Annotated in this window: 48 protein-coding genes, 7 pseudogenes and 1 riboswitch (1 of these 56 running past the window's edge); of the genes and pseudogenes, 34 read left to right on the plus strand and 21 right to left on the minus strand. The window is 60.0% G+C overall.

Annotated features, from left to right (window positions below):
• Window positions 1-126: 126 nt before the first annotated feature.
• Window positions 127-978: pseudogene (locus AC4FWB_RS29645) on the plus strand (IS256 family transposase); the annotation flags it as partial.
• A gap of 446 nt (window positions 979-1,424) precedes the next feature.
• Window positions 1,425-1,626: riboswitch (cobalamin riboswitch) on the plus strand.
• Between the two features lie 93 nt (window positions 1,627-1,719).
• Window positions 1,720-4,080: a 5-methyltetrahydropteroyltriglutamate--homocysteine S-methyltransferase gene (metE, locus tag AC4FWB_RS29650; protein ID WP_491029785.1), complete on the plus strand. Its 2,361-nt coding sequence runs from the start codon at window positions 1,720-1,722 to the stop codon at window positions 4,078-4,080.
• A 363-nt stretch (window positions 4,081-4,443) separates the two neighbouring features.
• On the opposite strand, the pseudogene AC4FWB_RS29655 reads toward metE, so the two are convergent.
• Window positions 4,444-5,376 (minus strand): annotated as a pseudogene (locus AC4FWB_RS29655) (cytochrome-c peroxidase); the annotation flags it as partial.
• A 63-nt stretch (window positions 5,377-5,439) separates the two neighbouring features.
• Window positions 5,440-5,694 (minus strand): hypothetical protein, encoded by a 255-nt coding sequence (locus tag AC4FWB_RS29660; RefSeq protein WP_491029786.1) that lies wholly within the window; start codon window positions 5,692-5,694, stop codon window positions 5,440-5,442.
• A 314-nt stretch (window positions 5,695-6,008) separates the two neighbouring features.
• Between AC4FWB_RS29660 and AC4FWB_RS29665 the strand changes: the two genes are divergently transcribed.
• A complete protein-coding gene (locus AC4FWB_RS29665) occupies window positions 6,009-6,473 on the plus strand; it encodes a Ros/MucR family transcriptional regulator (protein ID WP_491029787.1) in 465 nt (154 codons plus the stop codon).
• A gap of 200 nt (window positions 6,474-6,673) precedes the next feature.
• Here AC4FWB_RS29665 and AC4FWB_RS29670 read toward each other — a convergent pair whose 3' ends face one another.
• Complete coding sequence (locus tag AC4FWB_RS29670) at window positions 6,674-8,044, minus strand: IS1182 family transposase (protein WP_491029788.1); 1,371 nt, start codon at window positions 8,042-8,044, stop codon at window positions 6,674-6,676.
• A gap of 1,349 nt (window positions 8,045-9,393) precedes the next feature.
• Here AC4FWB_RS29670 and AC4FWB_RS29675 point away from each other — a divergent pair.
• On the plus strand, window positions 9,394-10,089 hold the full coding sequence (locus AC4FWB_RS29675; protein WP_491029789.1) for an OmpW/AlkL family protein: 696 nt from the start codon (window positions 9,394-9,396) through the stop codon (window positions 10,087-10,089).
• Between the two features lie 455 nt (window positions 10,090-10,544).
• Here AC4FWB_RS29675 and AC4FWB_RS29680 read toward each other — a convergent pair.
• Window positions 10,545-10,891: pseudogene (locus AC4FWB_RS29680) on the minus strand (transposase); the annotation flags it as partial.
• A 57-nt stretch (window positions 10,892-10,948) separates the two neighbouring features.
• Window positions 10,949-11,141 (minus strand): annotated as a pseudogene (locus tag AC4FWB_RS29685) (transposase); the annotation flags it as partial.
• A 265-nt stretch (window positions 11,142-11,406) separates the two neighbouring features.
• Here AC4FWB_RS29685 and istA point away from each other — a divergent pair.
• From istA to AC4FWB_RS29730, 9 genes and pseudogenes are all read left to right on the plus strand, one after another.
• Window positions 11,407-12,838, plus strand: a pseudogene (istA, locus tag AC4FWB_RS29690) (IS21 family transposase).
• Complete coding sequence (istB, locus tag AC4FWB_RS29695; RefSeq protein WP_491029790.1) at window positions 12,835-13,647, plus strand: IS21-like element helper ATPase IstB; 813 nt, start codon at window positions 12,835-12,837, stop codon at window positions 13,645-13,647. Before istA ends, istB begins: the two are co-directional and overlap by 4 nt.
• A gap of 123 nt (window positions 13,648-13,770) precedes the next feature.
• Window positions 13,771-13,940 (plus strand): annotated as a pseudogene (locus AC4FWB_RS29700) (MFS transporter); the annotation flags it as partial.
• 234 nt (window positions 13,941-14,174) lie between these two features.
• Window positions 14,175-14,939 carry an SDR family oxidoreductase gene (locus AC4FWB_RS29705; protein WP_491029791.1) on the plus strand — a complete coding sequence of 255 codons (765 nt, stop codon included), beginning with the start codon at window positions 14,175-14,177 and terminating at the stop codon, window positions 14,937-14,939.
• Between the two features lie 28 nt (window positions 14,940-14,967).
• Window positions 14,968-15,270 carry a hypothetical protein gene (locus AC4FWB_RS29710; RefSeq protein WP_491029792.1) on the plus strand — a complete coding sequence of 101 codons (303 nt, stop codon included), beginning with the start codon at window positions 14,968-14,970 and terminating at the stop codon, window positions 15,268-15,270.
• Between the two features lie 144 nt (window positions 15,271-15,414).
• Window positions 15,415-16,221 carry an SDR family NAD(P)-dependent oxidoreductase gene (locus AC4FWB_RS29715; RefSeq protein ID WP_491029793.1) on the plus strand — a complete coding sequence of 269 codons (807 nt, stop codon included), beginning with the start codon at window positions 15,415-15,417 and terminating at the stop codon, window positions 16,219-16,221.
• Window positions 16,222-16,264: 43 nt separating this feature from the next.
• Window positions 16,265-17,287, plus strand: a complete 1,023-nt coding sequence (locus tag AC4FWB_RS29720; protein ID WP_491029794.1) for a hydroxymethylglutaryl-CoA lyase-like TIM-barrel protein — start codon at window positions 16,265-16,267, stop codon at window positions 17,285-17,287.
• 227 nt (window positions 17,288-17,514) lie between these two features.
• Complete coding sequence (locus AC4FWB_RS29725; protein WP_491029795.1) at window positions 17,515-18,561, plus strand: PLP-dependent aminotransferase family protein; 1,047 nt, start codon at window positions 17,515-17,517, stop codon at window positions 18,559-18,561.
• Window positions 18,558-19,529, plus strand: coding sequence for an HAD-IIA family hydrolase (locus tag AC4FWB_RS29730; protein WP_491029796.1), 972 nt, complete (start codon window positions 18,558-18,560; stop codon window positions 19,527-19,529). The genes AC4FWB_RS29725 and AC4FWB_RS29730 overlap by 4 nt, the downstream gene beginning before the upstream one ends.
• Window positions 19,530-19,726: 197 nt before the next feature.
• On the opposite strand, the gene AC4FWB_RS29735 is transcribed toward AC4FWB_RS29730, so the two are convergent.
• A complete protein-coding gene (locus tag AC4FWB_RS29735) occupies window positions 19,727-20,149 on the minus strand; it encodes a hypothetical protein (protein ID WP_491029797.1) in 423 nt (140 codons plus the stop codon).
• A 233-nt stretch (window positions 20,150-20,382) separates the two neighbouring features.
• On the opposite strand from AC4FWB_RS29735, the gene queC reads away from it, so the two are divergent.
• The 5 genes and pseudogenes from queC (at window position 20,383) to AC4FWB_RS29760 (ending at window position 25,189) form a co-directional block, all read left to right on the plus strand.
• Window positions 20,383-21,081, plus strand: a complete 699-nt coding sequence (queC, locus tag AC4FWB_RS29740) for a 7-cyano-7-deazaguanine synthase QueC (RefSeq protein ID WP_491029798.1) — start codon at window positions 20,383-20,385, stop codon at window positions 21,079-21,081.
• Window positions 21,082-21,438: a 6-carboxytetrahydropterin synthase QueD gene (gene queD / locus AC4FWB_RS29745; protein WP_491029799.1), complete on the plus strand. Its 357-nt coding sequence runs from the start codon at window positions 21,082-21,084 to the stop codon at window positions 21,436-21,438. It begins immediately after the preceding gene.
• Window positions 21,435-22,169: a 7-carboxy-7-deazaguanine synthase QueE gene (gene queE, locus AC4FWB_RS29750; RefSeq protein ID WP_491029800.1), complete on the plus strand. Its 735-nt coding sequence runs from the start codon at window positions 21,435-21,437 to the stop codon at window positions 22,167-22,169. Before queD ends, queE begins: the two co-directional genes overlap by 4 nt.
• A 138-nt stretch (window positions 22,170-22,307) precedes the next feature.
• Window positions 22,308-23,642, plus strand: a complete 1,335-nt coding sequence (locus tag AC4FWB_RS29755; protein WP_491029801.1) for an ISNCY family transposase — start codon at window positions 22,308-22,310, stop codon at window positions 23,640-23,642.
• A gap of 558 nt (window positions 23,643-24,200) precedes the next feature.
• Window positions 24,201-25,189: pseudogene (locus AC4FWB_RS29760) on the plus strand (cation:dicarboxylate symporter family transporter).
• A 145-nt stretch (window positions 25,190-25,334) separates the two neighbouring features.
• Here AC4FWB_RS29760 and hemN read toward each other — a convergent pair.
• The gene (gene hemN, locus AC4FWB_RS29765) at window positions 25,335-26,684 is read right to left on the minus strand and encodes an oxygen-independent coproporphyrinogen III oxidase (RefSeq protein ID WP_491029835.1); all 1,350 of its coding nucleotides are present in this window, start codon (window positions 26,682-26,684) and stop codon (window positions 25,335-25,337) included.
• Between the two features lie 170 nt (window positions 26,685-26,854).
• On the opposite strand from hemN, the gene AC4FWB_RS29770 reads away from it, so the two are divergent.
• The 12 genes from AC4FWB_RS29770 (at window position 26,855) to AC4FWB_RS29825 (ending at window position 39,688) form a co-directional block, all read left to right on the plus strand.
• Window positions 26,855-27,619, plus strand: coding sequence for a Crp/Fnr family transcriptional regulator (locus AC4FWB_RS29770; RefSeq protein ID WP_491029836.1), 765 nt, complete (start codon window positions 26,855-26,857; stop codon window positions 27,617-27,619).
• A gap of 583 nt (window positions 27,620-28,202) precedes the next feature.
• Window positions 28,203-29,834: a cytochrome-c oxidase, cbb3-type subunit I gene (gene ccoN / locus AC4FWB_RS29775; RefSeq protein WP_491029802.1), complete on the plus strand. Its 1,632-nt coding sequence runs from the start codon at window positions 28,203-28,205 to the stop codon at window positions 29,832-29,834.
• A complete protein-coding gene (ccoO, locus tag AC4FWB_RS29780; protein ID WP_491029803.1) occupies window positions 29,825-30,556 on the plus strand; it encodes a cytochrome-c oxidase, cbb3-type subunit II in 732 nt (243 codons plus the stop codon). Before ccoN ends, ccoO begins: the two co-directional genes overlap by 10 nt.
• Window positions 30,557-30,567: 11 nt before the next feature.
• Entirely contained in the window at window positions 30,568-30,717 is a 150-nt protein-coding gene (locus AC4FWB_RS29785; protein WP_491029804.1) for a cbb3-type cytochrome c oxidase subunit 3, read from the plus strand.
• Between the two features lie 2 nt (window positions 30,718-30,719).
• Window positions 30,720-31,583, plus strand: a complete 864-nt coding sequence (ccoP, locus tag AC4FWB_RS29790) for a cytochrome-c oxidase, cbb3-type subunit III (RefSeq protein WP_491029805.1) — start codon at window positions 30,720-30,722, stop codon at window positions 31,581-31,583.
• Between the two features lie 204 nt (window positions 31,584-31,787).
• The gene (ccoG, locus tag AC4FWB_RS29795) at window positions 31,788-33,344 is read left to right on the plus strand and encodes a cytochrome c oxidase accessory protein CcoG (protein WP_491029806.1); all 1,557 of its coding nucleotides are present in this window, start codon (window positions 31,788-31,790) and stop codon (window positions 33,342-33,344) included.
• Window positions 33,345-33,385: 41 nt separating this feature from the next.
• The gene (locus tag AC4FWB_RS29800; RefSeq protein ID WP_491029837.1) at window positions 33,386-33,838 is read left to right on the plus strand and encodes a FixH family protein; all 453 of its coding nucleotides are present in this window, start codon (window positions 33,386-33,388) and stop codon (window positions 33,836-33,838) included.
• Entirely contained in the window at window positions 33,835-36,114 is a 2,280-nt protein-coding gene (locus AC4FWB_RS29805; RefSeq protein ID WP_491029807.1) for a cation-translocating P-type ATPase, read from the plus strand. Before AC4FWB_RS29800 ends, AC4FWB_RS29805 begins: the two co-directional genes overlap by 4 nt.
• Window positions 36,111-36,266: a cbb3-type cytochrome oxidase assembly protein CcoS gene (gene ccoS, locus AC4FWB_RS29810; RefSeq protein WP_491029808.1), complete on the plus strand. Its 156-nt coding sequence runs from the start codon at window positions 36,111-36,113 to the stop codon at window positions 36,264-36,266. Before AC4FWB_RS29805 ends, ccoS begins: the two co-directional genes overlap by 4 nt.
• Before the next feature lie 105 nt (window positions 36,267-36,371).
• Window positions 36,372-36,647 carry a hypothetical protein gene (locus tag AC4FWB_RS29815; protein WP_491029809.1) on the plus strand — a complete coding sequence of 92 codons (276 nt, stop codon included), beginning with the start codon at window positions 36,372-36,374 and terminating at the stop codon, window positions 36,645-36,647.
• The gene (ubiM, locus tag AC4FWB_RS29820; RefSeq protein WP_491029810.1) at window positions 36,647-37,828 is read left to right on the plus strand and encodes a 5-demethoxyubiquinol-8 5-hydroxylase UbiM; all 1,182 of its coding nucleotides are present in this window, start codon (window positions 36,647-36,649) and stop codon (window positions 37,826-37,828) included. The genes AC4FWB_RS29815 and ubiM overlap by 1 nt, the downstream gene beginning before the upstream one ends.
• A 744-nt stretch (window positions 37,829-38,572) precedes the next feature.
• On the plus strand, window positions 38,573-39,688 hold the full coding sequence (locus tag AC4FWB_RS29825; RefSeq protein WP_491029811.1) for an omptin family outer membrane protease: 1,116 nt from the start codon (window positions 38,573-38,575) through the stop codon (window positions 39,686-39,688).
• A gap of 566 nt (window positions 39,689-40,254) precedes the next feature.
• Here AC4FWB_RS29825 and AC4FWB_RS29830 read toward each other — a convergent pair.
• Both AC4FWB_RS29830 and AC4FWB_RS29835 read right to left on the minus strand, forming a co-directional pair.
• Window positions 40,255-40,545 (minus strand): hypothetical protein, encoded by a 291-nt coding sequence (locus tag AC4FWB_RS29830; RefSeq protein ID WP_491029812.1) that lies wholly within the window; start codon window positions 40,543-40,545, stop codon window positions 40,255-40,257.
• 1,036 nt (window positions 40,546-41,581) lie between these two features.
• Window positions 41,582-41,860 carry a DNA -binding domain-containing protein gene (locus AC4FWB_RS29835; RefSeq protein ID WP_491029813.1) on the minus strand — a complete coding sequence of 93 codons (279 nt, stop codon included), beginning with the start codon at window positions 41,858-41,860 and terminating at the stop codon, window positions 41,582-41,584.
• 113 nt (window positions 41,861-41,973) lie between these two features.
• Here AC4FWB_RS29835 and AC4FWB_RS29840 point away from each other — a divergent pair, with 113 nt between their 5' ends.
• The 3 genes from AC4FWB_RS29840 (at window position 41,974) to AC4FWB_RS29850 (ending at window position 43,488) form a co-directional block, all read left to right on the plus strand.
• Complete coding sequence (locus tag AC4FWB_RS29840; protein ID WP_491029814.1) at window positions 41,974-42,207, plus strand: helix-turn-helix domain-containing protein; 234 nt, start codon at window positions 41,974-41,976, stop codon at window positions 42,205-42,207.
• Window positions 42,208-42,521: 314 nt separating this feature from the next.
• Complete coding sequence (locus AC4FWB_RS29845; protein ID WP_491029815.1) at window positions 42,522-42,893, plus strand: hypothetical protein; 372 nt, start codon at window positions 42,522-42,524, stop codon at window positions 42,891-42,893.
• Between the two features lie 7 nt (window positions 42,894-42,900).
• Window positions 42,901-43,488, plus strand: a complete 588-nt coding sequence (locus AC4FWB_RS29850) for a type II toxin-antitoxin system VapC family toxin (RefSeq protein ID WP_491029816.1) — start codon at window positions 42,901-42,903, stop codon at window positions 43,486-43,488.
• Between the two features lie 629 nt (window positions 43,489-44,117).
• On the opposite strand, the gene AC4FWB_RS29855 is transcribed toward AC4FWB_RS29850, so the two are convergent.
• The 12 genes from AC4FWB_RS29855 to AC4FWB_RS29910 form a co-directional block, all read right to left on the minus strand.
• Window positions 44,118-45,164, minus strand: a complete 1,047-nt coding sequence (locus tag AC4FWB_RS29855; RefSeq protein ID WP_491029817.1) for a HoxN/HupN/NixA family nickel/cobalt transporter — start codon at window positions 45,162-45,164, stop codon at window positions 44,118-44,120.
• A 60-nt stretch (window positions 45,165-45,224) separates the two neighbouring features.
• A complete protein-coding gene (larB, locus tag AC4FWB_RS29860) occupies window positions 45,225-45,905 on the minus strand; it encodes a nickel pincer cofactor biosynthesis protein LarB (protein WP_491029818.1) in 681 nt (226 codons plus the stop codon).
• Window positions 45,902-46,708: an ATP-dependent sacrificial sulfur transferase LarE gene (gene larE / locus AC4FWB_RS29865; RefSeq protein ID WP_491029819.1), complete on the minus strand. Its 807-nt coding sequence runs from the start codon at window positions 46,706-46,708 to the stop codon at window positions 45,902-45,904. The genes larB and larE overlap by 4 nt, the downstream gene beginning before the upstream one ends.
• Window positions 46,705-48,006, minus strand: a complete 1,302-nt coding sequence (larC, locus tag AC4FWB_RS29870; RefSeq protein ID WP_491029820.1) for a nickel pincer cofactor biosynthesis protein LarC — start codon at window positions 48,004-48,006, stop codon at window positions 46,705-46,707. Before larC ends, larE begins: the two co-directional genes overlap by 4 nt.
• Window positions 48,006-48,551, minus strand: coding sequence for a nickel pincer cofactor biosynthesis protein LarC2 (gene larC2, locus AC4FWB_RS29875; protein ID WP_491029821.1), 546 nt, complete (start codon window positions 48,549-48,551; stop codon window positions 48,006-48,008). Before larC2 ends, larC begins: the two co-directional genes overlap by 1 nt.
• Window positions 48,551-50,335 carry a hypothetical protein gene (locus tag AC4FWB_RS29880; protein ID WP_491029822.1) on the minus strand — a complete coding sequence of 595 codons (1,785 nt, stop codon included), beginning with the start codon at window positions 50,333-50,335 and terminating at the stop codon, window positions 48,551-48,553. The genes larC2 and AC4FWB_RS29880 overlap by 1 nt, the downstream gene beginning before the upstream one ends.
• Window positions 50,336-50,532: 197 nt before the next feature.
• Window positions 50,533-51,324, minus strand: coding sequence for an amino acid ABC transporter ATP-binding protein (locus AC4FWB_RS29885; protein WP_491029823.1), 792 nt, complete (start codon window positions 51,322-51,324; stop codon window positions 50,533-50,535).
• Between the two features lie 11 nt (window positions 51,325-51,335).
• Window positions 51,336-52,625: an amino acid ABC transporter permease gene (locus tag AC4FWB_RS29890; protein ID WP_491029824.1), complete on the minus strand. Its 1,290-nt coding sequence runs from the start codon at window positions 52,623-52,625 to the stop codon at window positions 51,336-51,338.
• A gap of 1 nt (window position 52,626) precedes the next feature.
• Complete coding sequence (locus AC4FWB_RS29895; RefSeq protein WP_491029825.1) at window positions 52,627-53,880, minus strand: amino acid ABC transporter permease; 1,254 nt, start codon at window positions 53,878-53,880, stop codon at window positions 52,627-52,629.
• A 111-nt stretch (window positions 53,881-53,991) separates the two neighbouring features.
• Window positions 53,992-55,008 carry an amino acid ABC transporter substrate-binding protein gene (locus AC4FWB_RS29900; RefSeq protein ID WP_491029838.1) on the minus strand — a complete coding sequence of 339 codons (1,017 nt, stop codon included), beginning with the start codon at window positions 55,006-55,008 and terminating at the stop codon, window positions 53,992-53,994.
• 114 nt (window positions 55,009-55,122) lie between these two features.
• Entirely contained in the window at window positions 55,123-55,593 is a 471-nt protein-coding gene (locus AC4FWB_RS29905; RefSeq protein WP_491029826.1) for a RidA family protein, read from the minus strand.
• A gap of 10 nt (window positions 55,594-55,603) precedes the next feature.
• Complete coding sequence (locus AC4FWB_RS29910) at window positions 55,604-56,842, minus strand: MalY/PatB family protein (protein ID WP_491029827.1); 1,239 nt, start codon at window positions 56,840-56,842, stop codon at window positions 55,604-55,606.
• Between the two features lie 114 nt (window positions 56,843-56,956).
• On the opposite strand from AC4FWB_RS29910, the gene AC4FWB_RS29915 reads away from it, so the two are divergent.
• Window positions 56,957-57,671, plus strand: the 5' portion of a protein-coding gene (locus AC4FWB_RS29915; RefSeq protein ID WP_491029828.1) for a LysR substrate-binding domain-containing protein. The gene runs 185 nt beyond the window's last position; only the first 715 of its 900 coding nucleotides appear in the window; the start codon lies at window positions 56,957-56,959; its stop codon lies beyond the right edge, outside the window.

Here is a 57,671-nt window from a genome sequence, read left to right on the forward strand (position 1 = left end):
CCGAGAACCGACCGTCAAATCCGGCCCGGAAAGTGTCCGGGACTTAGCGGAATCGCTGTCCGGGATTTAGCGGAATTGCTGTCCGCGACTTACCGAAATCGGTGTCCGGGACTTACTGAAACACGCAATCTGGTCAAGGCGATGGGGATGAGCGGCATTTCCAAGAGCCAGGTCAGCCGACTGTGCGAGGAGATCGATGGCAAGGTGAAGGCCTTCCTCGAACGCCCGATCGAAGGCGACTGGCCATATTTGTGGATCGATGCGACTTATCTGAAGGTGCGCCGCGGCGGCCGCATCGTCTCGGTCGCCGTCATCATCGCGGTGGGCGTGAACAGCGACGGCCGGCGCGAGGTGCTGGGCATGGAGATCGGCACCTCGGAAGCCGAACCGATCTGGACAGAGTTCCTGCGCAAGTTGACCCGGCGCGGCCTCAGAGGTGTCAAGCTGGTTGTCTCCGATGCTCACGAAGGCATCAAGGCAGCAGTCTCCAAGGTGCTGTGCGCCACCTGGCAACGCTGCCGGGTTCATTTCGCCCGCAATGTTCTGGCCCATGCCGGCAAGAGCGGCCGCCGCGTCGTCTCGGCCTTCATCGCCACCGCCTTCGCCCAGGAGACGGCGGAAGCCGCCAGCCTGCAATGGCGCGCCGTCGCCGACCAGATCCGGCCGAAGGTGCCGAAACTCGCCGCCATCATGGATGAGGCCGAGCATGATGTGCTTGCCTACATGAGCTTCCCCAAGGAGCATCGTGTCAAGCTGCACAGCATAAACCCGATCGAGCGGCTCAACGGTGAGATCAAGCGGCGCACAGAGGTCTTCGGCATCTTTCCCAACGACGACGCCATTGTCCGCCTCGTCGGAGCATTGCTGCTGGAGCAGAATGATGAATGGGCCGTCCAGCGTGCCCGCTACATGTCTCTTGAGACCATCAGCCAGATGAGTGATGATCCGCTCGTCAGCCTGCCGGCAGTGGCACGCTGATCAATCCGGCCCATGCCGGAGAGCACGGCGACCAATGCCGTCACCTACACCACGTCAGTGGGCACGATCTTATCGAAACTCTGAAACTAATTGGCGCCACTTACCGGTGGCAGTTTCAGGCGATCTTGATATCATTCGACGTGCTACTGCAGCATGCGACTAGCCTCGCAATTCTGCTGGCGCCACCCTACCGTCACGCCCCAATCGATCCGACCAAAGGCCCCGGCTCGCAATCTTTGCGCAGCCGAGCCAGGCCGTCTGGCAGGCGCGCGCGCCACAGCTCTGCACAGCGCTCATTTGTTGATTTGGCCCGGTCACCTATTCCTGTAGGCGAGGCCCCTAGTCGCCTTCCACGCGATTTGGAGAACACGCCGACAGCGCAACGCGCATTCGCATAATGACATAAACATTTCTTTATACGGTATTGACAAAAGAGTGGACGGCTATGATTGTCTCCGTGTCGTGGTTCTCCGTGCGGCGCTGCCGCATCGGAGCTAAGAGGGAAGCCGGTGCGATGCCGGCGCTGCCCCCGCAACTGTTAGCGGCGAGCCGACCCCACTCATGTCACTGAGGCGAACAGCCTTGGGAAGACGGGCAGAGGCTATGATCCCCGCGAGCCAGGAGACCTGCCACGGCGAACTACGTCCACGGGCGGGGTGTCTTGGCGGGCGCGGCAGCCCGGCGTTCGTGCCGGACTATTAGCGCCTTCTTTGTCCCGCGCCCCAACCATCGGGGTATGGCATGACTGTCTCTCAGCAAATTCCTGTAGCAACGCTCGGCGTGCCGCGTATCGGTCGTCGGCGAGAACTGAAATTCGCGCTTGAAAGCTATTGGTCCGGAAAATCTTGTGCTGCCGACCTTCTCGCGACGGCGAAGGCGCTCCGTGCCGCCATTTGGGAGGAGCAGCGCGATCGCGGCGTGTCGAAAATCCCGTCGAATGACTTTTCGCTCTACGACCATGTACTCGACTCCGCAGCCATGGTCGGCGCCGTGCCGCCCCGCTACGCATGGAATGGCGGCGAGGTCCCACTCGACATCTATTTCGCCATGGCCCGCGGCAACCAAGGTCAGAGGGAGGATTGTAGGCAGGCAGGCCGCCAGCACGCGGCTCATGGATCTAGCCTGAACGCGATGGAAATGACCAAATGGTTCGACACCAACTATCACTACATCGTGCCGGAACTTGACGACGATCAGGCGTTCACGCTCTCGTCGACGAAACCGGTTGATTACTTCCTCGAGGCAAAGGCCCTGGGCATTCACACACGCCCGGTCATGCTGGGGCCGGTCACTTTTCTCAAGCTGGCGAAGTCACCTGCTGAAGGGTTCAGTCCCATCGCGCTACTTCCACGGCTTTTGCCCGTCTACGAGCAACTCCTGCGGAGGTTGAAACTCTCGGGAGCCGATTGGGTGCAGATCGACGAGCCAGCGCTTGTGCTCGATCTAAACCCGAACGAACGAGCTGCATTTGAATTTGCCTATGGGCAGCTGTCAAAGGCCGCGCCCGAGCTGAAGATCATGCTGGCTACCTATTTCGGGCCGCTGGGGGACAATCTCGAGATGACGATTTCTCTGCCGGTAGCCGGGCTGCATGTCGATCTCGTGCGCGCTCCGGAGCAGTTGGAAACGATTGGTCGGCTCGCGCCTAAGGATCTGGTGCTCTCGCTTGGCTTGATCAATGGCCGCAACGTCTGGCGTGCGAACCTCACTGCCATTCTCGACCGCATCAAGCCGATCGTCGCGGGCTGGCCCTTGGACCGAGTCGAGATCGCGCCTTCGTGCTCGATGCTGCATGTGCCGATCGACTTGCGTATGGAGACGGCACTGGATGCTAACATCAGGTCGTGGCTCGCCTTCGCGGCCCAGAAGACCGGCGAGCTGGTCATCCTGGCCCGGGCCTTGTCCCAAGGTAGGGATGCGGTGGCTGGCGAGTTGAAAGCTTCTGCCGAAGCTGCCGCGACTCGCGCAACATCCACGAAGGTCCACGACCCGCTCGTTGAAGGGCGGATCGCCGACATCAACGGCGCTATGAAGCAACGAAAGAGCGCATTTGCCGAGCGTTCCAGGGTCCAGGCCCGCACGCTCGGCCTGCCGCCGTTCCCGACGACGACGATTGGATCCTTCCCGCAGACGCCTCAGGTGCGCAAGGCGCGTTCCGCTCATGCGAAGGGCCAGCTCAGCTATGTCGATTACGAAACCTTTCTGAAGAAGGAGACCGAGGCTGCTATTCGCTGGCAGGAGGAGATCGGGCTGGACGTGCTGGTGCACGGTGAGTTCGAACGAAACGACATGGTACAGCATTTCGGCGAGCATCTGTCCGGCTTCGCCTTCACACAGCAGGCGTGGGTGCAAAGCTATGGCTCCCGCTACGTGCGTCCCCCTATCATCTTCGGCGACGTGTCGCGCCCGAATCCGATGACGATGCGCTGGTGGGAATTCGCTCAGTCGCTTACGGAAAAGCCGGTGAAGGGAATGCTGACAGGCCCAGTGACCATTCTCAACTGGTCTTTTGTTCGCGACGACCTATCCCGCGCCGAGGTCTGCCGCCAGATTGCGCTCGCCATTCGCGATGAAGTGACGGATCTCGAAAGATCTGGCGCAAGGATGATCCAGATTGACGAGGCGGCATTTCGCGAAGGCTTGCCGCTGCGCAAGTGTGATTGGACGGTCTATCTCGACTGGGCTGTCGAATGCTTCCGGATCGCTTCAACGGGTGTGAAGGACGCGACTCAGATCCATACTCACATGTGTTATTCCGAGTTCAACGAGATCATCGACGCGATCGCTGAAATGGATGCGGATGTAATTTCGATTGAGACGTCACGCTCGAAAATGGAACTGCTGGACGCCTTCACGAGCTCCAAATATCCGAATGAAATCGGTCCCGGAGTTTATGACATTCACTCACCACGTGTCCCGGAAGTCGGCGAGATTTCGGCCCTCCTCATGCTTGCCCGCGAGCGACTGTCCGACGGCCAATTGTGGGTAAACCCCGACTGTGGCCTCAAAACGCGCAAATGGGAGGAGGTCCGCCCTGCCCTCATGAATATGGTCGCTGCAGCGCGCTCGCTCCGGGAGAAAGTGCAGGCCGGAAGTCTTTGATCTCTCACCATGTGTGAATCATCAACCACCGCGTGAAGGCCGTGAATGTGTAAACCGCATCTTTGGAAATAAGTTACTCCAGCGAAAATCTGCGGTATCTGCGGATCTGCAGTTTTCCTTCGACACGTGATTTGGAAGGAATACCAACTGGGACAAAAACGCCTTATAGGATAAGCTGCCTACACATTTTTTTGACCAGTCTCACGCCAGCCTAGATGCCTAACGTTATCCCATCGTAACACATTTGGATCGGGCCAAGTATTTGCGTTCTCATTGAGGTCGTGATTGTCCAGTGAAAGTCGCAATCATTGTTCATTGCGACTTTCCGTAGCCAGTTGGCCGTTTATTTTCCTAAGATGCGCGATCTTCGTCTGCCAGTTTTTCGCCAAGCTGGGTGGTCCCCATGATGGCGACGGCCTGTTTCAGATCCCAGACCTTGCCCGAATGAAAGTATGGCGCGGTGAGTGCTACGTTGCGCAGCGGCGCACGCGGAAAACATATGAACCGTCGGCTGTATTGGTGACCGCAAATCGGCCCTTGTCATTTTCCGGCAGGACGTCGGGGCTGGGCTTTTCAACGAGGCCGAATGGGTAATAGCCGTCCCCACCAACATTGACCCCGTCATGGCAGGAAGAGCAGCCCTTGTCCATGAAAAGTGTCAGGCCCTGTTTCTGTTCGGAAGTCATGGCGGCATCATCACCTTTGAGGAAATTATCGAAGGGGGCCGGCGTGACCAGTGTCGCTTCGAAGGCTTCGATTGCCTTGGCGAAGTTTTCGAATGTTACGCGATCATCTTCACCCGGGAAAGCTGTATTGAACGACTCGACATATTGCGGCATCGACTTGAGGGTGGCGATGACTTGACCCGGTGTATTGGCCATTTCAACGCTGGCTTGGAACGGTCCCTTCGCCTGAGCCTTCGGGTCTTCGGCGCGACCGTCCCAAAACTGGGCGATGTTGAAGACAGCGTTCAGTACGGTCGGCGCGTTGCGCGGTCCCTTCTGCCAGCCATGGCCGATCCAGGTCTCACGATTGTCGTCGCCGCCGGTTGCCAAGTTGTGGCAGGAGTTGCACGAGAAGACGCCTGACACCCAGACGCGAGGATCAAAGAACATTGGCTTGCCGAGCGCGATCTTCTCCGGGGTGATAGGGTTGTTGGCTACTGCCGGCGTGGTGGATGGCAAAGCCTTGAAAGTGGCCAGAGCCGTTGCTCTGAGGTCTGAGGGGGATTGCTTGCGCAGCAAAAGCGGCCTCTGCTGGCAAGGCGACAGCCACCGCAGTGAATAGGATCTTCATAAATGATCTCGTTGCGTGGTGCACGCAACCACTTTACGATATGCGCTCCGTCAACGCCTTGCGCTAGATCAGCGGCGACACCTGTTTTTTCGCGGTAGAGGCGAAACGGCCGGGAAGTGAACGCTCTTCTCGTTTGGATTCTGAGCGACGGAAGGGCGTGCTGATCGTCAGGCCCCAAGCGCTGGTGCCGGAGCGCGTTTCGATTCTCTCTGCTCCTTCTACTATGAATGAAGAAACCGGGGTCGGCACCTCGTCAGATTTCAGTTCTGGCCGGTCTCCCAGCAGTTCGTATTCTGCCTCCCGGTGTGCCTTCGCCATAGCGCGCACAACATTTGCTTACGAGCTATGGGCTTGGATATTGAGCTCCAGCTTACGCGACTGCTCTCGATATCACTGGAAATTCGGTGCAAAGCTTACGGCCAGGACGCGCCTGAAATGCGCGAAGCACCTCGGTACGGTCGCCAACAACGGACGGATCAATGGTCATGAAGGCGAATATGGCGCTATAGACGTCGCTTCTGGACGAGCGTTGGCAATAATTGCTCTTCGAGACAGTTGTTGCTTTCAGCGACAACCGGTACTATGAAGCGACGCTTCGCCGACTGTATTTCACTCGCCGCCTGGAGCGTTTAATGACGGAAGAAGCCGAAAAGATCATCGACGCCCTCATCGAGCTCACCGCCGATGTCGTGTCTGCCTATGTCTCCAACAATCCGGTTCCGGTGGGAGATCTACCCGGTTTAATCGGTCAAGTGCATGCTGCGCTCAAAGGCGCGGCCGCAGGCCTTTCCGCGGAACAGCCAGAGGCTCTCAAGCCTGCGGTACCGATCAGGAAGTCGGTGACACCGGACTACATCATTTCCCTTGAGGACGGGAAGAAATTCAAATCGCTCAAGCGCCATCTGTCGACCCATTATGGGCTCACGCCGGATGAATATCGTGCCAGATGGGGCTTGCCTGCCGATTATCCTATGGTAGCGCCGAATTACGCCGCGGCGCGCTCGGCCCTGGCCAAGACAATGGGGCTCGGCCGCAAACCGAAAGAGCCGGAGATGCCCGAGCCTGCGAAGCGGACGCGCAAGAAGGTCGCAGCTTGATTTCGGCAATCGAGAGTCGTTCGGGAGCGGCGCAGCCTGGGCTTAACCCGCATGGAATATAAAAAAGGCGGGATCAAACCCGCCTCCAGACCGCTGACAAACCCGTCGATTTTCGGCGGGGTTTTGTTTTGTGGGTTGATTGCACTTGGCAAATTGATGTCGGGAGGCAATGTCAGGAGGCTGGCGACGCAGGTTGGGCCTCATGCGAGGCTCGGTTTAGGCTTTGGCCAGAGGCTGATTGCGATCTTTTTCATGTTCTGGGCGGCGGCTGCGATCAGGCACTGGCAGGCGACGCGTGTTCGCCCTCGGAAGTGGGCGTAGCGATGGCCGAAGAGCTGCTTGGCATCGGCGAAGGATCGCTCGACGGTCTCCTTGCGGCGGCGATAGATGGCCTTGCCCCATGCCGTGAGCCGGTTGGCGTCGACGCGCTCGCGGGCGTCCTGCCAGACATGACGTGTGATGGTGCGCTCGGCCTTGGCGTTTGATGTGCAGGAGGCCAGCAGCGGACAGTCGCGGCAGATGGCTGGGTCGCTCCTATATTGGCGGTAGCCGGCGCGATCGGTTGTGGCGTAAGTGAGCAACTGACCCTGCGGGCAACGATAGCCGTCCAGCTCCGCTTCATGGACGAAGTCGCTCTTCCGCATCTTGCCGGGCTTTGGCGGGCTCGGGTTGCGATAGCCGATGACGCCCCGGACGTTCCTGTCTTCCAGTCCCTTGGCGATGCCCGGCGTGGCATAGCCGGCATCCAGCCCCGCCGCCGCCACCGTGAAGCCGAAGCGCTCCACCTGGCGGTCGAGCCGGCCAAGATAGACGATCGAGTCGTGCACGTTGGCCGGCGTGGTGTATGTGTCGGTGATGATGCCGCAGCGCCCATCCACCGTGCGGTGATCGAGGTAGAAGAAGCCCTTCGGCTTGCCCTCGCGCACCATGTAGCCGGCCTCCGGATCGGCGCGCGAGACCTTGGTCTGCTTCTCAGGCGGCTTGCGCTGCTTGTCCTTCAGCGGCTTCTGGCCATGCAGCGCCCGCTCGGCCTCGATCGCGCGGTCGAGATCGGCCCAGTAGTCGGCACGCGACTTGGCGACCATGGCAAGGTCGTATTTGCCCTTGTTGGCGTTGGCCTTCAGATGCGTGCTGTCGGTATAGAGCACCGTGCCGTCGACCAGACCCACCCGGATCGCCTGCTCGACGATGCGGTCGAAGATCGCTTGCGCGATGCTCTCGTCCTGGTAGCGCCGCCGACGGTTCTGCGACAGTGTCGAGGCGTCGAACACCTTGTCCGTCAGCTTCAGCCGCAGGAACCAGCGATAGGCGACGTTGACCTCGATCTCGCGCACCAACTGACGTTCCGAGCGAACTCCGAACAGGTAGCCGATGAACAAGGCCTTGAACATCAAGGTCGGATCCAGCGGCGGCCGGCCGTTGTCCGCGCAATACAGCGGCGCCGTCAGATCGTGGATGAAGGAGAAGTCGATCGCTCGATCGATCTTGCGAAGCAGATGATCCGCCGGAACCAGTTGGTCCAACGTTACCATCTCAAGCGCGGTCTGTTCGGGGGCGGGTCGCTTCAACATGACCCAGTGAATCAAAAACCCCCGGCTAACGCCAGGGGTTTTGTCAGCAGTCTGAAGGCGGGGTCAAACCCGCCTTCCTTTTCGTAACAGCCTTCCTTCACAAGCAATTCGCGACGCCTTACAGCAACTGGTGCTCGACCTTACAGTTGAGCCAAGTTCTTTCTCGCTCTTATCGATCAGCCGTGGCTACCTCCGGGCGCACCGCGCCCACTCTTGCCAGGACGAAGGAAAAAAACTTCAGCCAGCTTTGCTGAGGCTGCCAGCGGAGGATTTGCTAGTTTAGCGGTCCTGTTCGATCTCGTAGCCGAGACTTCGGCGCGGCAAAAACGAAATTCCGGCACTGGAAATGATCAGGCAGTGGCAGCTGTGTCTTGTGCTGCCACTTCAGCATGGCCTCCAGAGTACCCAATCCTCCAATGTCGCGTTTATAGCTGCTCCTTGGAGGTCGGTCATGGAAGGTTTTAGCTGCCGAGGCTCGTAGGGCGTGCTGACGGCGATCCAGCACTGCATATCGCTCACTAGACGCCCTTCGTTGCGTGACGCATTACTCGTCGAGCTTCCATGTCAATGACGTGGTAGTACACGGTAAGCGGTAGAGCAACTCGCCAACGTCAGAACGCGTGGTGTCATAGACATGTCCGTGTTCACACCGAGATAGACACCTCCCGTCGTGTGAGCGCCGAGTTCAAATCGGTCTGACCAATTGCCTTTGATCGGTCTTAGGTTGATTACCGCCATTACGCCTCTCTCGCATGTGTTCTCTGTGAAGTGCGATTGAAGGTTGTGATCATTCGCTCCCTGTCACCGGTACCCGCCTCCAGCAACCCGTCACACTCATCAGGACCATGGCGATGCTGGTTGCACTTGTTGTCGGATCTTTGACGATGTCCGACATGAGACACGGCGCTGTAAAGTGATCGCGTTGTTCTGCAATCATTTTCCTAGTTGGCACGACACTTGCAGTCGTATGCGCAAATGCGTTGCCGCGGCGCGGACTGGGAGAACTCATCATGATCACGCCCAGTAAACATGCGATCGCCGCCGCGAAAACTAAGCTTTCCCGAGCCGGAGGAGAACCTCGCGCTTGTTTTCCAGTCGACATCATTTTTCACGTTGTCCGGGCATGACCGCATTCGATTTCCACCCAACGCTGAGTTCTCCCGACGACGATCACTATCTTTGGCTTAAGATGTAGAAGGAGAACGGGCACATCCATGGACCGCCAGCCAGTCGGCCAGGGACCCTGGAGCACTTCGGTGGAAAGCAGTTCGATCGCGATCGCGACGCTCTGACGACGATTTTCGACCGTCCCGACAAGATTCCCCTGATCACAAGGAGAAGAGAATATCATGCAGAGAAAGGGAATGGGCGTGGCCCGGGGAGTAGCAACGGGCCTTGTCCTGATGGTGATGGGACAGCAGGCCGTCGCGGCCGAGCTTGCGCAAGCCGCGAACGTCCCGCAGGCGGGAGTCCCGGTCGCGGAATGGCCAAGCCCTTGGCAGATCCGACTGCGCGCGCTGGGGGTCATCACCGAGGATTCGGGCCACGTTAATGGGGTGCCCGGCTCCGATCTTTCCTATTTGGACACCGTGACGCCGGAACTCGATATCTCCTATTTTTTCACGGACAACATCGCCACCGAGCTTATCCTTGGCACCACCTACGCAAACGTCAACGGCCAGGGAGAGATCGGCGGGCTGGGCAACATCGGCAAGGTTTGGCTGCTACCGCCCACGCTCACATTGCAGTATCACTTTACCAATTTCGGCGCATTCATGCCTTATGTCGGTGCCGGCGTGAACTACACGATCTTCTATAACCAGGATGTCGGCAGTGCCGATGCTCTCGATATTAAGAACACGTTCGGCGTCGCGCTGCAGTTAGGATTTGACTACATGATGAACCAACATTGGGGCGTCAACTTCGACATGAAGAAGCTTTTCCTCAAGCCAGATTTCGACGTCACGGTGGACGGCGCGAAACTAGCAGGAAAAGCTGCTCTCGATCCGTGGTTGATAGGCGCAGGTGTCACCTACCACTTCTAATCATGAAAAGCGAAGGCGGCTTGGTGATAGCTGATCTCAACTGAAGTGGCGCCTTGTGCGACCTTTTTATGGTCGTTCCTTCACAGACGACACTTAAGGAAGCCGTTGTTCAGGAGCGGTCGCTCGCTTGCCCGGACCAAGAAAGTGTACTTGGTCAATGCAATCCGACCAACGTTTGAAATGGGATGGCCAGATGCGCCTCGGATCACGGTGACTACCTTCTGGAATGTTGATAGAATCACTTTGCCCGCCAACAGTCTACTGGCTGTGCCTCTGGGAACTCGACGCTCCTCGTCGCCGACAAGATGTCTGTTCAGCCATGTTGAGACAGCTAGCTGTTCTTTGCGCAGCCCGAGACCCGCGTTTGCCCTCCCCATGGCTTGACCCCGCAATGATGCTGTCTGTGAGGTTGTGTGCGTCAAGATCTGCAAAAACGGGGCGGCCATGATGGCTGGTCATGCGGCTTGGCGTGGTGCGAGCTTCCTGTGTTCGCGCAAATCATCCATGTTGATGTAGCGATTTGCCTCCATCCAGTTCTCGTGGGTTTCGACGGCCAAAGCCCTGACGAGACGCAGGCAGCTCTCGGGGTTATCGCACGACATAGGTGCGGGGCCTGATCTCCCCGTTGAGACGCTCCAGCATGTTGGTGCTCTTGAGGTGGCTGTGGTGTTGGCGCGACAGCCGGAAGGAGGTGAGCGTCAGCTCGGTGTTCCCCTCGACCCAGGCGATCAGCCGGGGATAGTGGGGACGCCCATTTGGATAGCCATGCGGCGAGGTCGACCTTGGCCTCTGCAAGGTCACGCGGGACTGTTAGGAATTCTATGCGCGAGGCCGGTTTCGTCATTGCCGACGAAGCGCTCCCGAAGACGACGGCGAACTGTGTCTTGGCCTCGAACCACTCGCGCGGCGGTCGTTTCCATCCTCGGCGCGTGGTTGAGCACCAGATATAGCAGCTTCATGGCGGTGTCGTCATTGAGGAAGTGGCCGGTGGTGCGGACGGCGCGGCGAAGCTTCGAGTTCAGCGCCTCGATCGCATTCGTAACCGGTATGATCATGACGGTGCCATCCGATCTCCGCTGGAGATGAGCGATCTTCGGCGTATGGTGCGACCATCCGGGACAGGGGCACCTGCGGCGCGGCGATCAAGGTGAGAGTGCAGCGTCAATCAGGATGAGAACGCCGCTGGGCGGGAACGTAGGGAGGGCGTAGCCCGACCGGAGTTTCCGTCCAGCGGCGGCGGCCCGTTTTCAGGGTCTGTCTGGTGGTCGCGGTCGGCCGGGTATGCCGGTGGTTTTTCCGATTCGGAGGAATCACTTTGTGCCCGGCCGCCACGTAACCGACCATCAGATGAGGCTTTACATGAAGCTCAGACAGACCCATCCGACGATCCTTGCCGCGGCAAAGGCATCGATCAGCGTGGCAACGGCCTACCGGATCGAGACGGATCCAAGACTTCCCTCGCAGAAGAAGGAGCTGCGCGGCCGCCGGCGCCCCGATCCGCTCGCCGACATTTTCGACGCCGAAGTCGTCCCGCTGTTGAAGGCCGGGCCCGGCATTCGGTCTGTGGCCGTTTTCGAGGAGATGATGCGCCGTCATCCCGAGTTGGGCGAGGGCGTGCGCCGTACGCTGGAGCGGCGCATCCGCGCCTGGCGCGCCGTTCATGGCGAGGAACAGGAGGTCATCTTCCGCCAGGTGCACGAGTCCGGCCGGCTCGGGCTGTCGGATTTCACCGACATGGCCGCCTTCGGCGTCACGATCACCGGTCAGCCGCTCGACCACCGGCTCTACCATTTCCGGCTCGCCTATTCCGGCTTCGAGCACGCCCACGTCGTGCTGGCGGCGAGAGCTTCGTTGCTCTGGCCGAGGGTCTGCAGAACGCGCTTTGGTCGCTCGGCGGCGTGCCGCGCGAGCACTGCTCCGACAGCCTCTCGGCGGCCTTCCGCAACCTGGACAGGGACGCGCGCGAGGACCTGACGCGCCGCTATGAGGAACTCATCGCGCACTATGGCATGACGGCTTCGCGCAACAATGCCGGCGTCGCCCATGAGAACGGCGCCATCGAAGGCCCGCACGGCCATCTCAAGCGGGCGATCGAGGATGCGCTTCTGCTGCGCGGGTCGCGCGATTTCGACGACCTGGCCGCCTATCGCCGCTTCGTCGACGAGATCGTCGGTCGCCGCAATGCCCGCAATGCCAAGCGCATCGATGCCGAGCGCACCCAGCTTCGGGACCTGCCTGAGCGGCGCACCGCCGATTTTGAGGAGCTCAGCGTGCGCGTCACCTCATCGGGCGGCTTCACGCTGCGCAAGGTCTTCTACACCGTGCCGTCGCGCCTTATCGGTCATCGCCTGCGCGTGCGCCTCTACGACGACCGGCTCGATGTCTTTATCGGCGGCACGCATCTCATGACACTGCCGCGCGGGCGTGCCTCCCCGTCCGGCAAGCACGATCAGGTCGTCAATTACCGGCACGTCATCTCCTCGTCGAGCGTCTGCCCGAGCGCCAGGCCTGCCGCTTCATGGTCGAGCTTCTGGCCATGGCCCACGAGCGCGGCTGCGAGAGCGAGCTGGCGGACGAACTGTCCGTCTGCCTCGACAGTCACAGGCTCCCCGACATGGCTGCCCTGCGTGCCCGCTTCACGCCCGATCCCGCACGCCTGCCCAATGTCGTCGTCCGCCTGGCACCGCTTCAGGCCTACGAGACACTCATCGGCGCCAACCACGAGCCCGTGATGGGAGATGCGGCATGAAGAACCTCTCCATAGACCCCGCCAGGCTCAGCCTGCTCCTCAACGAGCTGCGGCTGCCCGCCAGCAAGGTGATCTGGCTGCAGTTCGCCGAGCAGGCCGACAAGGAGGGTTGGCCCGCCGCACGCTTCCTCACCGCGCTCGTCGAGCACGAACTGGCCGAACGCGATCGCCGCCGCATCGAGCGCCACCTCGCAGAGGGCCGCCTCCTGCCCGGAAAGACCCTCGACACCTTCGCGTTCGAGGCCGTGCCGATGATCTCCAAGGCTCAGGTCATGGCCATCGTTGCCGGCGACACTTGGCTGGAGAAAGGTGCAAATTTGCTCCTGTTCGGCCCGCCCGGCACCGGCAAGAGCCATCTCGCCTCGGCGATCGGTCTCGCCCTCATCGAGCACGGCTACAGAGTGCTGTTCACGCGCACCACAGACCTCGTCCAGAAGCTGCAGCAGGCCCGTCGCGACCTCGCCCTCGAGAGCGCGCTGGCCAAGCTCGACAAGTTCGACCTGCTCATCCTCGACGACCTCGCATACGTCACCAAGGACCAGGCCGAGACCAGCGTGCTCTTCGAGCTCATCAGCGCCCGCTACGAGCGACGCTCCATGCTGATCACCGCCAACCAGCCCTTCGGCGAGTGGGGGAAGGTCTTCCCGGACCCCGCCATGACGCTCGCCGCCGTCGACCGGCTCGTCCATCACGCCACCATCTTCGAGATGAATGTCGAAAGCTACAGGCGTCGCCAGGCGGTCGAGCGCAGAAAGGGGCCAGGGCGGCCCGCCTCATACGCAACACCCGCCAACATCGCCCCTGATTGACGCGCCGCGACAATCAACCTGACAAAGCACTTGCGCGCGTCAATCAAAGCCGCAATCATCACACCCGCCGCGACGCCAGATTCTCATCCAGATTGTCGCGCACCTCTCTCCCAGATTGTCGCGCTACACTTCACACCTTCGCTGGTGGTGGCGACTATCGTGCTCACACTTGGCGGTGCCGGTTGGGTGGTCGCCTGGACAGGGCTTGACGTGAGCGTGCAATTGTCGAGTCCGGGCTGGTCGTCGGTCGCACGCTCTCGATCTATTCCGCCCCTTCCTCCGGCGGCGCAGCGTGAAGTGCATGGACAAGATGGATATACGCGCCTCGCCCGCTGACGATGGATCGTTCGAAGTCGCCGCCGAGCCGGCGGAATCCGAGCCAAGTGAAAGAGACATACATGTCGGGAATCCGACGTAAGAGCAAAAACAGACGTTTATCAGCACGGATATCATACTGTTTTAGGCCATTTTTCGTTTGGCACGGCGCATGCTCTGCTGTCTGCAGGGGTGCCAAGGAGCATTGTGAGATGGACTTACGGCTTGACGGCAAGGTGGCGATGGTCGCGGCCGCCTCCAGCGGCTTAGGTTTGGCCACAGCTGAGGAGCTGTCGAATGAAGGGTGCCGCCTATCCATTTGTGGACGGGACTCAGTGCGGCTGGAAAGGGCAGTGGACCGGTTGCGCAGCAAAGGGGCCAAAGTGTTGGCGCGCGCGACCGATGTTACCGATTGTGCGGATGCAGCGGCTTGGATTGCCGAGACAGCAGCGCATTTTCAGAGCATCGACATCTTGGTGACGAATTGCGGCGGTGTTTCTGCCGGCCCACCCTCTGCCATGACGCCTAAGGACTTCCACGATGCGTTTGACCGGGTGCTTTTGCCTTCGATAAATCTAGTTACGGCTGCCTTGCCCTATCTGCGGCGCTCACAGGCGGGGCGAATATTGATGCTCGCTTCCGAGGCTATCGTACGGACCCCAGCACATTTCGCACTGTCGGGTGTCGCACGAGCGGGGCTGGTGCCCTACTGCCACGCACTCGTTCAAGAATTGTCGGGCGAGAGCATCACCGTAAACGTGCTCGCTCCTGGTGCGCACAGCACGGCAATTCATGAAGCCAATCGACTGGGCGACCACGCCGAAGCTATCTGTGCGCTTGAGGATAGAACGCCGGCCCGACGGCTCGGCGATCCCTCAGAATTCGCAGCAGTCGCGACATTCTTGGCCAGCCCCCGCGCGGCCTATGTCAGCGGCACTTTGATCGTCATCGATGGTGGACTGAGTGCTACGGTCTGAGCAATTCGTCGGACTAAGGAGCCGTCGCATGAACCAAGCCAACCCAAGGAGAGCCGTCGTCGGTCTTAGCCCCTTAATCGCCTATTCGCGCATTCGAGATCGTCCTGAGCAGGATCTCTTTTCCCCCTTTAGTCTTCTAACCCTTGGAAATAAACCCGCAAACCGACCAACCAGGCGCCTGATGGTGTGCGATCAATTCAAAATAGTCGATCTTTCACAGCGAGAGCCCGGTTATTGGCGTAAAGTGAATTGTGAAGAGGTGGTTGAGGCAACTGCGGGCGACGAGGCACTCCATGAGTTTCGATATACTTTTGATTTGTCGAAATGTTGAACAATACCACGCGGCTGGATTGGAGCGCATGAAGCGCAGTCCGCAATACGAGGCCGTTTTGCGATTTGCGCCACGTTAAACTGGCTGCCGAAGGAGCACCTTGGTGTGAATAAGCGAAAATTATAGTTGGAGTGGTAAACAATTATGTCTGACACAACTCGCAATTCCGGGATTGGCGCGGAAGGGTACCAGGAGCTCTTTGGTGTTGCTCGTAAGGTAGTCTGCATCTCAGGCTCGAGTCGCGGCCTGGGAAAGTCGCTCGCCACCTGCTTCGGAAGGCTAGGGGCAAAGATAGTCCTTTCCTCGCACAATATTGAAGAATTGACCGAAGCAGAGGCCGAACTTGCGGGCCAAAATATTGACGTGATTGCCATCCGCGCTGATGTGAGGTCGCACGATGATTGCAAGGCACTAATCAGTGGCTCGGTCGGCCGGTTTGGGCAGATCGATGTGATGGTTTGCAACGCGGGTGTCGACATCATCAAGCCAGCGCATTGCTACGAAGAGCCGGAATGGGACGAAATTGTCGATACCAATCTGCGTGGCTATTACTATTGTGCCAAGTTCGCCGCCAAAGCCATGCTGGATCAAGGCGGCGGGAGCATCATCATGACATCTTCGGTCGCCAGTTCGCTCGGGATACCGGGGCTGGCCGTCTATGCTGCGAGCAAGGGGGGCGTCAATCAACTGACGCGCACCATGGCGGTGGAATGGGCCAACAAGGGTATTCGTGTAAACGCTGTCGCGCCTGGATTCATCAACAACTTCATGGATGGGGTGCATCCCAACCTCGACAGCCCCTATCAGCGCCGCGCAGTGGAGCTCACTCCGATGCGACGCCGTGGCAATTTGTCCGAGTATTTCGGGCCATACATCTTCCTCGCGAGCCCGGCTTCGTCGTTCGTAACAGGCGAGATTCTCTATGTCGATGGGGGTTACGCTGCGAACTGATGCAGGATGCTTCTTGTTATTGCTGTATTTGGGAGCCTTAGTAATGGTAGGCAATATACCGGCTGGATTGAATGTCTTAGACTGCACCTTGCGCGATGGTGGCTACTACACAGATTGGGATTTTGCGCCGGAACTGGTGTCGGACTATGTGGATACCATAAACACTCTTCCAGTGCGCATGGTCGAACTGGGACTCGTTGGAAAACCTAAAAGTCACGGATATTTCGCAAACCTAACAAGCTCTAAGGCCGAACAGGTGGCGGCCGCTCTCTTGGTCGAGGCATGCGTGATGATCGACGCCAAGGATGTGCTCGCGAGTGAACTGCCGGTGCCCCTTGCAGTGGCCCGCCTGACAGAAGGACTAATACGCGGGGCTATCACGACCATCCGCTTGGCGACGCATTACAACAATTTGGCTGCCTCTAGGAGTATTTGCGCCGAGTTGGCTCAGAAGGGTTTCCGCGTATTTTTAAACGTCATGCAAATCGACGCCGCGAATGCGGCGGAGGTTGAGATGTGCCTGAAAGAGGCAAAGCAGGTCGACGCCGTCGAGGTGCTTTATATTGCCGATTCCTTTGGCTCCATGACGCCGGCTCGAGTTCAAGAGTTTATTGATCGGTTCGCTGTGCGAATTGAACCTGACATTGGTTTCCACGGCCACGACAACCGCGGATATGCGCTGGTCAATTCACTAACCGCGGCTATGGCGGGAGCGACTTGGATAGACTGCACTATGGGCGGCATGGGTCGCGGGGCAGGAAATGCGGCCAGTGAGCAGCTCCTGCCGATGCTTGCGGGCCTCGAAACATCGAAGGAACGGGCACTCCTTGAGCACGTCCTGCGGTACTTCGATCCGCTCCGCAAACGGCATGGTTGGGGCAGCAGCGTCGCTTATCAATTCGCCGGCTCAAACTTTATCCATCCGACCTATGTTCAAAAGCTACGTGAAGGCGGGACATTATCTGACGCCGCGATTATCAACCGTCTTTCGTGTCTCCACCCCGATGAGCGAACGAGTTTTGCCAATGAAAGGCTGTCGGCGCTGATGGCGGAGGACATCGCCTGACCGCAGATGTCTCTGTTTCGGTGTCCCTTTTTGCCAAATTGGAGAAAGCCATGGCTCTACCAAATGCGGTTGAGAAACCACCGGCCCTCCCGTCCGATCCGCGGTTTTCATCTGGCCCTTGCCGCAAACATCCCGGTTGGAGTGTGGATCCCGCTATGTTGCGCTATGTCGGACGAAGCCACCGAAGCTCCGCGGGAGCAGAAAGGCTGGGGGCGGTAATCAGGCGCATGGCTTCATTGCTTGAGCTGCCTGATAGCTGGCTCTGCGGAATCGTGCCCGGTTCGGGCACTGGCGCCTGCAGCATGGCCTTGCAAAATCTACTCGGCCCGGTTCCAGTCGAGACATTCTTGTCAGACAGCTTCTCGAAATATTGGGCAGATGAGATTGATTCGCTGGCACTTGCTCCCCAGAGGCGGCACAGCTGTGCTTTCGGAGATTTTCCAAACACTAGCGGAATCGACCCCAATCACGACGTTGTTCTAGTGCTAAACGGCACTAGCAGCGGCGTTTGTCCACCGGATCTTGAATGGATTCTTTCGGGTCGTGGTGGGCTTGTGATCGCAGATGCCGTCTCGGCAGCCTTTACAAGGCCCATCGACTTCGATCGGATCGACGTTCTGTGCTGGTCATGGCAAAAGGCGCTCGGTGGCGAAGGCGGCCATGGCATGATCGCACTCTCGCCTCGAGCCCAGGAACGGCTGAAAACCGGCGGACGCAAACCTGTTGCCAGGCTGCTAAGGTTACACAACTCTGACGGATCCGTGAACCAGGCATTCTATGACGGCCGGACAATCTCGACCCCCAGCATGTTCGCTGTTGAGGATATTCATTCTGCGCTCGACTGGGCCGAAGCGTGCGGCGGATTACCAGCGCTTTTGAACAGAGTCGCCGACAATTATGCTGTGATGGCCGACTGGGTGAACGCAACCCCTTGGCTTGATTGGACTTGCACCAACCCGGCAGCACGCTCCTCCTGTTCAATTACCCTTCGCCTCATGGGCGAGAAAATCACCGGTGGCGAAAAAGACGGCACCGGCAAAATTGCTGGGCAGATGATCCATTTGCTCGAAGCCGAAGGGGCGGCGTTTGACATCTGGAGCTACGGCGACGCACCACCGGGATTTCGAATATGGGCGGGGCCCACTGTCGAGGCAGAAGACTTGGCAATTTTGTGCCAATGGCTGGCCTGGGCTTATAGCGAAATGTGCGAGGCCAGTATCCCGCCCGAAGCGATAGTCGTGCCTGGCAAGAAACTTGCTCAGGGTGAATCATGACCGATGGTACTCAACAAAGCCAGCCGATCGAAATCGCTGACGGCCTGTCAACTCCCGAGCGTCTTTCTCCGACATTGGCAGGTCGCTACGACGCGATACTCTTCGACGCAATAGGGGTCCTGATCAGCGAAACTGATGCCCTCCCGGGCGCTGTTGATACCTTGGCCCAACTCAATTTGTCAGGCCAACCGTACTACATAGTAACAAATATCAGTAGTGGATCGGATGCGACGATCTTTGCGCGTCTTCGCCGCGCTGGACTTCCGATTCCGGCAATCGATCGTATTGTGTCAGCAGGAGGTGTCGCACGACACCGCGTACTCGAAGAGTTAGCGGCGGGGCGGCGAGTTAGCTACCTGGGCAGTAGATGCGCTGCGCATGACATGTTCGGCCAGCACCCGAACCTTCATTGCGCTGACACGGCCGAAACATTCGACTCGCTCGTCGTGCTCGATGACGAAGGTTTCGATTTTAAACGGGCTGCCGATCACATCCTGTCCGCGTTTCAGCGCAGGCTGGTCGACACGGGCGAGATGCCCTGTATAATATCGGCAAACCCGGATATTATTTATCCTATAAACGGCGCGCTCGTCTTTGGACCAGGCATAATAGGGCCAATGCTTCACGCAGGGCTGGCGCCCTTCGGAGCTCCTCCAATCTCAGTAGAGTTTATGGGTAAGCCCGGAAGGGCGATTTTCGAAGAATGTATCGCTCGGGCCGGCACCAACCGTCTTTTGATGGTCGGCGATCAGGTTGATACTGACATCAAGGGCGCAAAGGCTGTCGGGCTCGACTCACTTCTCGTAACCACTGGCGTCAATAGCAGCGGTGAGTTGCGTGAAGACGAGAACTGCACTCCCGATTATGTCGCAAAGAACCTCGGTCAAATCTTTGATGGCAGTTTGTTTCCACATCTTCGATCTGAGAAGCATTCTAGCACAAAATGCAGATTGGGCGGCTTGGCGTGAGGATTGCCGAGCGGACAAGGCGTATCTTGGAGGCAGCGGTTGAGCGCAGCCGCATCATTATCAGGAAGATGACGATATTCGTTCGGCTATTTCGGCGGAATGGGTCGTGAATACATGGGATGGAATGGGATAACAGATGTTGCTGGGCGTCAAGGTGCACGAAGATGATCATCGTCGCCGCGTGAAGTGATTACCAGTCAACGCAGGCCGCGCTGCTGGACGCCGGCGGAGAAGGGACCAGATCGTTGCGGAAAGTGCGCGGCCGGGAGCCGACCATTTCGGCCGTCGGAGGGCGTCGGAGCGATGCCTCGGCTTGCTTTGGGCCTGGTGGCAGCAGGCGGGGCTAGCCGCATCCGCGGCTGACGCCTGGCTTGCCACTCCTGCCGTGCCTTGCTGATGTCGGGACGATCTTGCTCGCTGGCCAGCAGCGTTTTTTTAAAGCGATAGCCGTTCCTGATGAGCCAGCGCGAGATCGAGGCAGGAGCGACCTGGGCGCCTGCAGCAGCGGCCAATTCGGCGGCAAGCTCCGGCATAGTGATGTCATACTTCTCGACCACACGGCCAAGCAGAAACGCACGATGCGGGTCGAGCTTGGAATGGCGGCGACCACCGCTGGCCATTCCAATCACACGTCTGATCGGCTCCTCTCATCAATATGCCTGGGTTTGGACGTGCACTGAAGAGGGCCGTTTCGTTAGTTTCGTGTTTCTTGCAGGCTCAGACCGCCTGAGCACAGCGGCACGTCAGCGCATCAAACTCATCCCCCGTTCACAAACGAGACTCCCTGGGGTACTGGGAGCGCAGAGAAATCTCCGGTCGCAGCCTACCCGGTCAAAACAGGAACCCCCAAACCATGAAGACTCTCGTCGTCTGCTCCGGCGGATTGGATTCCGTTTCCCTTGCTCACAAGGTGGCAGCGGAGTACGAGCTCGCTGGCCTCCTATCTTTCGATTACGGCCAACGGCACAGCAAGGAATTGGGCTTCGCCGGTCTTTGCGCGGAGCGACTGAGCGTTCCGCACGGCATCATCGACATCCGTGAAATCGGCCGCGGCCTTTCCGGCTCCGCGCTGACCGATAATGTGGACGTGCCCGACGGGCATTACGCCGAAGACACCATGAAGGTCACGGTGGTGCCGAACCGGAACGCCATCATGTTGGCCATCGCCTTCGGCTTCGCCGCCGCGCACCACGCTGACGCGGTGGCGACGGCCGTGCATGGCGGGGATCATTTCATCTATCCGGACTGCCGGCCAGCCTTCATCGACGCCTTCCAGATGATGCAAGACCGCGCGCTCGACGGCTACGCGAACATTCGCCTTCATACGCCTTATGTGAACCTCACGAAGGCGGACATCGTTGAGGATGGAGCAAGACACGGCACGCCATTTGCGCAGACCTGGTCCTGCTACAAGGGCGGCGAGCGTCACTGTGGACGGTGCGGGACCTGCGTCGAGCGGCGCGAGGCCTTTCATCTCTCTAGGCACCCGGACCCCACCGACTACGAGGACGCCGACTTCTGGCTCGGCGCGCTGCAGAGGAGGAGCGCGTAAATGTTCCGCATCACCAAGCAATTCCACTTCTCGGCCTCGCATCAGCTCACGTCCCTGCCGCCTGACCACCAGTGCGCGCGCCTGCACGGGCATAACTACATCGTCGAAGTGGAGCTTTCGGCTAAGGAACTGAACGAGCACGGCTTCGTGCGCGACTATCACGATTTGGCGCCGCTCAAACGCTATATCGACGAGAGCTTCGACCACCGACATCTCAACCACGTGCTGGAGCATGAGCAAGTCACGGCGGAATATCTGGCCAGACATTTTTATGAATGGTGCAAGGCACGCCTGCCCGAAACCTCGGCCGTGCGGGTGAGCGAAACGCCGAAAACATGGGCGGAATGCCGGCCATGACCGATACGCATCCCGCAATCCGCGTGAGTGAGATTTTCGGGCCGACGATCCAGGGCGAGGGCGTGCTCATCGGTCTGCCGACGGTCTTCGTCAGAACCGGCGGGTGTGATTATCGATGTTGCTGGTGCGACAGCCTGCATGCGGTGGGCAACCAATTCCGCCATGAATGGGAGGTGATGTCCTCCGACGCGGTGTGGCAAAACGTGGTCGCGCTTTCTGGCGGCCGCCCGTTGATGGTGTCGCTGTCAGGCGGCAATCCGGCTATCCAGCCTTTCGGTGCGCTCATCAAGCGAGGCCGTGATGAGGGCTACCGATTTGCGCTCGAAACCCAAGGTTCCGTGGTCAGGGAATGGTTTGCCGACCTTGACGTGCTGGTCCTCAGCCCAAAGCCGCCGTCAAGCGAAATGACGACCGATTGGGCCGCTGTCGAGGCGTGCCTCCAGGCGGCACAGGACAAGCCGCAAGTCGTGCTCAAGCTCGTTGTTTTCGACGAAATTGACTACGCCTACGCGAAAGAGGCCGCCGCGAGATTTCCGCGACTTCCAGTCTATCTGCAACCCGGCAATCACACACCCCCACGCCCCGGAAATGAAGACGCGCCTGTCGACCTTGACGGAATAATGAAACGCATGGAGTGGCTGGTTGATAGCGTGACCCGCGACAGGTGGTTCGAAGCCCGCGTGTTGCCACAGCTGCACGTTATGCTCTGGGGTAACAAGAGAGGCGTCTAGTCTAGTTTCTGTCCATAAACAGCAAGCGATTGATTCTATTGAGTGAATCGTAGCTTTGCGCGCGAGCAAGGCCCGGCGGTTTCAGGTATCTTGGATCATGCCACTGATTCCAAAGTCCTGACACCGCCGGAGCCGACAATGCGCCAAGAACGCACCGTCCAAGCGAGTATATTCGATGTTTTCGCCACGCACGAGATCGGACGCGAACTGGAGGCAATGTCGCGCTGGCTGGACGAGCATCGCGATCTGCTTGGCTTGGTGGCGCGCGATTTGGTCCGGGTCGGTGTCAAGGCTACCGGACGGCAAGGCCTGCCTGCTGAAGCGGTGCTGCGTTGCGCGCTTCTCAAGCAATATCGGCAGCTGAGCTATCAGGAGCTGGCGTTCCATCTTGAGGACTCTGCCTCGTTTCGCGCCTTTGCCCGCCTACCATTGTCATGGAGCCCGCAGAAGTCAGTGCTGCAAAAGACGATCAGCGCGCTGCGGCCCGAGACCTGGGAAGAGATCAATCGGGTACTGCTGTCGAGCGCTCGACAGGCGAAGCTCGAAGACGGCGCAGTGGTGCGGCTGGACAGCACCGTGATCTCGGCACTCATGCACGAGCCGAGTGACAGCAGCCTGCTTTGGGATGCCGTGCGGGTCATGGTGCGCCTTCTGAAGCGAGCTGATGTCTTGATTGGCGGCACCAGCATGGTATGGCGCGATCACTGCCGCGCAGCCAAGAAGCGGGCTCGCAAAATCCAGTTCACGCGCGGTCGACCTAACCGGGTCCAACTCTACCGCGAGCTGATCGCGATCACCCGTGCGAGCTTGGCCTATCTGGAGCAGGCGAGCGAGCGTTTGGCGGTGGCGAGCAAACCGTCCATGTGGCAGATCCAGGTTCGTCATTATCGGCCGCTGGTCGAACGGATCATCAGACAGAGCGAGCGGCGGGTGTTGGCCGGCGAGCCGGTACCCGCCGGCGAGAAGTTGGTCAGCCTGTTCGAAGAGCATGCCGATATCATCGTCAAAGGCAGCCGCGATACCGAATACGGCCACAAGCTCAACCTCACCACCGGCAGGAGCGGCATGATCCTCGATCTGATGATCGAAGCAGGCAACCCGGCCGACAGCGACCGCTTGCTGCCGATGCTAGAGCGCCACATCGCCCTCTATGGTCAGGCACCACGGCAGGCGGCCGCCGATGGTGGCTTCGCCACTCGCGCCAACCTGGCCACGGCGAAAGCGTGGGGCGTTTCCGACATGGCCTTCCACAAGAAAGCTGGCCTTAGCATCGAGGACATGGTCAGAAGCAAGTGGGTCTATCGCAAGCTGCGCAACTTCCGCGCCGGCATCGAGGCCGGCATCTCATGCCTCAAGCGTGCTTACGGTTTAGCGCGTTGCACCTGGCGCGGCCTCGATCACTTCAAGACCTACGTCTGGTCCTCGGTCGTGGCCTACAACCTCGTCATCTTCACCCGCCTCAAGCCGACCTGAACTGACCGGCATCGCAGTTGCCCCGCGCCGACCCACGCCGGCCGCCACCGCACGCGCCGATGACACTATTTTGGCGACAAAACAGCACTCTTCGACCCGTCCGCGCCCGTCAAGGCGCTTCAAGGCGCTTTCAATCGCGCGCAACTCATTGTAAACGCACTGAAATACGCACGTTTATGGATGGAAATTAGTCTAGCCAGCGCCCGCTGGGGAGACGGCCTTGGGCATAGCCATAGCAAAATGTCGACCATCAAGATGCCGATCGCAGCCTCGTAAAGAGCTTGCGTCGACGGCCTTCCAGCCGCTGCCAGGCAGCGTGTAACGCAAAGAGCGACACTCCAATCCCCACAGTCGGCCCTTCTTTCGGTGAAAGGCACGCGCCAGCGGCGCGTGCAGAAATCCGCATAAGCACGGCGTGAGAGGTCCTGCGCGTTTCTCGCGCCGCCGAGGTTTGGCACGGTGCTCGCGGCGGCGTCGGTGCAGCGTTCGACCGGAGCGCCGCGATGGGAGAAGCCCGCGAAGGTCGGAACCCACCTCGATCCGGTCAGGGAAAGAACAGTGTCAGCTCCACAAGTCCGCAGTGCGAGTCCCGCGCCCCGCAAACCCTTCTATGCCAAGCTTTACGCCCAAGCAGTTGCCGCCATCGCCCTCGGCGTCGCACTCGGCCATTTCTATCCGGGGCTCGGCGAGAGCCTGAAGCCGCTGAGTGATGCCTTCATTAAGCTCGTCAAGATGATCATCGCGCCTGTCATCTTCCTGACAATTGCGACCGGCATCGCCGGCATGAACGATCTCCAGAAGGTCGGCCGGGTTGCCGGCAAGGCGATGGTCTATTTCCTCACCTTCTCGACACTCGCGCTGATCGTCGGCCTCGTCGTCTCCAATGTCATTCAACCCGGCGCCGGCCTCAACATCGATCCGGCCTCGCTCGACGTCCAGGCCGTGGATGCCTATGCCGCAAAGGCCCACGAGCAGTCCGTGCCAGGCTTCCTGATGAACATCATCCCGGCCACGATTGTCGGTGCCTTTGCGGAGGTCGACATCATGCAGGTCCTGTCCTTCTCGGTTCTGTTGGCATCGCTTTGGCGATGGTCATCCCGACTGGATAATCCTTTAATCTGGAATGCACCAACATCTACATGACGCTGGCGGCCCTCTCCATCGCCAAGGCAACGAACATCGATCTCGTGATCGGCGATCGAATCCTGCTGCTTCTTGTCGCCATGCTCCCTTCGAAGGAAGCAACTCGCATTATCGGTGCAGGCTTCGTCACATTGGCTACAACGCTCCTTGTCGTCCCGATCGCCCCGTTCGTCGGCATGACCCTGATCCTTGACGTCGACAATTTCATGTCGGAGTGCTGCTTGCTGACGAATGTCATCGCTAACGCGGTGGCATCGCTCGTCGTCGCCCGCGCGGAGGGCGAGCCGGATGAAGTTCGATTGGCAAGGTCCTCGCGAGCGGAACTCTCCAGCGCTTTGCGGATCAAGTCGACCTGCGTGGCGAACGGCGGTCGCGGCTGGCCAGCTCGCGTGAACGCCGCTTAGGGATTGGGGCAGAGCGCGAAGCCGTCATAGAGAAACCGCCAGCTGGTATCTGCATCAAATAACTATGAGTCTCCGCAACTTCCTGTACTGCGGGAACGGCTTGGCAATCGATCAAACCCGATGGCCCAGTTTTACGCTGAAGTGCTCAGACTGCTGCTGAGTGCCTGGCCGTTCCGCTTTCGAAATATTTGTCGAACTTGACCGCAATGCTCCTTACGAAGGGACGGTTTTCCGCCGGCACGATGAAACTGTCGCCTTGGAGTTCAAGCAGTCGAGCAGGATCCTTAAGGGCGATGGAGCTTGCCTGACGAAGGAGCCTTTGGCCGGCTTTCCCGAAGCTCTCCACCAGGTCGATCGCTGAGAAGGCGAAATCGCACATCAGTCGCTCGATGATCCAGCCCCTCACGCGATCGTCGTCGGAAAATGCTATGCCGCGGACGGCGGCCAGCCCCCCGTCTTCCACCCTGTGCCGATATTCGCCGGTCGAAGACATATTCTGCACGTAGCCTTGGCGGAACCGGCCGATGGACGAAGAACCAAGTCCAATTAACGTCTCGCAGCAATCCTCGGTGTAGCCCTGAAAATTGCGATGCAACGCCCCCGCGCGGGCCGCTAGCGCCAACGCATCGCCCGGCTTTGCGAAATGATCGAGCCCGATTGATTCGTACCCCTTGTCCTCGGTCGCTCGCGCGGCAAGTCGCGATTGAGCGAACCGCTCCGCGGGACCGGGGAGCCATGCCTCGTCGATCATCGTCTGATGTTTCTTGAACCAGGGCACGTGGGCGTAGCCGAACAGCGCCATCCTGTCCGGTTCCAGGGTGAGCGCCTGCGCCACGGTGGAGCGCACGCTTTCGCTGGTTTGATGCGGTAGGCCGTAGAGCAGATCAAGGTTCACGGAATCTACTCCCCGGGAACGAAGCCCGTCGACGACTGCCTTGGTCTGCAAAAAGCTTTGCTCGCGGTTGATCGCCTTTTGTACTTTCGGATCGAAATCCTGCACGCCGAGGCTCGCCCGCGTCATGCCGATTTCGGCAAGCGCGTCGAGGCGGGCTCCGTCCATATCGTTCGGATCGATCTCGACGCTGATCTTGGCATCGTCGAGAACGTCGAAATTGTCGCGCAGCGCCGCTCCCAATGTCACCATATCATGCGGCTTCAGCATGGTCGGCGAACCGCCACCGAAATGAACCGCGCGAACTCGGCCCTTGCCGCTGACAAGGCGGCCAACCGTCGCGATCTCCGCATACAGCGAACGCAGATAAGCGGCCACCGGCTCATACTGGCGCGTGTGTTTGGTATGGCACGCGCAGAACCAGCAGAGCCTGTCGCAATAGGGAACATGCAGGTAAAGCGATATTTCGCCGCCGCCTTCGAGCGCCTCTAGCCAGCCGCGGTAAACGACAGCATCGATACCGGGATGGAAATGCGGCGCGCTCGGGTAACTGGTATAGCGCGGGACGTTCTCGCCAAGCCTGGCCGCTAGTTCCGGTCGCATGTCGTGGTCCACCTGTTTGCGTCGCCGGGACTGTGGACTGACAGACGAGGCAGAGCCCTGATTTCGGTCAGTCTCCAGCACGACAAACTGCCGCAAGGATTTTTCTACCGTCGATTGTTATCGTGCCGGCGGTTGGGCCGGGAGAGCGATCAGATCGGGAGAGCGATCAAATGACAGTACGGCACGACATTCACAGTTCCGGCATCCCCCTCTATTGCTTGTCTTGCCAGGCACGGCACCGCGGCCTCTGCGGCGCGCTCGATCCGGATCGTTTGGCCAAGCTCGCCAAGACTTCGTCGCGGCATAGGGTCGAACCGGGCGTCGAGCTGATTGGCGATGCCGAGGCCGTCAACAGCTATTCAAACGTGCTTTCGGGCGTGGTGAAGCTGACGAAGAGCCTTTCGGACGGCCGCCAGCAGATCGTCGGTCTCCAGTTCGCGCCGGATTTTCTGGGACAGCCCTTCAAGGTGAAAAGCGCCATCCATGCCGAAGCGGCAACGGCTGTCTCGCTGTGTTCGTTTCCGAAAGCGGCAATCGAACAGACGATGAAGCAATCACCGGAGCTCGAGCATCGCCTGCTCAAGCAGACGCTGAACGAACTCGACGATGCACGCGAATGGATGGTCACTCTGGGCTGCAAGACGGCGCCTGAGAAGGTAGCGAGCTTTCTTCTCATGATCGCCCGCAATATCGGCTCCAGTGTTGGCCCGGCGGCCAGGTCGACGTGCTTCGATCTGCCGCTGACGCGTGCCGACATCTCTGATTTCCTTGGAATCACAAACGAGACGGTGAGCCGCCAGCTGACCAGACTGAGAATGGACGGCGTGATCCGGATCGAAAACAACCGCCGTGTCACCGTAGACAACATGAGCCGGCTGGAACAGCGTTGCGGTGGGCGGCGGCCGAGGCGCAACCGCCCCATCAACGAGATCTGAGCGGCCGCTCCTGCCTCGCTTACCCTGGCCTGGGGCAGGGCACGCTCACGTTCGAACGCGATGCGTCGCCGCAGGCCTTCGAAAAAGTGGCATGGCATCTCTCGGATCACCATGACCGATTGTCAGGATTTTTCGGGCACCTCGTTGCGAACCATTGATCCTCGAGGTGCTCGACGCGCAATCGCCTGGTGGAGGCAGCTTAGGCCCGGCCGAGGTCAATGCGCCTCCGCGGAGAAAAGACGCTCTCCTTGACGTTACGAGTGTCACCGAGGCAGCGGAATGATCGGCTGTCCCAAGGCATTTGGAGCGGCCTCGTCGGCAAGGCATCAGCCATACTTTAAAGCCCCACGTGCGTCATCACATTGCCCGCAATCGCCTTCACGCCGGAGCGGCCCGTGGGCGCCGGACTTGTTCAGTGAGCGGGCCTGCTCATGCTGCGTTTCTTCGTTCAATCGCCACCTTCTGATCGCACCTGAATCAAAATCGCGCCGCTCTGACATGGATCAGGGCAAACAGGCCGCGACTGCGCAATTTATGCGCTGCGGATTTGGCGTCCGCCGGAATTTCCAGATCGGGACTTGCAATGAAATTCGGCACAGAGATCGTCCTTCTAAGCCTGTTTGCTTTCGCAGCCCTGGTGGCTGCCGGCTTTGGCGTGGATGAGCCTTTTCGCCAGCACATGTGGGTTCTGTTTTTCGCCGTGGCTGGCTTCAATGCGATGCTGATGCGCCACACCGAGTTCAAGCCGGCAGTTCCGATCGACCCCGCAGCTTACATGGACGGACCAATCCGCTACGGAGCCATCGCTACGGTTTTCTGGGGCGTTGTCGGCATGCTGGTGGGCGTGGTCATCGCGCTGCAGCTTGCCTATCCGAATCTCAACGTCGGGCCCTGGTTCAATTTCGGCCGCTTGCGGCCGCTGCACACGTCCGGCGTCATCTTCGCTTTCGGCGGCAATGCGCTGATTTGCACATCGCTTTATGTGGTCCAGCGCAGCTGCCGCGCCCGGCTGTTCGGCGGCAAGCTCGCCTGGTTCGTCTTCTGGGGCTACCAACTCTTCATCGTCATGGCCGCGACCGGCTATCTGCTCGGCATCACCGAAAGCCGCGAATACGCCGAGCCGGAATGGTATGTCGATATCTGGCTGACGATCGTCTGGGTCGCGTACCTGATCCTTTTCCTTGGCACCATCATCAAGCGCAAGGAACCGCATATCTACGTCGCCAATTGGTTTTACCTCTCCTTCATCGTGACCATCGCGATGCTGCATGTGGTCAACAACCTGTCGATGCCGGTCTCATTCCTCGGCTCGAAGAGCTACTCCGCTTTCTCGGGCGTTCAGGACGCGCTGACACAGTGGTGGTATGGGCACAATGCCGTCGGCTTCTTCCTGACCGCCGGCTTCCTCGGCATGATGTATTACTTCGTGCCGAAGCAGGCGAACCGGCCGGTCTATTCATACCGCCTGTCGATCATCCACTTCTGGGCGCTGATCTTTCTCTATATCTGGGCCGGGCCGCATCATCTTCACCATACCGCTCTTCCAGATTGGGCGCAGACGCTAGGGATGGTGTTCTCGATAATGCTGTGGATGCCGTCCTGGGGCGGCATGATCAATGGCCTGATGACGCTGTCGGGCGCCTGGGACAAGCTGCGCACCGACCCGATCATCCGCATGATGGTAACGGCCATCGCCTTCTACGGCATGTCGACCTTCGAAGGTCCCATCATGTCGATCAAAACGGTCAATTCGCTGTCGCATTACACCGACTGGACAATCGGCCACGTGCACTCCGGCGCGCTCGGCTGGGTCGGCATGATCTCGTTCGGCGCGATCTACTACATGGTTCCGAAGCTCTGGAATCGCGAGCGCCTCTATTCGCTGCGCCTCGTCACCTGGCACTTCTGGCTGGCGACGCTCGGGATCGTCGTCTACGCCGCGGCCATGTGGGTGTCCGGCATCATGCAGGGGCTGATGTGGCGCGAATACGACGAGCAGGGATTCCTCGTCTATTCCTTCGCCGAAACCGTTGCCGCCGTGCATCCCTACTACATCATGCGCGCGGTCGGCGGCGCGATGTATCTGTCCGGCGCCCTGATCATGGCCTGGAACATCACCATGACCATCTTTGGCTACCAACGTGAGGAGGATCCGATGCCCGGCTCCATCTCCGTCCTGAAGCCCGTGCGTTCAGGAGCCAGAAAATGGGCTTGATGGACAGACACGCGGCCATCGAGAAGAACACCACGCTCCTTCTCGTCGGGTCCCTGCTGGTCGTGACCGTCGGTGGCATCGTCGAGATCGCGCCGCTCTTCTATCTCGATAATACGATCGAGAAGGTGGAAGGGATGCGCCCCTATTCGCCGCTCGAGCTCGCCGGCCGCAACATCTATGTGCGCGAGGGCTGCTACCTCTGCCACAGCCAGATGATCAGGCCGTTCCGCGACGAGGTGGAGCGCTACGGCCACTACAGCCTGGCGGCCGAGTCGATGTACGACCATCCCTTCCAATGGGGATCCAAGCGCACAGGCCCAGATCTCGCCCGCGTCGGCGACCGCTACTCCAACAGCTGGCACGTTCAGCATCTTACCGACCCGCGCTCCGTGGTGCCGGAATCCATCATGCCGAGCTATGCCTTCCTGAAGGACAGGCCGATCGAGGTGAAGGACTTTTCCACGCACCTCGCCGCCAACCGTCGCGTCGGTGTCCCCTACACTGACGACATGATCTCGCACGCGAACGCCGACCTGATGGCGCAGGCCGATCCCAACGTCGACACATCAGGCCTTGAGGCCCGATACCCGAAAGCCAAGGGCGGCGACTTTGACGGCGACCCGCAACAGGTGACCGAAATGGATGCCCTCGTCGCCTATCTGCAGATGCTCGGCACACTGGTCGACTTCAACAACTACGACGACGCCGCCGGCTACCGCTAAGGAGAATCACGATGGATTACAATTTGATGCGGGAGTTTGCCGACAGCTGGGGTCTGCTCGCCATGGCGCTCTTCTTTGCTGGATGCGTTGCCATCGCGCTCCGACCGGGCGGTCGCGGCCAGGCTGATGAAGCCGCCCGCATTCCCCTCAAAGACGACTGATCATGAGCACACAGCATATCGATGAGTTGTCAGGCGTCTCAACGACCGGTCATGAGTGGGACGGCATCAAGGAACTCGACAACCCGCTTCCGCGCTGGTGGGTGGTCACCTTCTACATCACTATCGCCTGGGCGATCGGCTACACCATCGCTTATCCGGCATGGCCGATGCTGAGCTCGGCAACAAAGGGTGCGCTCGGCTATTCGAGCCGCAACGAGGTCAAGAACGAGTTGGCGGCGGCGAAGGCGGCCAAGGCTAAATATGTCGCGGCTGTCGAATCGAAAACCGTGTCGGAGATTGCTGCCGACGACGCATTGCGCGAGTTCGCGGTCGCAGCCGGCTTTGCGGCGTTCAGGGTCAATTGCGTGCAGTGCCACGGCTCCGGCGCGCAAGGGTCCAGCGGTTTTCCCAATCTCAATGACGACGATTGGCTGTGGGGCGGCAACGCCGAGCAAATCCAGCAGACGATCACCCACGGCATCCGCTTCACATCAGACCCCGACACGCGTGTGTCGGAAATGCCCGCTTTTGGCGACGTCATCACGCCTGAGGAGATCGCCCAAGTCAGCGCCTATGTCGCCAGCTTGTCGGGACCCGTCAGAGACGCCAGCCTGGTCGAGCCCGGCGCTAAGGTCTTCGCGGACAACTGCGTCGCTTGTCACGGTGAGAACGCAAAGGGCAACAGAGAATTCGGCGCACCCGATCTGACTGATGCGATCTGGCTCTATGGGCCGGGCGAGACGGCCATCGCCGCCCAGGTCCGCGCGCCGAAACAAGGCGTGATGCCGGCCTGGATCGGGCGTCTCGGCGAGATCAAGGTCAAGGAACTTGCAGTCTATGTCCATTCGCTTGGCGCTGGAGAATAGGAACGGCGGCCTATTCTCGGCCCTCCCCCCCGCCAAGCGACGAGGCCCGGCGAGAGCCGGGCCTCGACCCACATTGCGGCATCCCGCGGTTGAACTTCATCAACGCGACGCCGCTCGCCATGCGGCAAAGCTTGCTCAACCATCGGCCAGATCCGGTGGTCGGGCGTCGGCCGCGAAAATCGCCGCTGATGACCGGAGCTTCTCGTGCTTGATAGCAAGCAGATAGAACGGCTCGAAGCCGAAGCGGTCAACTCCGCCAGGATACGCCAGCCGCTCTATGCCGCGCGCAAGAAGATCTTCCCCAAGCGCGCCTTCGGCCGCTTCCGCCGGTTCAAATGGCTGGTGATGGTCCTCACGCTCGGCATTTACTACCTGACGCCCTGGTTGCGCTGGGACCGCGGGCCGTTTGCCCCCGACCAGGCCGTGCTGCTCGATCTTGCCAACCGCCGCTTCTACTTCTTCTTCATCGAGATATGGCCGCAGGAATTTCACTATGTGGCCGGCCTGCTGGTCATGGCCGGCGTCGGCCTTTTCCTGATCACGTCGACGGTCGGGCGAGCCTGGTGCGGCTATACCTGCCCGCAGACCGTGTGGGTTGACCTGTTCCTTGTCGTGGAACGCGCGATCGAAGGCGACCGCAATGCGCGCATGAACCTGGACGCCGCCCCCTGGACAACCCGCAAGCTTTTTCTGCGCGTTTCCAAGCATGCCGTCTGGCTGGTCATCGCCGTCGCTACGGGCGGTGCCTGGATCTTTTATTTTGCCGACGCGCCGAAGTTGCTTGGCGAAGTCGTCAGCGGCACGGCGGCGCCCGTCGCCTACATCACGATCGCCGTTCTGACCGGCACCACTTATGTGTTCGGCGGACTGATGCGCGAGCAGGTCTGCACCTACATGTGCCCGTGGCCGCGCATCCAGGCCGCCATGCTTGACGAAAATTCGTTGACGGTGACCTACAACGACTGGCGCGGCGAGCCGCGTTCACGCCATGCCAAGAAGGTTCTCGCCGCCGGTCAGCCGGTCGGCGACTGCATCGACTGCAACGCCTGTGTCGCCGTCTGCCCGATGGGCATCGATATTCGCGATGGCCAGCAGCTCGAATGCATCACCTGCGCGCTCTGCACCGACGCCTGCGACAGCGTTATGGACAAGCTCGGCAAGGAGCGCGGGCTGGTCTCCTACGCGACGCTTTCCGACTACAACACCAACATGGCCGTAGCGACGGCAGGCGGTACGCGCCCGATCGATCCCACTCTCGTTCGGACCACCGGCGCTTTCTCCGACAAATTGGCGCATTTCCACCTCGGCAAGATCTTTCGGCCGCGCACCTTTGTCTACATGGGCTTGTGCTCACTGATCGGCATCGGACTGCTCTGTTCACTGATAACCCGCAGCCGGCTCGAGGTGAACGTGCTTCACGACCGCAACCCGCAATTCGTGACGCTGTCCGATGGATCCATCCGCAACGGCTACACTGTGAAGCTGCTGAACATGACCCCTGAGCCGCGAACCATCGTCGTCACGATGCAGGGCCTGGAAGGCGCGCAAATGAGCCTCGTTGGCTCTGACTTGCCTGCAGGTCGTTCCTTCGCTGTCCCGGTCGAGCCCGATCGCCTGAAAACGTTGAAGATCTTCGTGCGCCAGTCCGCCCGTCAGATCCGGGACCAGACGCAGACTTTCACATTCATCGCAAACGACAAGGCCGGTTCGGAGTCGGACCGATACATCGCCACCTTCAATACGCCGGAGACGACCAGGTGAGCACCAAAACGGAGCAAACTCGCGCATTCACTGGCCGGCACATGTTTTTCATCGTCTTGGCCTTTTTCAGCGTGGTCGTCAGCGTCGACGCGTTGATGGCGACGCTTGCCAATACAAGCTGGACCGGGCTCGTCGTCGAAAACACCTATGTGGCGAGCCAGCAGTTCAATGAGGAAGCAAGGAAGGGAAGAGCGCAGGCCGCGCTCGGCTGGAAGAGCCGGTTGACCATTGCCGGAGGCGAAGTCCGTTACAGCCTCGCGGATGCCGCTGGTAAGCCTGTCGCATTGCATGACGTCAAGGTGCTCTTTCGTCATCCCGCCTACGAAGCCGAGGACCGGTCCATCACTCTAGCTCTTGCCTCCGGCCAGGAATACGCGGCCCGGCATACGCCCCGCAATGGCGTCTGGATCATTGAGGTGGACGCGGACGCAGGTCTCGCGAAGCCCTATCGGGAAGTCCGCCGTGTCATCGTTTCCAATGGGGCGTTGCAATGAGTTGCCGTGCACCTGCCGCCGAGACGGTGCGGGATCCAGGCAGGGTGAAGCCAGACCTGCCCTCAGACCAGGAAATCAGGCTGGCGAGCCGCCGTCTCGGCGACGGCATGATTCAGACTGACCTTTCGGTCCCGACGGTCCACTGCGGAGCCTGCATCCGGGCAATCGAGACAGCACTTGCAGAACTCGACCGCGTCGAGAGCGCGCGCGTCAACCTATCGACGAAACGGGTGTCGGTGCGATGGCGCGAAGGTGAGGCGCCGCCGATCGTAGCCACGCTCGAGGGACTGGGTTATGCGGCGCATCTGTTCGAAACCGACGGCGACGAAAAAGACGGCACGCTTTCGCAACTGGTCCGGGCAGTCGCGGTCGCAGGCTTCGCGGCGGGCAATATCATGCTGCTGTCGGTCTCTGTCTGGTCGGGAGCCGCAGGGGCAACCCGCGATCTGTTCCACTGGGTCTCGGCGCTGATCGCCATCCCCGCGCTTGCATTCGCCGGCGGCATCTTCTTCCGGTCGGCCTGGAATGCTCTGCGACATGGACGCATGAACATGGACGTCCCGATCGCCGTCGGAGTTTCGCTCGCTTACGCGATGAGCCTCTACGAGACAGTCACTCATGGCGAGCACGCCTATTTCGACGCGTCAGCATCGTTGCTGTTCTTCCTGCTGATCGGCCGGACGCTGGACCACGTGATGCGCGAGCGGGCCCGAACCGCAGTCAAGGGACTGTCACGGCTGACTGCCCGCGGCGCCACGGTTCTGCGTGATGACGGCGCACGCCACTATCTGCCAGTCGGCGAGATCGGACCGGGCATGCGCGTGTTGATCGCCGCTGGCCAACGGATACCTCTCGACGGCAGGATCGTCCGGGGCTCGTCGGATCTCGATTGCTCACTGGTCTCGGGCGAGAGCACACCGCGAAACGCCGAGGCCGGAGATATGGTCCAGGCCGGCATGCTCAATCTGACCGGCCCGCTGACCGTCGAGGCGACTGCAGCCGCCAAGGATTCCTTCCTGGCGGAAATGGTCCGTCTGCTGGAGGCCGCCGAGGGCGGTCGCGCCCATTACCGCCGGATCGCGGACCGCGTTGCCGCGCTTTATGCGCCAGTGGTACACCTGACGGCGTTCGCGACGTTTCTTGGCTGGATGGCTGGCAGCGGCGACTGGCACAGGGCGATGACGATCGCCATCGCGGTGCTGATCATAACCTGCCCCTGCGCGCTCGGGCTTGCCGTGCCAATCGTCCAGGTTGTCGCCGCACGACGACTGTTCGATAACGGCATCATGGTCAAGGACGGGTCGGCCCTGGAGCGCCTGGCGGCGATCGATACGGCGGTCTTCGACAAGACGGGCACTTTGACGCTGGGAAAACCACGGCTCGTCAACAGGTCGTCCATCGATCCGGCTATGCTGGCCATCGCCGCCGCGATGGGCGCGCATTCCCGCCATCCGCTTTCGCAGGCGATCGCCGGCCTGATGAACCCGGCCGGGCAACCGACATTCAATGAAGTGAGAGAGCATCCGGGTTTCGGCATCGAAGCGACTGCCGCGGGCAGTACCTGGCGTTTGGGCCGGCGGGGATGGGCCGGCTACAAGGGTCGGGCCGATGCCGAAGGCAAGACAGGCGTAACGGTGCTGACCCGAAACGGAAGGATCGTCGCATCCTTTGAATTCGAGGACGCCTTGCGGGCGGATGCGGACACGGCCATTGCGCGGCTGAAACATGCCGGACTTACTGTGGAAATGTTGTCCGGCGATACAGCCGTCGCATGCGCCGAGGTCGCCGACTCGCTACCGCTTGACCGTTTTACTCCCGCTCTCGTGCCGTCAGGAAAGGTCGAGCGGATCATGCAGCTGACCAATGACGGTCACCGGGTCCTGATGGTCGGCGATGGTCTGAACGACACGCCCGCGCTGGGCGCGGCACATGTCTCGATCGCCCCGGCCACCGCCGCCGACATTGGCCGCAACGCCGCGGATTTCGTATTCCTTCGCGAGAGCCTACGTGCGGTACCCCTTGCCTTGGACGTCTCGCGGAAAGCCGGACGATTGGTCCGCCAGAACATCGCTATCGCGATCGTCTACAATGCCATAGCCGTGCCGATCGCCATTCTTGGACACGTCACTCCGCTGATCGCCGCCATCGCCATGTCCGCCTCGTCGCTGCTTGTCATTGGAAATGCGCTACGCCTGCAAGGCTTTGCACGTAGCGAGGTGACGACGGCTCCTTCGGCAACGGGCTCCGGCATTCGCGCACAAGTGCAGCCGTCATGACGATGCTCGTCTACCTGATACCAGCAGCTCTGTTCCTTGGCGCGCTTGGGCTGTCCGGCTTTCTGTGGGCGTTGAGGAGTGGTCAATACGAGGATCTCCAAGGGGCCGCTGAGCGCATCCTCATCGACTGCGACGACAATCCGGAACGATGACTCGATCACACCCACCGCTGCCGGCTTTGCCGCATCTGGCTGATCCAGATCAAGGTTATCTCCTCACTGGTTGGTTACGTCGACCTATCCTTCAAGGGAGAACGCATGTCTAACGCACAGTTTGGTCGTCATCATCAGCGAACCGCCGGGGTGAGAAGCCCGCTTGCTGGCTGGCTAGCTGCCTGGATTGGCGCAGATAAGGGCTGGCCCTATCGGCTGCGTTCCCGGCTGCATCCCTCGTTGCGGATTTTTGCGGATTTTCGTGCACAGCGGCTTGAGGCGATACGGCGCATACTGGTGGCCAGGGCCATCAGTCCACGGCTTATGGCTCAACTCAATCAGCGTCTCACGCAGGCAGCCGACGCGGTGGCCGCGCGCTGATGACCGACTGCGACGACAGTTTCGACGTCATTGTTGCCGGAGCCGGGCCGGTCGGACTTTCCTTCGCCGCAACGCTTGCAAAGTGCGATCTCAAAGTGGCGGTGGTTGAACAGCAGACCATTGAAAGGCTGGCGAATCCGCCTTTCGATGGTCGCGAGATCGCGCTGACCTATCCCTCGATCAGGATCCTTCGCGAGCTCGGCGCCTGGGACGCCATCTCCGCTTGTCACAAATCACCAGTGCAAGGTGCGCGCGTGCTCAACGGATCGAGCCCTTTCGCTCTGTGTTTCGATCCTCCAAGAGGATCTGCAGAACCACTCGGATTTCTGGTCCCAAATTGTCGGATCCGCGATGCCCTGTTCAAGACCATCCGCTTGAATGACCATGCCCAGCTGCTATGCGGCCACTCGGTCGTTGGTGTAACCAACAGCCACAAAGGAGCGGTCGTAGAGCTTTCTGGCGGCAGGCGGTTGGCCGCTCGGCTTCTCGTCGCAGCGGATTCGCGTCTATCGCGCACGCGCGACCTGCTCGGCATCGCCGCCGAGATCAATCGGCTTGGCAGCTCGATGTTGATTTGCCGAGTGAGGCACGAGCGCGCCCACCACCAGGTCGCAATCGAATGGTTCGATCACTATCAGACGATAGCGATGTTGCCGCTGATGGAAGGCGTGTCGTCGCTGCTTCTCACATTGCGTGCAAACGAGGCCAATAGGCTTCTTGCTTTCGACGACGATCTGTTCCTGATGGAATTGACGGACCGGTGTCGAGGGCGCCTCGGAAAAATGACCTTGGCAAGCACCCGCCATGCCTATCCCCTGGTCACGACGTGGGCGCACAGGTTTTGGGCTCCGAGCGCCGCACTCATCGGCGACGCTGCCATCGGCATGCACCCGGTGACTGCGCATGGCTTCAACATCGGCCTTAGCGGCCAGAGGCAACTCGCCCGTAGAATCCTGGCAGCACATCGCGACCGTCGCGACATTGCCGATCCCGACATGCTCCGCAGATACGAAGGCTGCCTCAGGCTGTCGGCGGCACCGCTCTACCATGCTACGAATCTGCTCGTCGGACTCTACTCGGGCGAGCACGCGGCGGCACGGCTTGCAAGGCATGTGGGGCTCCGCCTTGCCCAATATTTTCCCTTTGTCCGCCATGGCATTTCGGCCATGCTGAGGCGGTGAAACGCAGTCACGAGTAGCTCACCACGAGGACGACACCTCGGGATCGTGCCCCGCCGCTCCGCGGTGACGAAGCCCCTGCGAGCGGGGCCCGCAACGGCGCTCAAGCGAGCGGCACGGCAGCGGAGATCGGGTTGCCGAACACCACCGCGCTATCGAGCTGCACCAGGTTTCGACGTCACCTTCGCCTGTCCCCGGCTCGAGTGGCCCCAGCCGATCCCCCGCTATCGCAGCGGTGAGACACGACGCTTCAACCTAGGTTCGGCTTTGCATTTTCACCTCGGTCTATGCAACTCGGACAGACTCCGTTGCCTCTCCGACACGCCCTTTGTCAGCCTTCTGACAAGCATGTGCAACGCCCCTGTGTGATTGAGCAGGTTCTTGGCTGGTTTCCCGGCTGGTCCGGCAATTGCTTGGACGAAAGCAACCGATTCTGGGGCACGCACGAGCAGGAGCGCATGACAGCTTCGCCAAATAGTCAATCCAAACTACGGCGGCGCGTCCGTTGCGGGTCGGTACCGATGCCCCGGCCGACCAATATTTCTACCGCATCCGCGGCAAGGTCCGCGGTCCTCCGACATCCCTGTTAAGCCGTGCATGGCCGATCGGCGCTGACCTTGCCGAAAAGAGGACTATTCCCTGCGCTCGCCCGTGACCGCAAACCGGTCGGCCGATGCCAGGCATACTCGCATCGCGCTCCTGCACGGTCTTCACGATCCATATTTTTGCGAAACGAAGGACAACGACATGCTGCATTCTCAAAAGTCCGTGAAGGGTGGAACGCGGTTTTTTTCGCCATGGCGAAGCGCACCCAATGGGACAACAGCAGCGGCCCGCGGTTCAGAAGCGAGGAAGTCAAGGTCCCGAATTGGTGTGCCGGATGAAAGAGCCAGTGAATGTGCAAGGCGCGTCACCTTCAAGGTCCTCACCACTTCTTGTGTCCTGTTGTCGGCGCCATCGTTCGCTGCCGAGGGGAAGGGCCCATTTTATATCGACAACGGGAACACCGTGGTTTTCGGCCAAATCGGTCTGGCCGACATAAGGGCCCAGGAATTTGTCTACTGGAACCACGACGACTGGCACCATCACAAGGTCAGCCAGCTGGATTGGAAGAGCATAGAGGTCACTCTGCTGACGTTCGGGGTCAATGCAAGTTTCGATAAGGAATGGAGTTTAAAAAGCAGATTCGATGTCGGTATTGGCGGCGACGGACACCTGCTCGATCGCGATTGGGCCAGCAAGCTCCATGACAGCTGGAGCGGCCGCGCGGTTATGCCCGATACCGACCTCGATCACTATTTCGCCGGTTCGATCGAGGTGGACCGGATCGTCGCCAGCAATGAAACGGGCCGTCTCGCGCTCGGTGCGGGCGTGCGCTATACCGATGTCAAGTGGACAGCCTATGGGGGATACGGCATCGAATCGAGCGGGGATCCGCTCTTTCGCGACCGACACCCCATCTGGCCGGGGGACCATAAAGTCATCAGCAATCGGCAAAAGATTCCGGTTGGCTTCGTGAGCCTGAGCGGCGAACAGGTCCTTGGCGACCTTAGCATCAGTGGTGGCGTTCGAGCTGGCCTGAGCATCGGCTTCGAGGACATAGACGACCACTGGGGCGAGCATCGCTTTTACGACGACCTATACACAGCGCCGACGATGGGAGCCGATATCGCGGTCAGTTACGCGGTAACGCCATGCGCCTCGCTGTATCTGCGCGGGTCCTTCGATCGGGTGTTTCACACCCGCGGCGACGAACAAAGCTTCAACACGGCCAAAGGGCAGGTCGAAGGTAAGTGGAAAGATGCTGTCGGGGCGACGTTCCAAGCCATGTCTGTCTCCCTTGGTCTCAAGGCCACGTTTTGAGGACGCTAAGACATGCATCTTTGCCGAAGCGCCGGAGGAGGTCGGACTGCTATGGGCACTCGATTGCTCCAGCCAAGGCCTGAGCCGAAGCGGCTCGCTCGCCGAGTGACGTGTCGCGATCTCTGGGCGCCGGCGCGGTTACTCCATTGATTGTCGGGCGGTGTTTATCCATGGTCGCGCCAGCGCCGACGGCTTTGCCAAAGCCCGCTCCCGACGTTCGATGACAGCAGGATCGTTCACAAAACCCGTCTGAATTTCGCCCACGCTTCACATAGCTCGGGCTGCAATCGGGATGGCTGATATAGTATCTGATGGGCCGATAAGCTGGCCCATCGCCGCAAACCGCACTTCGTCACGAGCACCCGCTGTTCCGGGGCGCTGCGAAGGTCGGATTTGCCGTAATATGCGGCGCGGACGATAACCGCCCGGATCTTCATCGGCAGCGCGCTTCGCTGTGGTGCGAACTCAAGACAGCGAAGCCGCCAGATCCACGAAACGCTCGCGATGGAGGCTCGAGTCCTCGGCCAAGACGCCATTTTCGGGCGGCATCACCGGCCTCTAATGGATCATGCTGCGCATCTCTTCGCGTCATTGTCGTCGCCCCGCTGAAGCTGGCCGGGCCTCCCGACCGCCGGTTCGATAATGATGATCGCCTCTGGAGAATGGTTCTTGTTGTCGAGCGCGGCAGTCTCCACCGACTTGCCGTGTTCTACCCTTTGCCAATGGCCGGGACGCGGCCGAGCGATCCCATGGGCGTCGCAGGCCTGCGCGACATGCTGGTCTCTGACGCCATACAGCCTTGCGATGTCGGTCATCGGTTTCGACCAGACCAGCTCATGAAGCTCGGCACGCGTCATTCTCAGCACGTTTCTTCCTCTCGTTTCGGTCATCAGGATGCCAGCCTGCCTGTCGGCATGGCTACAAGCTCCCTTGCCTTACCTGCACCATGTGAAGATTTTGTGGGTGCGCTCGGGTCGCGCTGTGCATCCATCAGCCTATCTTGCTTTTCGTCCAACAGCGAAGCATCCAATCCTATGCGTCAAGCGTTGAGAAAACAAAAATTGCGCGCCTATCATGTTTCTGGCGCGGTACCTTCCCGACCGGCTGCGAGCGCCAATTATCTGACTTGCATTCGGGTATGTTCGCCCCCCGAAATTCCCTCCCTCGGTCGAACGGTCCGTTGCGGTGCCGGGTCGATCCGAACCTTACCTTGAGGTCAAGGGCGTGGCTGGTCTTCTTGGAAACCCATCAGACCCGCCGCGAGTATCCAGCTCGACGCCGCCTGGCAAACGTGGATGCCCGGAAACGTTGGTGCTCCGACCAACGCCACGTAGGTCGAGATCAAAGCCGAGGAAGCCCGCAGCGGCCAACTCCTGCTGACGCGCAAACAACGCCTGTCGATTGCCATGATCGCCTTGAGATACCCGGCGAATACGAACCTGAAGGGAAAAAGCTCGAACGTCTTTCATATGCCGGCATTTCCATCGCCCTCTATGACTGCGGCACTGCACGTTGGCATCGCTCACCGACAGCCGGATAGGCAAGGTGAAATAGACCAGGCTTCATCCGCGGCTTAGCCAAGTCCCGGGAATTCTGACCGCTTGTCAAATCGGCAATCGATCTTGGTAGGGCGCTCGGGATAAAGGTCATGGCCGAGGTATCGAGACAGAGATGGATCGGCAAACCCTGCGTAGGCTTGGCCGCGGCATCCCTCAAGGCTTCCTGAACTCCAACGGGCGCCTCTGAGCGAAACGCTTGATTTGGCGGCAAAAGAGCGCGCCAAGCGGTTGTGACGGGCACCCGCCGCATCGTCTCTCGCGGCAGCCGCGCGCGCTTGTGGTTGGCGGGTCTCGAGATTTCCTCGTTTGAAAAGCGTTACGTCCGCTCTGTGCGTCAGCCGGCGAATAGTTCCTTGTAGCCGGTCGTCACCATCCAGTTCGCGCGATCGAGATGACTGCGAAGCGCCTTGCGGGCGCGCACCGGTTCAAGGACCGGGTCTATGCCGAGAATGAGATCGGCCATCTCCTCTTCGCTGGCATTATCGGCGCAAGCATCCAGGATCCTCAGGTAGATCGTGAAATGCTCTCTGTCGTAGGCGGTGAGGGTGTCCGACCAGGGGACTTCATCGCTCAGAGTTGAGCTCCCAATCTCTTTTCCCGTCGATCGATTCATGCCTGCTGCGAACCTCGCCTGTTGAGCGTAGATCCAATGTCATATCCCAAAATGGGATTATCCGAAACGGGGATTACTCGCTGAGCCGGTCTTTACCCGACCGGTTCGCCTACATGCCCAAATCTCTTCGATCGGAGCGCCACCAGCGGTTTCTGGCCCTGCTAGTTTCGCTTCGCACGGCCAAAGGCCTGACCCAGGCGCAAGTGGCTGAGACGCTTGGTCGTCCACAATCTTTTGTGGCCAAGTACGAGGGCGGCGAGCGGCGTCTCGATGTCATCGAGTTTCTCGACGTAACTGCGGCGCTTGATGCTGATCCGTGCGAGATTCTGTCCAGCCTGCGGTCCTAGCGGGCACCCGCGCCTGGCGGATCGCGTCGGGTGCTTGTGCACCGGGCCGCTAGCGGTCTCGGCATTCGGCTTCGCCTCTCCGCTCGCAGTCCTTTTGGGCTGTGGACGACGAGCGCCGACTTACAGCGGCGCTAGGTAAAAGACCACAAACCGTACTGTCCGCATCACCACCCTTCGCTGTCTGGCGTTTGCTGCCTAATGCCGGAAGAATGGCCGCTCAGCAAATCTGAGTGAGCTTGCGAGTGACAAACCTACTCTCAGCTGCTACGTTTGACAAAGCACACAATTTGGCTAACAGCATAGGAGATAGCGACATGACTAAGACGATAAGAAGCCGGTCGCCATCGACTGCTCCGCAACAGCGCTTCGCCGAAAAAAAGAAGCGCACGCGGAGCCTGACCCGCAAGGACGCCAACAAGGACATGCCGGGCGAGCAGAAGTTTGTCGTTCGGCAGACGCTTCATGCTGCCATTCGCAAAGGCCTGATCGGCCCTAAAGACGAGCGGATCACAGCCCGCTTGAGCCATGCCCTCATTGAGCAGGCAAAGCGCCAGACGGGCATTGAAGGTGACACCGAGTTGCTTGAATTCGCTCTCGCGAATCTTGCGCTCGAAGACAATTTCCCCGCGACCATGAACAAGCTCGCGGGAACCATCGATCCAGACATCAAACTCGGCTTTGATTGAGGTTTGAGTGTCAGAATTCGATGTTGATGTAGCCCTTCGCTCCCTCCGCGGCTTTCCAACCAAAACACTCGCTCGCCGACCTGATGATCAGCTCCCCTTCGTGAATGAGGGCGAGCTCGGCGGGCAGGCGCTACTACTCGACACCTGTGTGTACATCGACAGCCTCCAAGGCAAAGCCCCCGCCTTGGTGAAGCAGATCATGGACGGTCGGCACAACAACCATTCAGTCATCTGCATCCAGGAGTTGGCCCATACGCTTGGTGTCCTGAAGCCCGACGATCCCCGTACTGCCGGCGTGCAAAAAGCTGTGTCCGAGGTCATCCGATCGATGCCCAGACACCGGATCCTAACCCCCGATGCCGACACCTTTGGCCGCGCTGCTGTTCTGAATGGCGTGCTCTGTCGCCTGCAGGGGCACCAAGACGACCAGAAGCTGCGCTGCCTCCATGACTGCACTCTGTATGTGCAGGCATCGAAGTCGGGGCTTGTCCTGTTGACCCGTAACATCGCCGACTACGACTTCTGCCAGCAACTTATTCCTGGTGGCAAAGTCCTCTTCTACAGGCAGCGCCGCTCTAAGCATCAAGAAAATTGAGGAGAAGGTTTATTCTTTGACACAGACATGCCTATCAAACCCACCTGCGCGTCGGGCAGCATGGCTTTGAAACGCATCCGATCAACACCAAAATCGGTCGGATCCAGTCGCTTCGGACGGCGGTGGCGACGGCTCAGCCATGCCGCAAAGCAACTGTTCCGCACGACCGCGTCAAGCCTCCCGCAAGAGCAAGGTTCGCGCGCTCTATGAGCTCCGAAAACGTGCCAAGATCGATCGGAGGTTTGGGGGGCAGTTGGGGCGTATAAATGCCCGCACATTCTCGCCCGCCACGAACGTCTCGATCCACAGCCCAAGACGGCTGTCCTGTTGCGGCATAGGACAAGGATCTTTTTGTTACCTTTCAACTAACGAAAGGATATGGCCTAAACCTTGTCTTAGGAAGCGATTTGTATATGCTTCGTTCCGTTTTTGCCGGCGCTCCGGCGTGGAACGGTCCCAGAACAACAGACACGGAACACCGCGCCGCGGTAGCGTTGCTCTTCCCCGATTTGAAGCGTACCGCATTTACAGAAGAACGATGAAATTGTCAGTTCTTGCCTTGGCCGGCCGGACTTGATCGCTGACGTTAAGACGGCGCGAGGCGGGTCGCCATGCAATCCGCTGTCCCGTTAAGAGGCATTGGCCTGAATTCGGTCGTAGCCTTTCGCTCGATAGATCATCGTCGAAACGATCCAGCTTGCAATGAAGATGCCCGCGACAGCGAAGCCGAGGCTTCCGAGGTTGTCATTGAAGGTGGCGACGATATCCCACACACCGCCCTGTAGACCGAGCTTGTCTGAGATCAAGCCCAGCCCCTCTAAGCCACCAATGAAGAGCGCGACTATCACAGAGGCGGCGGTGATCGTCAGGTTATACCAAAGTTTGCGGATGGGATTGATCAGCGCCCAGCCGTAGGCACCCGTCATCACCACGCTATCCATCGTATCTATAAGCGACATTCCGGCTGTGAACAGAGCAGGGAAAACAAGGATCGTCCAAAACGACATGCCTTGTGCGGCTTGCGTAGCGGAAATGCCGAGCAGGCCAATTTCGGTGGCGGTATCGAAACCGAGACCGAACAGAAAGCCGATCGGATACATGTGCCACGAGCGCGAGACCACCTTGAAAGTTTGGCGGAAAACCCGAGCTAGCAAGCCACGTCCTGCCAGCAATGCATCAAGGTCCTCATCGACGATCCTCTCGCCACGACGTGCTCGCGAGAACGCCGCCCAAATGCGTCTCAGGATAAGCAGGTTGGCAACACCGATGACGAGCAGGAACAACGCAGAAACCGAAGTGCCGATTACACCGCCGATGTCGTGGAAGGCGCCAAGCTGGCTTTGCATACCAGTGGCGGTAGCCGCAATGGCAACAGACGCCAGCACGACGATCGTGGAATGGCCGAGAGAAAAGAAGAAGCCGACCGAAAAGGGCTGTTTGCCCTCCTGCATGAGCTTGCGCACGACATTGTCAATCGCCGCGATATGGTCCGCATCAAACGCATGACGAATACCGAGCATATAGGCGACGAAGGCCGTACCAAGCAGCGCAGGTCGATCGGCAAAGACAATCCAGGCCCAAGTCCACGCCACAACATTAGCGACGACCAGGAATCCAAAGACAATGGCGATTTTTGTTTTGGCGCGAACAAGCCGGTCATCGAAAAGGTTCCGCATGCGAACGTCCTCTGCGCTCCAAGGCAACTTCATTTTGGCCAATGCACGAGCTGACCTTCGTCAGCTAAAGCGAGCGGCCGCCCGCCGGATCATGTTAAGAGCGCGGAATGCGGCACACGCGGCCCCGTATCCATTATCAATGTTTACGACCGTGAGCCCCGGCGCGCAGGATGCGAGCGCGGCGTGAAGGGCGGTCTGTCCTCCGTTCGAAACGCCGTATCCGGTGGACGTCGGCAGGCAGATGATCACGCCGGGCACGAGCCCGCCCAGGACACTTGGAAGGGCGCCATCCATGCCCGCGACCGCGACGATGACGGGAAATGTCCGCAATTGCTCGAGGCTCTCAAAAAGTCGCCATAAGCCAGCAACGCCAATGTCGATGAACTGCTTCGTCGGCGCGCCAAGATAGGTGAGCGTCCGCATGACCTCTGCCGCCTGCGGCATGTCGGAGCTGCCGGCCGATACGACCGCGATTTCGGATAGCCCCCGTTCGGCAGAAGGGGTCCAGTTCAGGTAGGCCGTACGCGAGACGGGATCGTAATCCAGCCTTTCGCGATAAATGGGCGCCATGCGGGCGAAGACATCGGGATCGAGATGGGTCATCAGACAGCGCGTGCCGCGCTCCAGAACTCGGTCCATGATAGTTGCAAGCTGCGCATCGGATTTCCGGGCGCAAAGAATGGCTTCATCAAAGCCCACGCGCTCGCAACGCTGAAAATCCAGTCGAATCTCTTCGCTCATGCACTTCGTTCCCGCAAGAAGGCGCTGCCGCGCACGTAAGCCTGGAAGTGGACAGGCCGCGGGCCGCCGAAAGCCTCGCAGATCCGGTGGGTCAGTCGCGCGCGGCTGTCGCCGGACAGGCCCGACAAGGTGGATTCATCCAGTTCGACAACGACCCCTGCCTGCCGGACCCGGCAACGCACTGTATCCGGCGAGAGCTCGAGCCGGAGCAGCGTCTCGACCTGATCGACGGCGCGCAAAGTCTGAGGTTCGATCCTGAGAGCCGTTTCGATGCGACTGGAAAGGCAGGGCGCCGAAGGCAATTCGGCGAGATCGTTCAGGCCCAGCGCCGCCGCCATCGCACGGACATCGGCCTTGGACATGCCTGCCTCGACAAATGGATGGCGCACGCCGCTGGCCTCGGCTGCCTTGAGACCGGGCCGCCAGTCGCCCAGATCATCCGTATTCGTGCCGGAAAAAAGCTGCGCTTCCAAAAGCGCCGACAGGGCGCCGTAGAGATTCGATTTGCAGAAGAAGCAACGATCCGAAGGGTTGGCGAGATAGCGTTCGTCGGCGAATTCCCCTGCGTCGATGATCCGCAGGTTCCAACCATGCTGCGCCGCATAGTCCCTGACTCGTTCGGTCGCGCTCGCCGGAACTGCGGCCGACGCGGCGTGGAACATGGTCACCTCAGCGCCCATCCGAAGATGCGCTACGAAGGCCAGGGTCATGCTGTCGACCCCGCCGGAGAGCGCAACGGCCGCGGGGCCGGCGCTGTCGAACGCAGCATTAAGGCGGGCCAGAAACGCTTCAGGCGTGATCACGGTTTTTCTTCCATCGCCTCTACCTCGGCCCGGCGGCGCAACTCAGCGCGGGCCTTGTGGCTCTGATGATGGGCTTGGGTATCATCCATCTCGGCCTTCGCAGTCAGCCCGCCCGGGCGATTTGCGAGCTTCACCCTTATCCCGTCGCCTGTCATGACCGCCTGTCGCGGCACCACGGCGCGCGCCTCGATCCGGCTGCGTAGGCCAAGCGTCGTCGTCTGCCGGAAGCAGAGCGCACCGATTGCCTCGATCGCGTCCGGGCGTGCGAGAACCTGAACCGAGGCCATCATGCGGCCCTTCTTGCCGAAGGTCGGCGTTTGGGTCACGTCGATTACGCCCTCGGCTGCACGAATATGATCAAGGGAGACGGCCAATTCCTCGCCGGTCTGGTCGTCGATCTCGAACTGGATGACGCCGACCCTCTCCTGCGGCACTGTAGCTTCATTCGTGAACGCCAGAACGCGAAGCACATTGCTCATGCCGGGCAGGCGCCGCGTGCCAAATCCGATACCCATGCGATCGAGCACACGCGGGAACAATCCGATACCGGCAGAGGGGGCAAGATAGCGCAGGATCGCCGCACCCGTCGGCGTGATGCGTTCGCCATTGCGTCCGTCGTCGTGAAAGGCAAATCCGCGCAGCAGCAGGGCTGTGGCAGGAGCCGGAACGGGCAGTCGGCCGTGGTCGGTTTCCACCCAGCCGCGCCCGAGCGGCAGCGATCCGACGGACCAGCTTGCTGCGCCCACGGCATCGATCAGCGTTGCTGCGGCAACGATATCGGCGATCGAATCCCAGTTGCCGACCTCATGAAAGGCCACATCGTCGACGTCCTTGCCGTGCACCGCAGCTTCGGCATGGGCAAGTTCCTCGAAAATCGCGATGGCTACCCGCTTTACACGCTCGTCCAGCTTGCTGCCCTCGAGCACCGCGCGAAGGTCGCGCCAATGGGTGTGACGATGGTGGCCGTGGTATTCGTCGTGGACATGCTCAGTACGATGATAATGGCCATGCGCTCCGTCATTTTCATCGTGGTCATGGGCTTGCTCGAGAGGGTGCCCATGGCGATGAGGATGAGAGCCGGCAGCATGCTGTTCGGAGCCGGTCGTCTCCACGTCAAAGCGGCTGCCGGTCAGCACGCCGTCGTCATGCGCTCGTAAAACTGCTCGCACGCCGTCTTCCAGACCGGCCAGACGAAGGTTTTCTTGCACAGCTCCAGCCAGATCGGGCCATGCGTCCAACATGGCAGCGACGAACATGTCGCCTGCAATGCCACCCAGGACATCAAGATGGATGTGCATCAGGCCTGCCTTCCTTCATCGTTCCGCCAGTTGCAGCCGGATAGATCGACGCGCAGGCTCCCACCCGGCTCCTCCGATCCCATGGCAGTTTCAATCGCTGCCTTCAGCACGGCCACCGATACCGGCAGCTGGTCTTTCATCTGAGCCGCAATGGCCACAAGATCGTCATGCTCCGCCTTTGCCCGCATGAACACGCCTTCGCTCAGGATGCGTTTGAGCCGCAGCGGAAAGCGGCTTTCGCCCCCCGCCCATTTCAGCTCCAGTTGCGTCCGATAGCGTCGAATGTCGAAGTGCTTGTGTTGGGATTCGAGAACCCGGTAACCCCAGATTCCCAGATCGCCGACCAGAAGGGCGGCGAATTCCGGCTCGTCCTCGGCGTTGATGTCGACCAACAGGACATAGGCGGGGCGGCCCTTCTTGCCCAGGCTCGAAAGGAGCTGGACATTCTTAGCGCCCATCTCGGTCATCTTCTCGATGATATGCCCGAGCAATTCGCCAGGCGCGTCATCGATCTGGGCCATGAGGAGAATGACGCCGCCTGCCATCAGAGCGCCATGGTTTCGACCGCGACCAGGGCGGCGGCCTCTGCCTTGGCCTTCGTGCCAGGAATACCGGCAGAGATGAGGCCCGCCGATTGTGCTTCACCTGCGGCATCGGAAGCACTCATTTTACCCATCGCGGCTGCCACCACGGCCGGGACGGTCACGTTCATGATGACGTTGCCCGCCAACAGCAATTCGCTTGCGATCGGCGCGAGCGCCGTGAGGAACGGCGCGCGCTCCTTGCCTATGCCCTGGGCGACTTCCGGGATCACGGCATTGATGACCCCTTCCATGTGGATTGTCTTGTCGCCGACGGTGACTTTGGCGTCGAGCGCCGGATCGAAGGCAAGCCAACGTGCCGCCATCTTGCTCGAGCGCCTGGCACCCTTGCTGATCTTGGTGAAATGGACCTTGATCGCGGTGCCCTTCACCTTGCTCAGGAATTCCGATCCGCGCGTCTCCACCAGAAGCTGACGTTCCTCATCCAGTGCGCGGACGATTTCGCCGACGCTCTTGCCCGCCATGAGGTCGTCATAGCTGCGGGCGGCGCGGGCGTGCAGGGCATTGGTGACCATGGGGGTGGAGGACATGATCAGGGCATCGGTCACCGGCCCATTGCAAATCTGGGTTGCCTTGCGGGCCACGATGCTCATCGCCACCATGGCGGTTTCCGGGTCGAAGCTGAAGCCGAGCCGCCGCTCGCGCAGTGCAAGGGCCACGCTCTGTTCTGTCGAACCGTCTTGCAAAAAACACATCAGCGCAATGACGGCGTCACCGCAGACGTGGCCGAGCGGAGGATTGACCGGCCCGGCACCCGCCCCGCAAATCTCCTCCTCGAAAACCGAGATGATTTCATCCAGTGCCATGATGCCGATCACGGTCGGACCGCCGATATCCTTGAGGATCAGGCCAAGATCACCGATCAGCCTGGCGGTCTCGACTTCCCTGCCTGTGATACGGACATGGACTTTCTCGGGCAGGCCGGCTGTGCGAACGGCGGACCGTCCAGCCACAAAGGCGCTGGTGACCTTGCCGTAGGGGCCATATTCCTCCGCCACGTCGGCATCCGGGTGAATGATTTCCAGGATCGCTGCCGCACCGAACAGCGCCGAGAGGAATTTCTGGCTGGGCATGCCAGCACCTGACATGGCATCCATCATCGCCTTGGTTCCGATGGCCGCGCCCCTTTCGGCCATGCCGGGAAAGATGAAATCCTCGCCAAGGGCGCCATGGCCGACCATCACCCCGCCGCCCACGCCCTCCGGGATGTCCCGACCCTGGATCGGCGAGAGTTCACCCTTCATCATCGCATCGTAAACCGCGGCAACGGCTGCGAAGCCCGAAATCTTGTTGTTCATCTTGGCCGTCGGTACCGCCGCAAGGCCCGAGCGGCTGACCCCTGCGATCATCCGCGCCGAAGAGCCCAGCTTGCGGTTGCCTGCAGGGATGCCAACCTGTGCGTTAGCTCCACAGAGATAGAGGAGCGTCGCGGCGATCAGCGCTGCATTCGCACCGTCCGCGCCCGCCGCCTTTGCGACAGCAATGCTCTTGGTCAGGAGGTCATCGATGGGCTGACGCACGGCGTCGGCGAATTTGACCTCGGGGCTTACCCCACGGCGCAGTTCGGCAGCGATGACATTGCATGCTGCAACGACTGGAATGTTGAGCATTCCGTGCCCGCCGGTCAGCGCCTCGACCCGGTCGCTGGTCAGCCAGCCGGGGTTGGCATTCGCGGCCATGACCGAAGCCAGGATGACCTTTTCGCGTTGCACAGACGGATCCGTCATTTTGTCCTTCCTTCTAGTGACCCGGACGAGCAGCCGTCACTTTCAAAAGCTCGTAGTTCAACCGATCTGGCGGCGCGTCCTCTTCTTCCGAAAAACCGGTGCATGTGGCATGCCATCATCCTTGGACACGAGGCGGGAGCATCAGACCCCGACGCTGTGGTGCTGACGCTCATGAGCTGCGGCGATACAGCCGTTGCTCAGTGGCCTAGGATCTGCCCGAGGAATGCGCGCGTGCGTTCCGATTGTGGCGCAGCGAAGAACGCCTTCGGTTCGTTCTGCTCCACGATCTGACCCTGATCCATGAAGATCACCCGGTCCGCCACCGCCTGGGCAAAGCCCATCTCGTGAGTGACGCAGAGCATGGTCATGCCCTCTTCGGCGAGCGCGATCATCGTGTCGAGCACTTCCTTGATCATCTCCGGATCGAGAGCCGATGTCGGTTCATCGAACAGCATGACGCGTGGCTTCATGCAAAGCGATCGCGCGATCGCTACGCGCTGCTGCTGACCGCCCGAGAGCTGACCCGGATATTTATGTGCCTGGTCCGGTATCCTGACCTTCTCAAGGAAATGCATGGCGAGCTCCTGGGCTTCCTTTGCTGGCACCTTGCGGACCCAGATCGGAGCGAGGATGCAGTTCTGAAGAATGGTCAGGTGCGGAAAGAGATTGAAGTGCTGGAACACCATGCCGACTTCGCGACGGACTTCGTCGATCTTCTTGAGGTCGCTGGTCAACTCGATGCCGTCGACGACGATCTTGCCTGATTGATGTTCTTCAAGCCTGTTGATGCAGCGGATCATCGTCGATTTGCCGGAACCGGACGGCCCGCAAATAACGATCCGTTCTCCACGTCGCACGGTCAGATTGATGTCGCGCAACGCATGGAAATCACCATACCACTTGTTCATAGACGTGATCTCGATGGCGGCATCGGCGAGTCCGAGCCGGTCGTTGCGTGAAAAGGCGCTTTGTGTCGTGGTGCTGGTCATGCGCATTTCTCCTAACGATGATCCGTCTTCAGCCGGCGCTCGAGATACATTGAGTAGCGCGACATGCCGAAGCAGAAGACGAAAAACACAGCTCCGATGAAGATGAAGAGCTCCCAGTAAATCCCCTGCCACTCCGTGTTGGCGCGGATGGCTGCCGCTAGCGCGATAGGGTCGAGAAGACCGATGAACATGACGAGCGTCGTGTCCTTGAACAGACCGATGAACGAATTCACGATGCCGGGAATGGAGATCTTGAGCGCTTGCGGCAGGATGACGAGACGCTGGGCTTTCCAATAATCGAGGCCCAGAGCCTGCGCGGCCTCGTATTGGCCGCGTGGCAGTCCTGCCAGGCCTCCACGGATGACCTCCGCCATATAGGCGCTGGCAAAAAGCGTCACCATGATCACCACGCGCAGAATGAGATCGAAGTTGGTGCCGGGCGGCAGGAAGTAGTTCAGCAGCAGAGATGCGGTGAACAGCAGCGTGATGAGCGGCACGCCGCGAATGAACTCGATGAACGTCACGCTCAGCATATGGATGAGCGGCAGGCTGGAGCGACGGCCGAGCGCGAGCAAGATCCCGAGCGGCAACGACAAGGCGATTCCCGTCACACCGATTATGATCGACAGCAGGAACCCGCCGAGATCACGTGACGCGACGCCATCGAGAGCAACTGGAAAAACATCATTCAAGCCTGACGAAAAAGGTCGAACGGCGTAAGTCCACCAAAGCGCCGCGCCGAGGATCGCGATGCTGACGCCAAGCCCTCGGCTGATGCGTGCTGTGATCGTGAACAGTCCGGCGGCGACGGCAAGCCCGAAATAGACGGCTACCGTAAACCACAGGCTTCCGCCCCAGATCAGCCAATAGGCGATGCCAGGGTAGACGGCGCTGAACCAGAGCGCGCGCGACGGCAAGTTACGAAACAGAACCGGGGCTAATGCCACCAACAGAAGTGCGAAAGCCAGAACCGGTCGCCAATAGAGGGGCGCCGGATAGAAGCCGAACAGAAGTTGCGGCCAGCGGTCGCGGATAACGCCCCAGCACGCGCCTGGCGCTCCGTCGAGGAGTTGCCGACATTCAGCGAGCGAGTTGGCTTTCCAGATGGAATTGCCAAGCCAAGGGGCGACGGCCATGGTGAGCCATACAATCGCCGTCACCGACGCCAGGGTCAGCAACGTGCTAAGCCAGCCGTTGAAGAGATTCTTCCTCGTCCATTCCAGCGGACCATTTTGACCGACTGGCCTTGCTGAAGGGGAAACCATGTCCTGGCGCACCCAGGAGGCGTTGTGCAGGTTCATCTTACCGCTCCTGCAGCCTGACCCGATTGTTGTAGACGTTCATGACGCCCGAGATGATCAGGCTGATGCCGACATAAATCAGCATCATCAGAAGCATGCCCTCGAGCTCTCGGCCGGTCTGGTTGATCGTGATGCCGCCGAGCGTGGAGCGCAGATCCATGTAGCCGACAGCCAGGCCAAGCGAGGTGTTCTTGGTGATGTTGAGGTATTGCGAGATCAGCGGCGGCACGATGATCCGCAAGGCCTGCGGCAGGATCACCAGGCGCATCGTACGACTTGGAGAAAGTCCAAGCGCATGAGCAGCTTCCGTCTGCCCTCGGGCAATCGCAAGGATTCCGGAGCGAACGTTTTCCGCAATGAAAGCGCCGGTGTAGACGCTGAGCCCGATCCAGAGCGCAATGAAAGAATTGCGCAGCAGCAGACCGCCGCTGAAGTTCAGGCCCTGCAGGGCGGGATAGTCAAGATGGAAGCCCAGGGCGTAAAGCAGAACGACCAGCGGCAGCGTGAAAATGCACAAGCTCTTCCACCAGGTGGCCGGACGCTGTCCAGTCGCGCCTTGGACCCGTTCAGCCTGTTTGACCAGGCCGCAATGGACCAGAAGCGAAAGCGCAAGCACGCCGATGACCGCCACGTAATTGAGGTCAAGCGCGCCAAATACGCTCTCTAGTTGACCCAGACCGCGGGAAAAAGCGGGAACCGGGACGTAGACACCGCGGTTCGTGATGGCGACGCTGCTCCAGAGCATCATCGAGGCCGTCGGGTTCTCTCCGCGGAATGCGCTTGGCGCCGGCATGGCCTCCGACATGATCGCGGCCATCACGATAATCCAAAGCAGGGCTGGCACATTGCGGAAGGTCTCGACATAGACGGTCATCAGGCGAGCGACGATCCAGTTGTTGGAAAGCCTGAGAACGCCCGCCAACACGCCGAGGACCGTTGCTGTCACGCAGGCCATCGCGGCAACAATCAACGTATTGAGCAAACCGACGACAGCAGCACGGGCATGGGTGCTGGTGCTCGAATACTCGATGGCGTGCGGCGAGATGTCGTAACCTGCCGTGCTCCAGAGAAACCGGAATGAAAAGTCTTTGCCGAGGGCAGCAAGATTGCGGATCGTGTTGTCGACGAGCCAGGCGGCCGCAAGGACAAGTATGATAAATGCGAAGACCTGGATCGTTCGGGCTCTGTATCGCGTGTCGTTAAAGAGCATGCTCAGGTGAAAGGGCTCGCGGGAAGCGTCGCTTTTCATTGCCATGAGTGATCTCCCTGAAGGTTAGCTGAGCTACCTTCGGCCACGTCGAGTGCGCTGGGCCAACGAATACGGGAAAACGAAAGGCGCGGGCTTTGCCCGCGCCTTGAGACGTTTTCAGCGGAACGGCAGCGGATACATCAGGCCGCCCTGCGTCCACAGGGCATTCTGGCCGCGGGCCAATCCAATCGGCGTCTTGTCGCCAAGGTTCCTGGCGAAGATTTCGCCGTAATTGCCTACGGATGCGATTGCCCGCTTGGCCCAAGCCGGGTCCAGCCCCAACATTTCGCCGAGCTTGTCCTCCTTGCCCAGCAGGCGATTGACTTCAGGGTTGTCCGTACCAGCGGAAAGCTTCTCCACGTTCTCCGATGTGATGTCGAGCTCCTCGGCCGCCATAAGCGCATTCAAGGTCCAGCGCGCCACGTCCGCCCATTGATCGTCGCCCTGGCGGACCAGAGGTCCCAACGGTTCCTTCGAAATGATGTCCGGAAGAATGATGTGATCCTGCGGATTCTTGAAGCTCGATCGGGTCGATGCAAGATCGGATCCGTCGCTCGTAATGACGTCACAGGCACCAGCAAGATACTTCTGCTGGACATCCGCGCTGTTCTCGACGGGAACCGGGTCATATTTCATGTTGTTCTTGCGGAAATATTCCGCGAGATTCAGCTCGGTGGTCGTGCCGGTCTGGATGCAGACGGTGGCGCCGTTCAGATCCTTTGCGCTCTTCGCACCGAGAGATTTCGGCACCATGAAGGCTTGGCCGTCATAGTAGTTCACGCCGGCGAAGCTGAACTTCAGGTCCACATCGCGGGAAAAGGTCCATGTCGTTGTGCGCGACAGAATGTCGATCTCGCCGGAGGCGAGGGCCGTGAACCGCGTTTGCCCGGTTGTTGGAACGAAGGTCACAGCGTTGGGATCCTTCAGAACCGCGGCCGCGACCGCCCGGCAATAATCCACGTCCATGCCATGCCAGGCCCCGGATGCATCCGGAGCGGAGAAGCCTGCCTGTCCGCCGGTAACACCGCAGTTCAGCTTGCCGCGCGCCTGAACGTCGGCCATCGTGCCGGCCGAAGCGATACCGGCTGTCAGCGTTGCCGCTGCAATAGTGGCAAGCGTAATCGTCAGTTTCATTTCATTCTCCCGGTTTGTGATCCGGCGGCGGTGGCTTTTTTGCCGATTTTTCCGCCACTCGGATCGGTTGCGTTCCCGTTCTTCGTTGTCACCGGCCAGGGCCGAAGACATTGATCATTCTTCAGTGATCTCGATGATGGCTTCGATTTCGACAGGCGCATTCATCGGAAGCGCCGCCACGCCGACGGCGGAGCGAGCGTGTTTGCCCTTCTCGCCAAAGACGGCGACCAGAAAATCGGACGCGCCGTTGGCGACGAGATGTTGTTCCGTGAAATCGGCAGCTGAGGCGACGAAGACCGTGATCTTGAGGATCCTGGCAACTCGTTCGAGGCTGCCGAGATAGGCTTGCGCCTGGGCGAGGATGTTCAGCGCGCACTGCTTTGCGGCGAGCGCCCCGGCCGCTACGTCAAGATCCCTTCCGAGCAGTCCTCTCGCTTTTAATTGATCGTCGGAGATCGGTAACTGGCCCGACGTGAGAACGAGACTGCCGGTCCCGACGGATGGGAGATAGTTTGCCACGGACTTCGCCGCTGCCGGCAGTTCAATCCCGAGCTCAGCAAAGCGCTTTTCAATCGTCTGAGACATTGGCTCGCTTTCAGAGCTGGGCAACGGCGGCTGTGATACGCCGGATCGCTTCATCTACAATTGCGCGCGGGCAGCCGAGATTGACGCGCATGAAGCCGTGTCCTTCGATGCCGAACTTCTGGCCCTTGTCGAGCCAGACACGGGCCTTGGTCAGCATGAATTTGTTCAGCGCTTCGGCATCCATTCCGAGACCGCGGCAATCCATCCACGCCAGGTAAAGGGAGTCGGTGGGAAGCACCTTCAGGCGCGGATCCGCTTCGTTGATGGCGTTCGCGAAGTGCGCGTGATTTGCGCGCAGGTAGACAAGCATGTCCTCAAGCCACGGCTCGCCATGGGCGTAGGCAGCCTCGGCGGCGGCCATCCCCAACACGTTGACCAGTTCGAAGACATTGCGCTCGTACTGGCGGCGCAGTTCTTCCCGTAGCCTTTTGTTCGGGACGAAGACATTCGCACTTTGCAGGCCGGGCAGGTTGAATGTCTTGCTCGGCGCGGTGCAGGTGATGCTGTTTTGAGCGAACTCTTCGCAGAGCGAGGCGAACGGGATGTGCTTCTTGGTAGGGTCGAGGATCAGATCCTGGTGGATCTCATCGGAAATAACCAGGACACCGTTGCGGGTACAGATTTCCCCCATCGTCCGCAGTTCATCCTCGGACCAGACATTTCCGGTGGGGTTGTGTGGATGGCTCAGGATGAAGAGCTTTGTGTTGCCGCGGATAGCCGCCTCGAAGGTCTTCGCGTTGAAGCGGTAGCCATCGCCGGTGAATTCAAGCGGTGCGTAAGCCAGATGGCGGCCGTTCAATAGGACATCGTTGTGGAAATGCGAGTAGACCGGCGGTTGGATCAGAATGGTGTCGCCCGGCGCTGAAAAAGCCTGCACAGCCGTCTTCAGCGTGGTGATGATGCCGGAGGTCTGAAGGATCCATTCCTTCGCGATATCCCAGCCGAAACGGCGCTGCTGCCACCCTATGACAGCCTCAAGATACGAAGCGGTCGCGCCGCCGGGATAGCCGAACACACCATGCTCGACGGCTGCGTGGAGGGCGTCGATGACGGCCTGCGGTGCCTTGAAGTCGGTGTCGGCAACCCACATGGGAAGAGGACTGGCCGCGGCTTCGTCCGGCGCCAGCAATTTTCCGGCGCAAGCCCACTTCATCGAGTTGCTGTTCTTACGGTCAATGACCTCATCGAAAACCGATGCCATCCCCGCATTGTCCGCATGGGGATGTTGTGCAAGTGCCAGCTTCGTCACAGCGGTGCCTTTCGTCGGTTTCGGCGTCCCCGGGGGCTAGTTGACGGAAGGTTAAGCGCATCGCATTATGATCGGAAATGGTATGATTTCATTCACTCATGAACAGAGATCATAATGCTTGACCGGCAGCACCTCGCAATTCTGAGAGAAGTCAACCGCCGCGGCAGCGTCACCGCGGCCGCCGAGAAGCTGAACGTCACCCAGTCGGCCTTGAGCCATACGATCGCCAAGTTCGAAGAACGGCACGGCATCAAGATCTGGATGAAAACCGGTCGGGGCCTACGCTTGACGCAGACGGGCGAGTACCTGCTGACCGTTGCCGAGCGGATATTACCGCAGATGGAACATGCGGAACGGGTTCTGACGGATTTCGCGCTGGGGAGGAGGGGCGCGCTTCGGGTGGGCATGGAATGCCATCCCTGCCAACGGTGGCTGACGAGGATTGCGACACCCTATCTGACACAATGGCCCGACGTGGACTTCGACGTGCGCACCGCCTTCCGGTTCGACGGCGTCGAGGCGCTCCTGGGTTACGAGATCGACCTGCTGATAACGCCGGACCCTGTGGAGACGCCGGAACTACTGTTCACGCCAGTGTTTGACTACGAGCTGGTCCTGATGGTGCACGAGACGCATCCCCTTGCCAGCCGATCATGCGTGCAGCCGCAAGATCTCCTGGACGAAGAGCTGATTGCCGTGCCCGTCACTTTGGAGCGCCTGGACATCTACACTCGATTTCTCGTTCCGGCGCACTGCAGGCCTCGTCAGCATCGCACAGCCGAAACCATCGACCTGATGCTGCAACTGGTCTGCGCGGGCAGGGGCGTGA

The organism is Mesorhizobium sp. LEGMi-168a (assembly GCF_058312955.1).

Coding starts and splice junctions, on each gene's coding strand:
- metE (WP_491029785.1), top strand. CDS start 1,720: ATGACTGTCTCTCAGCAAATTCCTGTAGCAACGCTCGGCGTGCCGCGT.
- AC4FWB_RS29660 (WP_491029786.1), bottom strand. CDS start 5,694: ATGGCGAAGGCACACCGGGAGGCAGAATACGAACTGCTGGGAGACCGG.
- AC4FWB_RS29665 (WP_491029787.1), top strand. CDS start 6,009: ATGACGGAAGAAGCCGAAAAGATCATCGACGCCCTCATCGAGCTCACC.
- AC4FWB_RS29670 (WP_491029788.1), bottom strand. CDS start 8,044: ATGTTGAAGCGACCCGCCCCCGAACAGACCGCGCTTGAGATGGTAACG.
- AC4FWB_RS29675 (WP_491029789.1), top strand. CDS start 9,394: ATGCAGAGAAAGGGAATGGGCGTGGCCCGGGGAGTAGCAACGGGCCTT.
- istB (WP_491029790.1), top strand. CDS start 12,835: ATGAAGAACCTCTCCATAGACCCCGCCAGGCTCAGCCTGCTCCTCAAC.
- AC4FWB_RS29705 (WP_491029791.1), top strand. CDS start 14,175: ATGGACTTACGGCTTGACGGCAAGGTGGCGATGGTCGCGGCCGCCTCC.
- AC4FWB_RS29710 (WP_491029792.1), top strand. CDS start 14,968: ATGAACCAAGCCAACCCAAGGAGAGCCGTCGTCGGTCTTAGCCCCTTA.
- AC4FWB_RS29715 (WP_491029793.1), top strand. CDS start 15,415: ATGTCTGACACAACTCGCAATTCCGGGATTGGCGCGGAAGGGTACCAG.
- AC4FWB_RS29720 (WP_491029794.1), top strand. CDS start 16,265: ATGGTAGGCAATATACCGGCTGGATTGAATGTCTTAGACTGCACCTTG.
- AC4FWB_RS29725 (WP_491029795.1), top strand. CDS start 17,515: ATGGCTTCATTGCTTGAGCTGCCTGATAGCTGGCTCTGCGGAATCGTG.
- AC4FWB_RS29730 (WP_491029796.1), top strand. CDS start 18,558: ATGACCGATGGTACTCAACAAAGCCAGCCGATCGAAATCGCTGACGGC.
- AC4FWB_RS29735 (WP_491029797.1), bottom strand. CDS start 20,149: ATGGCCAGCGGTGGTCGCCGCCATTCCAAGCTCGACCCGCATCGTGCG.
- queC (WP_491029798.1), top strand. CDS start 20,383: ATGAAGACTCTCGTCGTCTGCTCCGGCGGATTGGATTCCGTTTCCCTT.
- queD (WP_491029799.1), top strand. CDS start 21,082: ATGTTCCGCATCACCAAGCAATTCCACTTCTCGGCCTCGCATCAGCTC.
- queE (WP_491029800.1), top strand. CDS start 21,435: ATGACCGATACGCATCCCGCAATCCGCGTGAGTGAGATTTTCGGGCCG.
- AC4FWB_RS29755 (WP_491029801.1), top strand. CDS start 22,308: ATGCGCCAAGAACGCACCGTCCAAGCGAGTATATTCGATGTTTTCGCC.
- hemN (WP_491029835.1), bottom strand. CDS start 26,684: ATGCGACCGGAACTAGCGGCCAGGCTTGGCGAGAACGTCCCGCGCTAT.
- AC4FWB_RS29770 (WP_491029836.1), top strand. CDS start 26,855: ATGACAGTACGGCACGACATTCACAGTTCCGGCATCCCCCTCTATTGC.
- ccoN (WP_491029802.1), top strand. CDS start 28,203: ATGAAATTCGGCACAGAGATCGTCCTTCTAAGCCTGTTTGCTTTCGCA.
- ccoO (WP_491029803.1), top strand. CDS start 29,825: ATGGGCTTGATGGACAGACACGCGGCCATCGAGAAGAACACCACGCTC.
- AC4FWB_RS29785 (WP_491029804.1), top strand. CDS start 30,568: ATGGATTACAATTTGATGCGGGAGTTTGCCGACAGCTGGGGTCTGCTC.
- ccoP (WP_491029805.1), top strand. CDS start 30,720: ATGAGCACACAGCATATCGATGAGTTGTCAGGCGTCTCAACGACCGGT.
- AC4FWB_RS29800 (WP_491029837.1), top strand. CDS start 33,386: ATGTTTTTCATCGTCTTGGCCTTTTTCAGCGTGGTCGTCAGCGTCGAC.
- AC4FWB_RS29805 (WP_491029807.1), top strand. CDS start 33,835: ATGAGTTGCCGTGCACCTGCCGCCGAGACGGTGCGGGATCCAGGCAGG.
- ccoS (WP_491029808.1), top strand. CDS start 36,111: ATGACGATGCTCGTCTACCTGATACCAGCAGCTCTGTTCCTTGGCGCG.
- AC4FWB_RS29815 (WP_491029809.1), top strand. CDS start 36,372: ATGTCTAACGCACAGTTTGGTCGTCATCATCAGCGAACCGCCGGGGTG.
- ubiM (WP_491029810.1), top strand. CDS start 36,647: ATGACCGACTGCGACGACAGTTTCGACGTCATTGTTGCCGGAGCCGGG.
- AC4FWB_RS29825 (WP_491029811.1), top strand. CDS start 38,573: ATGCTGCATTCTCAAAAGTCCGTGAAGGGTGGAACGCGGTTTTTTTCG.
- AC4FWB_RS29830 (WP_491029812.1), bottom strand. CDS start 40,545: ATGACGCGTGCCGAGCTTCATGAGCTGGTCTGGTCGAAACCGATGACC.
- AC4FWB_RS29835 (WP_491029813.1), bottom strand. CDS start 41,860: ATGAATCGATCGACGGGAAAAGAGATTGGGAGCTCAACTCTGAGCGAT.
- AC4FWB_RS29840 (WP_491029814.1), top strand. CDS start 41,974: ATGCCCAAATCTCTTCGATCGGAGCGCCACCAGCGGTTTCTGGCCCTG.
- AC4FWB_RS29845 (WP_491029815.1), top strand. CDS start 42,522: ATGACTAAGACGATAAGAAGCCGGTCGCCATCGACTGCTCCGCAACAG.
- AC4FWB_RS29855 (WP_491029817.1), bottom strand. CDS start 45,164: ATGCGGAACCTTTTCGATGACCGGCTTGTTCGCGCCAAAACAAAAATC.
- larB (WP_491029818.1), bottom strand. CDS start 45,905: ATGAGCGAAGAGATTCGACTGGATTTTCAGCGTTGCGAGCGCGTGGGC.
- larC (WP_491029820.1), bottom strand. CDS start 48,006: ATGCACATCCATCTTGATGTCCTGGGTGGCATTGCAGGCGACATGTTC.
- larC2 (WP_491029821.1), bottom strand. CDS start 48,551: ATGGCAGGCGGCGTCATTCTCCTCATGGCCCAGATCGATGACGCGCCT.
- AC4FWB_RS29880 (WP_491029822.1), bottom strand. CDS start 50,335: ATGACGGATCCGTCTGTGCAACGCGAAAAGGTCATCCTGGCTTCGGTC.
- AC4FWB_RS29885 (WP_491029823.1), bottom strand. CDS start 51,324: ATGACCAGCACCACGACACAAAGCGCCTTTTCACGCAACGACCGGCTC.
- AC4FWB_RS29890 (WP_491029824.1), bottom strand. CDS start 52,625: ATGAACCTGCACAACGCCTCCTGGGTGCGCCAGGACATGGTTTCCCCT.
- AC4FWB_RS29895 (WP_491029825.1), bottom strand. CDS start 53,880: ATGGCAATGAAAAGCGACGCTTCCCGCGAGCCCTTTCACCTGAGCATG.
- AC4FWB_RS29900 (WP_491029838.1), bottom strand. CDS start 55,008: ATGAAACTGACGATTACGCTTGCCACTATTGCAGCGGCAACGCTGACA.
- AC4FWB_RS29905 (WP_491029826.1), bottom strand. CDS start 55,593: ATGTCTCAGACGATTGAAAAGCGCTTTGCTGAGCTCGGGATTGAACTG.